The 55,888-nt window shown below is 71.6% G+C and carries 54 protein-coding genes and 1 pseudogene (2 of these 55 only partly in view); 30 read left to right on the plus strand and 25 right to left on the minus strand.

The features are described 5' to 3' along the window. The 4 genes in view from ACGFZK_RS30025 to ACGFZK_RS30040 are tightly spaced (each overlapping or abutting the next) and all read right to left on the minus strand, a layout consistent with a single transcriptional unit that may run on beyond the window. Positions 1-163: the start of a Rossmann-like domain-containing protein gene (locus tag ACGFZK_RS30025; protein WP_393851994.1), read on the minus strand. Its footprint begins 671 nt before the window's first position; 163 of the gene's 834 nt are visible here — the first part of the coding sequence; the start codon lies at positions 161-163; its stop codon lies off the left edge, out of view. Further along, positions 160-1,020: an ABC transporter ATP-binding protein gene (locus tag ACGFZK_RS30030; protein WP_393851995.1), complete on the minus strand. Its 861-nt coding sequence runs from the start codon at positions 1,018-1,020 to the stop codon at positions 160-162. The genes ACGFZK_RS30025 and ACGFZK_RS30030 overlap by 4 nt, the downstream gene beginning before the upstream one ends. Beyond that, entirely contained in the window at positions 1,017-2,120 is a 1,104-nt protein-coding gene (locus tag ACGFZK_RS30035) for a FecCD family ABC transporter permease (protein WP_393851996.1), read from the minus strand. Before ACGFZK_RS30035 ends, ACGFZK_RS30030 begins: the two co-directional genes overlap by 4 nt. Continuing rightward, entirely contained in the window at positions 2,110-3,144 is a 1,035-nt protein-coding gene (locus ACGFZK_RS30040; protein WP_393851997.1) for an ABC transporter substrate-binding protein, read from the minus strand. Before ACGFZK_RS30040 ends, ACGFZK_RS30035 begins: the two co-directional genes overlap by 11 nt. 168 nt (positions 3,145-3,312) lie before the next feature. Between ACGFZK_RS30040 and ACGFZK_RS30045 the strand changes: the two genes are divergently transcribed. Then, the gene (locus ACGFZK_RS30045) at positions 3,313-4,572 is read left to right on the plus strand and encodes an MFS transporter (RefSeq protein ID WP_393851998.1); all 1,260 of its coding nucleotides are present in this window, start codon (positions 3,313-3,315) and stop codon (positions 4,570-4,572) included. Between the two features lie 75 nt (positions 4,573-4,647). On the opposite strand, the gene ACGFZK_RS30050 is transcribed toward ACGFZK_RS30045, so the two are convergent. Continuing rightward, positions 4,648-5,433 carry a VOC family protein gene (locus ACGFZK_RS30050; RefSeq protein ID WP_393851999.1) on the minus strand — a complete coding sequence of 262 codons (786 nt, stop codon included), beginning with the start codon at positions 5,431-5,433 and terminating at the stop codon, positions 4,648-4,650. 176 nt (positions 5,434-5,609) lie between these two features. Between ACGFZK_RS30050 and ACGFZK_RS30055 the strand changes: the two genes are divergently transcribed. Then, positions 5,610-6,455 carry a sulfurtransferase gene (locus ACGFZK_RS30055; protein WP_393852000.1) on the plus strand — a complete coding sequence of 282 codons (846 nt, stop codon included), beginning with the start codon at positions 5,610-5,612 and terminating at the stop codon, positions 6,453-6,455. Positions 6,456-6,504: 49 nt separating this feature from the next. On the opposite strand, the gene sepH is transcribed toward ACGFZK_RS30055, so the two are convergent. Beyond that, a complete protein-coding gene (gene sepH, locus ACGFZK_RS30060; RefSeq protein ID WP_393852001.1) occupies positions 6,505-7,530 on the minus strand; it encodes a septation protein SepH in 1,026 nt (341 codons plus the stop codon). A 521-nt stretch (positions 7,531-8,051) separates the two neighbouring features. Between sepH and ACGFZK_RS30065 the strand changes: the two genes are divergently transcribed. Continuing rightward, complete coding sequence (locus tag ACGFZK_RS30065) at positions 8,052-8,651, plus strand: hypothetical protein (protein ID WP_393852002.1); 600 nt, start codon at positions 8,052-8,054, stop codon at positions 8,649-8,651. Between the two features lie 267 nt (positions 8,652-8,918). Here ACGFZK_RS30065 and ACGFZK_RS30070 read toward each other — a convergent pair whose 3' ends face one another. Further along, on the minus strand, positions 8,919-10,250 hold the full coding sequence (locus ACGFZK_RS30070) for a D-arabinono-1,4-lactone oxidase (RefSeq protein ID WP_393852003.1): 1,332 nt from the start codon (positions 10,248-10,250) through the stop codon (positions 8,919-8,921). Beyond that, positions 10,198-11,454, minus strand: coding sequence for an MFS transporter (locus ACGFZK_RS30075; protein ID WP_393852004.1), 1,257 nt, complete (start codon positions 11,452-11,454; stop codon positions 10,198-10,200). Before ACGFZK_RS30075 ends, ACGFZK_RS30070 begins: the two co-directional genes overlap by 53 nt. A gap of 171 nt (positions 11,455-11,625) precedes the next feature. On the opposite strand from ACGFZK_RS30075, the gene ACGFZK_RS30080 reads away from it, so the two are divergent. Then, entirely contained in the window at positions 11,626-12,780 is a 1,155-nt protein-coding gene (locus ACGFZK_RS30080; protein ID WP_393852005.1) for a ferrochelatase, read from the plus strand. Between the two features lie 11 nt (positions 12,781-12,791). Further along, complete coding sequence (locus ACGFZK_RS30085) at positions 12,792-13,595, plus strand: inositol monophosphatase family protein (protein ID WP_393852006.1); 804 nt, start codon at positions 12,792-12,794, stop codon at positions 13,593-13,595. A gap of 156 nt (positions 13,596-13,751) precedes the next feature. Here the strand turns inward: ACGFZK_RS30085 and ACGFZK_RS30090 are convergent, their stop codons facing one another. Next, a complete protein-coding gene (locus tag ACGFZK_RS30090; RefSeq protein ID WP_393852007.1) occupies positions 13,752-13,934 on the minus strand; it encodes a hypothetical protein in 183 nt (60 codons plus the stop codon). Positions 13,935-14,179: 245 nt separating this feature from the next. On the opposite strand from ACGFZK_RS30090, the gene ACGFZK_RS30095 reads away from it, so the two are divergent. From ACGFZK_RS30095 to ACGFZK_RS30110, 4 genes are all read left to right on the plus strand, one after another. After that, positions 14,180-14,833, plus strand: coding sequence for a response regulator transcription factor (locus ACGFZK_RS30095; protein WP_030008767.1), 654 nt, complete (start codon positions 14,180-14,182; stop codon positions 14,831-14,833). A 5-nt stretch (positions 14,834-14,838) separates the two neighbouring features. Further along, complete coding sequence (locus tag ACGFZK_RS30100; RefSeq protein ID WP_393852008.1) at positions 14,839-16,083, plus strand: sensor histidine kinase; 1,245 nt, start codon at positions 14,839-14,841, stop codon at positions 16,081-16,083. A 381-nt stretch (positions 16,084-16,464) separates the two neighbouring features. Then, a complete protein-coding gene (locus ACGFZK_RS30105) occupies positions 16,465-16,761 on the plus strand; it encodes a DUF4193 domain-containing protein (RefSeq protein WP_030008769.1) in 297 nt (98 codons plus the stop codon). A gap of 12 nt (positions 16,762-16,773) precedes the next feature. Next, a complete protein-coding gene (locus ACGFZK_RS30110; protein ID WP_393852009.1) occupies positions 16,774-17,706 on the plus strand; it encodes a hypothetical protein in 933 nt (310 codons plus the stop codon). A 78-nt stretch (positions 17,707-17,784) separates the two neighbouring features. Here the strand turns inward: ACGFZK_RS30110 and ACGFZK_RS30115 are convergent, their stop codons facing one another. Then, complete coding sequence (locus tag ACGFZK_RS30115; protein WP_393852010.1) at positions 17,785-18,249, minus strand: DUF3093 domain-containing protein; 465 nt, start codon at positions 18,247-18,249, stop codon at positions 17,785-17,787. 58 nt (positions 18,250-18,307) lie between these two features. On the opposite strand from ACGFZK_RS30115, the gene ACGFZK_RS30120 reads away from it, so the two are divergent. From ACGFZK_RS30120 to ACGFZK_RS30150, 7 genes are all read left to right on the plus strand, one after another. Next, entirely contained in the window at positions 18,308-18,892 is a 585-nt protein-coding gene (locus tag ACGFZK_RS30120; RefSeq protein ID WP_393852011.1) for a PaaI family thioesterase, read from the plus strand. Continuing rightward, on the plus strand, positions 18,892-19,437 hold the full coding sequence (dut, locus tag ACGFZK_RS30125) for a dUTP diphosphatase (protein ID WP_393852012.1): 546 nt from the start codon (positions 18,892-18,894) through the stop codon (positions 19,435-19,437). The genes ACGFZK_RS30120 and dut overlap by 1 nt, the downstream gene beginning before the upstream one ends. A 1-nt stretch (position 19,438) precedes the next feature. After that, positions 19,439-20,221, plus strand: a complete 783-nt coding sequence (locus ACGFZK_RS30130; protein WP_393852013.1) for a DUF3710 domain-containing protein — start codon at positions 19,439-19,441, stop codon at positions 20,219-20,221. 220 nt (positions 20,222-20,441) lie between these two features. Next, a complete protein-coding gene (locus ACGFZK_RS30135) occupies positions 20,442-23,126 on the plus strand; it encodes a DUF4118 domain-containing protein (protein WP_393852014.1) in 2,685 nt (894 codons plus the stop codon). Then, positions 23,123-23,809 carry a response regulator gene (locus ACGFZK_RS30140; RefSeq protein ID WP_393852015.1) on the plus strand — a complete coding sequence of 229 codons (687 nt, stop codon included), beginning with the start codon at positions 23,123-23,125 and terminating at the stop codon, positions 23,807-23,809. Before ACGFZK_RS30135 ends, ACGFZK_RS30140 begins: the two co-directional genes overlap by 4 nt. A gap of 24 nt (positions 23,810-23,833) precedes the next feature. Then, positions 23,834-24,253 (plus strand): OB-fold nucleic acid binding domain-containing protein, encoded by a 420-nt coding sequence (locus ACGFZK_RS30145; protein WP_078626234.1) that lies wholly within the window; start codon positions 23,834-23,836, stop codon positions 24,251-24,253. Between the two features lie 3 nt (positions 24,254-24,256). After that, complete coding sequence (locus ACGFZK_RS30150; protein ID WP_393852016.1) at positions 24,257-24,982, plus strand: DUF3159 domain-containing protein; 726 nt, start codon at positions 24,257-24,259, stop codon at positions 24,980-24,982. A 429-nt stretch (positions 24,983-25,411) separates the two neighbouring features. On the opposite strand, the gene ACGFZK_RS30155 is transcribed toward ACGFZK_RS30150, so the two are convergent. After that, the gene (locus ACGFZK_RS30155; RefSeq protein ID WP_189739014.1) at positions 25,412-26,074 is read right to left on the minus strand and encodes a TrkA family potassium uptake protein; all 663 of its coding nucleotides are present in this window, start codon (positions 26,072-26,074) and stop codon (positions 25,412-25,414) included. Beyond that, entirely contained in the window at positions 26,071-26,739 is a 669-nt protein-coding gene (locus ACGFZK_RS30160; RefSeq protein ID WP_393852017.1) for a potassium channel family protein, read from the minus strand. Before ACGFZK_RS30160 ends, ACGFZK_RS30155 begins: the two co-directional genes overlap by 4 nt. Positions 26,740-26,958: 219 nt before the next feature. Here ACGFZK_RS30160 and ACGFZK_RS30165 point away from each other — a divergent pair, with 219 nt between their 5' ends. Both ACGFZK_RS30165 and ACGFZK_RS30170 read left to right on the plus strand, forming a co-directional pair. Continuing rightward, positions 26,959-29,013, plus strand: a complete 2,055-nt coding sequence (locus tag ACGFZK_RS30165; protein ID WP_393852018.1) for an APC family permease — start codon at positions 26,959-26,961, stop codon at positions 29,011-29,013. Between the two features lie 94 nt (positions 29,014-29,107). Further along, on the plus strand, positions 29,108-30,445 hold the full coding sequence (locus tag ACGFZK_RS30170; protein WP_393852019.1) for a class I SAM-dependent RNA methyltransferase: 1,338 nt from the start codon (positions 29,108-29,110) through the stop codon (positions 30,443-30,445). 115 nt (positions 30,446-30,560) lie between these two features. On the opposite strand, the gene ACGFZK_RS30175 is transcribed toward ACGFZK_RS30170, so the two are convergent. The 4 genes from ACGFZK_RS30175 to ACGFZK_RS30190 all read right to left on the minus strand — a co-directional run bounded on the left by ACGFZK_RS30175 (position 30,561) and on the right by ACGFZK_RS30190 (position 33,988). Continuing rightward, positions 30,561-31,760: an amidohydrolase family protein gene (locus ACGFZK_RS30175; protein ID WP_393852020.1), complete on the minus strand. Its 1,200-nt coding sequence runs from the start codon at positions 31,758-31,760 to the stop codon at positions 30,561-30,563. 57 nt (positions 31,761-31,817) lie between these two features. After that, entirely contained in the window at positions 31,818-32,948 is a 1,131-nt protein-coding gene (locus ACGFZK_RS30180) for an MAB_1171c family putative transporter (protein ID WP_393852021.1), read from the minus strand. 1 nt (position 32,949) lies between these two features. Beyond that, positions 32,950-33,465 (minus strand): hypothetical protein, encoded by a 516-nt coding sequence (locus ACGFZK_RS30185; RefSeq protein WP_393852022.1) that lies wholly within the window; start codon positions 33,463-33,465, stop codon positions 32,950-32,952. An 85-nt stretch (positions 33,466-33,550) separates the two neighbouring features. Then, positions 33,551-33,988 carry a helix-turn-helix domain-containing protein gene (locus ACGFZK_RS30190; RefSeq protein ID WP_393852051.1) on the minus strand — a complete coding sequence of 146 codons (438 nt, stop codon included), beginning with the start codon at positions 33,986-33,988 and terminating at the stop codon, positions 33,551-33,553. A 223-nt stretch (positions 33,989-34,211) separates the two neighbouring features. On the opposite strand from ACGFZK_RS30190, the gene ACGFZK_RS30195 reads away from it, so the two are divergent. The 6 genes from ACGFZK_RS30195 to ACGFZK_RS30220 all read left to right on the plus strand — a co-directional run bounded on the left by ACGFZK_RS30195 (position 34,212) and on the right by ACGFZK_RS30220 (position 41,304). After that, complete coding sequence (locus ACGFZK_RS30195; RefSeq protein ID WP_393852023.1) at positions 34,212-36,113, plus strand: BTAD domain-containing putative transcriptional regulator; 1,902 nt, start codon at positions 34,212-34,214, stop codon at positions 36,111-36,113. Between the two features lie 94 nt (positions 36,114-36,207). Further along, the gene (locus ACGFZK_RS30200) at positions 36,208-36,696 is read left to right on the plus strand and encodes a PhzA/PhzB family protein (RefSeq protein ID WP_393852024.1); all 489 of its coding nucleotides are present in this window, start codon (positions 36,208-36,210) and stop codon (positions 36,694-36,696) included. Positions 36,697-36,701: 5 nt separating this feature from the next. Then, positions 36,702-37,034, plus strand: coding sequence for a hypothetical protein (locus tag ACGFZK_RS30205; protein WP_393852052.1), 333 nt, complete (start codon positions 36,702-36,704; stop codon positions 37,032-37,034). Further along, the gene (gene phzG / locus ACGFZK_RS30210) at positions 37,031-37,663 is read left to right on the plus strand and encodes a phenazine biosynthesis FMN-dependent oxidase PhzG (RefSeq protein ID WP_393852025.1); all 633 of its coding nucleotides are present in this window, start codon (positions 37,031-37,033) and stop codon (positions 37,661-37,663) included. The genes ACGFZK_RS30205 and phzG overlap by 4 nt, the downstream gene beginning before the upstream one ends. 109 nt (positions 37,664-37,772) lie before the next feature. Next, entirely contained in the window at positions 37,773-38,609 is an 837-nt protein-coding gene (locus ACGFZK_RS30215) for a PhzF family phenazine biosynthesis protein (RefSeq protein WP_393852026.1), read from the plus strand. Positions 38,610-38,793: 184 nt separating this feature from the next. Beyond that, complete coding sequence (locus ACGFZK_RS30220; protein WP_393852027.1) at positions 38,794-41,304, plus strand: LuxR C-terminal-related transcriptional regulator; 2,511 nt, start codon at positions 38,794-38,796, stop codon at positions 41,302-41,304. A 42-nt stretch (positions 41,305-41,346) separates the two neighbouring features. Here ACGFZK_RS30220 and ACGFZK_RS30225 read toward each other — a convergent pair whose 3' ends face one another. The 8 genes from ACGFZK_RS30225 to ACGFZK_RS30260 form a co-directional block, all read right to left on the minus strand. Further along, on the minus strand, positions 41,347-42,624 hold the full coding sequence (locus tag ACGFZK_RS30225) for a 3-deoxy-7-phosphoheptulonate synthase (RefSeq protein ID WP_393852028.1): 1,278 nt from the start codon (positions 42,622-42,624) through the stop codon (positions 41,347-41,349). Further along, positions 42,621-44,576 (minus strand): anthranilate synthase family protein, encoded by a 1,956-nt coding sequence (locus ACGFZK_RS30230; protein ID WP_393852029.1) that lies wholly within the window; start codon positions 44,574-44,576, stop codon positions 42,621-42,623. The genes ACGFZK_RS30225 and ACGFZK_RS30230 overlap by 4 nt, the downstream gene beginning before the upstream one ends. Then, a complete protein-coding gene (locus ACGFZK_RS30235) occupies positions 44,573-45,202 on the minus strand; it encodes an isochorismatase family protein (protein ID WP_393852053.1) in 630 nt (209 codons plus the stop codon). The genes ACGFZK_RS30230 and ACGFZK_RS30235 overlap by 4 nt, the downstream gene beginning before the upstream one ends. 95 nt (positions 45,203-45,297) lie before the next feature. After that, positions 45,298-45,546 (minus strand): phosphopantetheine-binding protein, encoded by a 249-nt coding sequence (locus tag ACGFZK_RS30240; RefSeq protein ID WP_393852030.1) that lies wholly within the window; start codon positions 45,544-45,546, stop codon positions 45,298-45,300. A gap of 30 nt (positions 45,547-45,576) precedes the next feature. Beyond that, positions 45,577-47,256 carry a (2,3-dihydroxybenzoyl)adenylate synthase gene (locus ACGFZK_RS30245; RefSeq protein WP_393852031.1) on the minus strand — a complete coding sequence of 560 codons (1,680 nt, stop codon included), beginning with the start codon at positions 47,254-47,256 and terminating at the stop codon, positions 45,577-45,579. A 47-nt stretch (positions 47,257-47,303) separates the two neighbouring features. Continuing rightward, positions 47,304-48,344 carry a ketoacyl-ACP synthase III family protein gene (locus tag ACGFZK_RS30250; RefSeq protein ID WP_393852032.1) on the minus strand — a complete coding sequence of 347 codons (1,041 nt, stop codon included), beginning with the start codon at positions 48,342-48,344 and terminating at the stop codon, positions 47,304-47,306. Next, positions 48,341-48,526, minus strand: coding sequence for a 4-oxalocrotonate tautomerase family protein (locus tag ACGFZK_RS30255; RefSeq protein WP_393852033.1), 186 nt, complete (start codon positions 48,524-48,526; stop codon positions 48,341-48,343). The genes ACGFZK_RS30250 and ACGFZK_RS30255 overlap by 4 nt, the downstream gene beginning before the upstream one ends. Continuing rightward, positions 48,508-49,755, minus strand: a complete 1,248-nt coding sequence (locus tag ACGFZK_RS30260; RefSeq protein WP_393852034.1) for a DegT/DnrJ/EryC1/StrS family aminotransferase — start codon at positions 49,753-49,755, stop codon at positions 48,508-48,510. The genes ACGFZK_RS30255 and ACGFZK_RS30260 overlap by 19 nt, the downstream gene beginning before the upstream one ends. 216 nt (positions 49,756-49,971) lie before the next feature. Between ACGFZK_RS30260 and ACGFZK_RS30265 the strand changes: the two genes are divergently transcribed. Continuing rightward, positions 49,972-51,051: an LLM class flavin-dependent oxidoreductase gene (locus ACGFZK_RS30265; protein WP_393852035.1), complete on the plus strand. Its 1,080-nt coding sequence runs from the start codon at positions 49,972-49,974 to the stop codon at positions 51,049-51,051. A gap of 63 nt (positions 51,052-51,114) precedes the next feature. After that, a pseudogene (locus tag ACGFZK_RS30270) lies at positions 51,115-51,330 on the plus strand (tRNA-dependent cyclodipeptide synthase); the annotation flags it as partial. Here ACGFZK_RS30270 and ACGFZK_RS30275 read toward each other — a convergent pair. Next, positions 51,314-52,195, minus strand: a complete 882-nt coding sequence (locus ACGFZK_RS30275) for a BTAD domain-containing putative transcriptional regulator (protein WP_393852036.1) — start codon at positions 52,193-52,195, stop codon at positions 51,314-51,316. The pseudogene ACGFZK_RS30270 and the gene ACGFZK_RS30275 sit on opposite strands and share 17 nt — an antisense overlap. Positions 52,196-52,335: 140 nt before the next feature. On the opposite strand from ACGFZK_RS30275, the gene solA reads away from it, so the two are divergent. The 4 genes in view from solA to ACGFZK_RS30295 are tightly spaced (at most 50 nt apart) and all read left to right on the plus strand, a layout consistent with a single transcriptional unit that may run on beyond the window. Then, complete coding sequence (solA, locus tag ACGFZK_RS30280) at positions 52,336-53,523, plus strand: N-methyl-L-tryptophan oxidase (RefSeq protein WP_393852037.1); 1,188 nt, start codon at positions 52,336-52,338, stop codon at positions 53,521-53,523. Then, positions 53,520-54,023, plus strand: coding sequence for a flavin reductase family protein (locus ACGFZK_RS30285; RefSeq protein WP_393852038.1), 504 nt, complete (start codon positions 53,520-53,522; stop codon positions 54,021-54,023). The genes solA and ACGFZK_RS30285 overlap by 4 nt, the downstream gene beginning before the upstream one ends. A gap of 50 nt (positions 54,024-54,073) precedes the next feature. Beyond that, positions 54,074-55,171, plus strand: coding sequence for a phenazine antibiotic biosynthesis protein (locus ACGFZK_RS30290; RefSeq protein WP_393852039.1), 1,098 nt, complete (start codon positions 54,074-54,076; stop codon positions 55,169-55,171). Beyond that, positions 55,171-55,888, plus strand: the 5' portion of a protein-coding gene (locus ACGFZK_RS30295; RefSeq protein WP_393852040.1) for an aldehyde dehydrogenase family protein. Its footprint extends 671 nt past the window's final position; the window shows 718 of its 1,389 coding nt (coding positions 1-718); its start codon is at positions 55,171-55,173; its stop codon lies off the right edge, out of view. The genes ACGFZK_RS30290 and ACGFZK_RS30295 overlap by 1 nt, the downstream gene beginning before the upstream one ends.

Consider the following 55,888-nt stretch of genomic DNA (forward strand, 5'->3'; position numbering starts at 1 on the left):
TGAGGTAGGTGGAGTCGCCGCCGGCCAGCCGGGTGCCGTGGTGGATCCAGAACACGCTGGTCGCCACGAGCCCGGAGGGCAGCGGGCCGTGCTCACCGGCCAGCACGGCCGCGACGAGGGCGTCGACGGTCGGTGCGGGGGCGGTGTCCGTGCGGTGCGTCATGAGGTTCCTTGCCGAAGTGTGGGTGTGGGTGCGGGTGCGGGTGCGGGTGCGGGTGCGGATTCGGGTACGGATACGGCTGCGGGTGCGGCCCGCCGCAGCGGGCCGCGGTAGGAGACCGCGGGCCGGCCCACGCCGTCGGTGGCCAGCTCGGCGTCCACCTCGAAGATCTGGCCGAGGCGCTCGGCCGTGAGGACGGCGGCCGGGGTGCCGGAGGCGATCAGCCGGCCCCGGTGCATCAGCAGCAGCCGGTCGCAGTAGCGGGCGGCCAGGGTGAGGTCGTGCAGCGCGACCAGCACCGTCTGCCCGGTGCCGGCGAGCAGCTCCATGAGCTCCAACCGGTGCTTGACGTCCAGGTGGTTGGTGGGCTCGTCGAGGAGCAGGCCGTACGGTTGCTGGGCCAGCGCGCGGGCGATGTGCGCGCGCTGCCGCTCGCCGCCGGACAGGCCCTTCCAGGAGCGCCCGGCGAGCGCGGTGAGGCCGAGGCGGTCCAGCGCGGCGGCGACGACCGCCCGGTCGGTGGCGTCCGGCCCGCGCCGGCGGCCACGGAAGGGGGTCCGCCCCAGGCCCACGACATCGGCGACGCGCAGGTCGGTGTCGAATCCGGGGTCCTGCTCCACGAACGCGACCCGGCGGGCGATCCGGCGGGTGCTCCAGTCCCGCACCGGCTCGCCGTCGTAGCGCACGGTGCCCGCGTCGGGCACGCGCAGCCCGGCCAGGCAGCGCAACAGCGAGGACTTGCCCGAGCCGTTGGGGCCGAGCAGTCCGACCGTCTCGCCCGGCGCGATGTCCAGGCCGACCCCGCGGACGACGGGCGTGCCCGAGGCCGACCAGCTCAGCCCTTCGGCGGTGATCCTCACAGCTCACCCCTCCTGCGCAGGACGAGGAGGAACAGCGGTACGCCGAGCAGTGCCGTGATCACGCCGACCGGAATCTCACGCGGCGCGAAGGCGACCCGCGCCAGGGAGTCGGTCCACACGAGGAACACCGCGCCCGCGAGCGCCGCGTGCGGGAGCAGGACCCGGTGCAGCGGACCGGAGAGGAAGCGCACCCCGTGCGGGACGATCAGCCCGACGAAGCCGATCGCGCCGACGGTGGCCACCGCCACCGAGGTCAGTACGGCCGTCACCACGAGCAGGAGCATCCGGGTGCGCCGTACGCCGATTCCCAGCGAGGCGGCGGTGTCCGCGCCGAACGCGAGGCCGTCCAGGGCGTTCGCGCACAGCCAGGCGGCCGCGAGACCCAGCGGGGTGACGATCGCGCAGACCGCGACGGCGTCCCAGCGGGCCGGGGCCATCGAGCCCAGTAGCCAGTGGGTGAGGGCGCGTGTGGTGTCGGCGTCCGCCGAGGCCATCAGGACGAGCGAGGTCAGGGCGGTGAAGAGCTGCCCGACGACCACGCCGGTGAGGACGATGCGGACCGAGTCCAGGCCCGTCCGGCGCAGCAGCGCCAGCAGCAGGCCGAAGGAGAGCAGGGCGCCGGCGAGGGCGCCACCGGTGATCCCGAGGGTGCCGGCGCCCAGCCCGGACAGGGGCAGGACGGCCACGGTGACGGCGCCGGCCGAGGCACCCGAGGAAACGCCGATCAGGTACGGGTCGGCCAGCGCGTTGCGGGTGACGGCCTGGAGCACGGTGCCGCAGACCGCGAGCGAGGCGCCGACCAGGGCCGCCATCAGGACCCGCGGCAGCCGCAGGTCCCAGACGAGCGAATCCAGCAGCGGCGGCAGCGGTTCGGTGCCGAGGCCCAGCCGGGCGCCGAACACCCGGCCGAGGTCCGCCCATCCCACGTCGGCCGTACCGATACGGGTGCCTGCCGCCACCGAGGCGGCCAGTACGAGCACCCCCGCGAGGAACAGCCCCACCCGGGCCCGGGCCGGGGCGGGCGCGCCCACCGGCGTCCGCACCCGGACGCCGCGGGCGGCCGGAAGCAGCAGGTCCACGGCCCCCGGCTCAGCGGACATACCCGAGGTCCCTCATTGCGGCCGCGAGCAGCCCCAGGGCGTGCACGGAACGTACGGAGGGGTCCAGTTCGATGCCCGGCACCTCGACGATCCTGTTGTCGCGCACCGCCGCCAGCTTGGACACCAGCGGGTGCTCGGCCAGGGTGGCGCGCTTCTCGGCGGCGCTGTCGCCGGGCCGGCCGCGTTCGCTCAGATCGCCGACCACGACGAAGTCCGGGTTGCGCCGGGCGACTTCCTCCCAGGAGACCTCGGGCCAGTCCTCGTCCACGTCGTCGAAGGCGTTCTGCGCGCCGACGATCCGGCTCATCTCACTGGGCAGACCGGTCCGGCCCGCGACGTACGGCATGCCGTTGAAGACCGAGTAGAGGTAGACGACGGTGGGCCGGCCGCCGCCCGGGACGGCCGCCCGGGCGGCGTTCCCACCGGCCTCGGTGACGGCGGCCCGCTGCTCCCGGGCGAGCCTGCCGGCCCGCTCCTGACTGCCGAAGACCTTGCCGAGCTGCTCGTAGTCGGAGAAGAGCAGTTCGAAGGGGCTCTTTCCGGCCTCGTTCTGCTGCGGGCAGTCCACGGCGCTGACGAAGGCGGGGACCTCGAGGGCCTGGAGCTCCTCGCGGGTGCCGGCCCGGTCCTTCGTGTAGAGGTCGCTGGAGCCGGCCACCACGAAGTCGGGTGCGGCGGAGCGCAGTTGCTCGCTGGTCGCGATCTTGGGGGCGATGACCGGGACCTTGGCGTACGCGTCCCGGTACTGCGCGGGGATCTTCGTCTTCAGGTTGGCCGTCCCGGCCAGCCGGTCCTGGAGCCCCAGTTCCAGCAGGGTCTCGGTCGAGGTCTGGTCCAGGGTGACGGCACGTTCCGGGGGCCGGTCGAAGGAGAGCTGCCGCCCACAACTGCCGATGACGGCTCCGGCGGCGGCGGGTTCGCCGGTCGCTGCGCGGTCTTCGGTGGCGGCTGAGCAGCCCGCCGTCGTGAGGGTCAGGGTCAGGGCGAAGGCAAGGGGGATGCCGGGTCGGGCGCGGTGGCGCATGGGTTCTCCGGTCTGGGAAGAGCGTGGGTGTTGTCGTGCACCGGGCAGGAGTGCCTCGTTCGAAGGGTACTGTAATGGTTATCGTTTTCATTAACACCCCCGGGTCCGGCCCACCGAGCCCCGATCCGGCCCCTGCCGACGCAACCGACGAACGAGGAGCACCACACCGTGGCGACTGCACCCGTGCCCACGACGCCCAAGACCGGCCCGCCGCCCCCGCGTTCCGTCCTGCGCGACACCGCCTTCCTGCGCCTGTGGGCGGGCACCACCGCCTCCGGACTCGCCACCTGGGCCCTGCCCTTCGTCCTGGGCCTCGCGGTCCTGCACCGGGAACTCGGCGCGGCCGGCCTGGGCCTGGTCCTGGCGGCCCGCACCGCCGGCTTCCTCGTCGCCGTCGCCGTCGGCGGGGTGCTCGCCGACCGCCACTCGCGCCGGGCCGTCGTGCTCTGGTCCGCCCTCACGGCCGCGCTCGCCGCCCCGCTCCTCGCCCTCGGGCTCGGCCGGTCACTGGTGTTGATGACCCTGGCCGCCGCCCTCGCGGGCGCGGGCCAGGGGGCCTGCCGCCCCGCCTTCCAGGCGCTCACCGCCGAGGTCGTCGCCGCAGGCAGCAGGCAGCAGGCCAACGCCGCCATGACCGTGGCGGTACGGACCTCCACGCTCGCGGGCCCCACCCTGACGGCGCTGCTCGCGGCCTTCGCCGACGTGGGGACGCTGCTGCTGGGGATCGGCCTGCTCTGGCTGGTCGCCGCCCTCCTGCCGGGCCGTGGCGCCGAGGCGACCGCGTCGGGGGCACCCGCACCGCGGGCATCGCTGCGTGCCGAGTTCGTCGACGGGATACGCGAGGCCCGCCGGCACCCCTGGTTCCCCGCCGGACTCGGCGCCCTGACCGCCGTGATAGCCCTCGGCTACTCCGCCACCAGCGTCGCCCTGCCCCTCATCAGCCGTGACCGCTACGGCACCGAGTGGGTCCTGGCCGCGGCCGTGACCGCCTACACCGTGGGCGCGCTCGGCGGCGCCCTGGTCACCGCCCGACGGCGGCCCCGCTCACAGGGCTGGAGCGCCCTCGCCGGACTGGCCGTCTACGGCTTCGCGCCGCTGAGCCTGGTGCTGCCCGTCCACCCGGCCGTCGTGGTCGCGGCCTACGCCGTGGCCGGAATCGGCATCGAGCTGTTCAACGTGCCCTGGTTCACGGCCACCCAGCGCGAGGTCGCCCCCGACAAGCTCGCCCGCGTCTCCTCCCTGGACTTCCTGCTGTCCTACGGCCTCGCCCCGGTGGGCCTCGCCCTCATCGCCCCGGCCATCGGCGTCTTCGGGGTCACCCCGGTCCTCGCCGTGTGCGCCGCGGCCTGCTTCCTCGTACCCGCCGCGGCCGCCCTCGTGCCCACCGCCCGACACTTCGGGCGGGCGCCGGGGCCGAGGGCGCACTGAGCTCGGTGCCGCGAGCGCCGAGGAGCCCGGCGCCGCGAGCGCACGACGGGCCCAGTGCGCGAGCGCACGACGGGCTCAGTGCCGCGAGTGCACGATGGCGAAGACCGCGCCCTCCGGGTCCGCGACCGTGGCCTGCCGGCCACGCAGGCCCTCGCGGGGCGGGTCGACGACACGTCCGCCGAGCTCGACGACGCGGGCCGCCGCCGCGTCGGTGTCGGCCACCTCGAAGTACGCCATCCAGTGCGGCCCCCGGTCGTGCGGCAGCGAGCGGCCGACCCCGTGCACGGCCGCCACCGGGTGGCCTCCCAGCTGCAGGGTCAGGTAGTCGAAGTCGTCGGTGGCCGTGGCGTGCGTCTGCGCCTCGTGGCCGAAGACGTGCTCGTAGAACTTCCCGACCGTCGAGGTGTCCTGGGTGACCAGCTCGTTCCACACGGGCGTGCCGGGCCCGCCGTGCAGCCGGGTGCCCATGCGGCTCTGCGCCTGCCACAGCCCGAAGATCGCGCCCAACGGGTCGGAGCAGATCGCCACCCGCCCCGCGATACCGGCGTCCAGCGGTCCCACCGCGACCGTGCCCCCGCAGGCCCGGACCGACTCGGCGGTCGCGTCCGCGTCGTCCGTGGCGAGGTACGTCGTCCAGGCCACCGGAAGATGCCGGTCCGGCGGCATCTCGCCGATCCCCGCCACCTCGTGGCCGTCCAGCACCGCGCGGACGTACGGTCCGAGCTGCTCGGGGCCGGGTTCGTACTCCCAGCCGAACAGGTCGGCGTAGAAGTCCTCGGTGGTCCCGAGGCCGTGCACCATGAGGCTCACCCAGCACGGGGTACCGGGCGTGCGCCGGGTTGCTTCCGCTGCCTCGGTCATGTCAGCCGTCTCCTCCGTCGTACCGCTTACCGATGCTGATGCTTCCACTCCCGGGGACTCGGCGCGCCCCGACCGGGCCGCATCGAGGGGGCCCGGTGCGGAGTTGACCGGATCGGTACGGCCCGGCGATAACGGGCTTGTGACGGCGGTGCGGGGTGGGGAGGAAGATGGCCGGCATGACTGCGAAATCTGCGATCCTCGACGCCGCCGAACTGAGGAGCGAGCTGGCGGGCCCCCGCCCGCCGGTCCTCCTGGACGTCCGCTGGCAGCTCGGCGGCCCCGACCAGCGGCCCGCCTACGAGGCAGGACACCTGCCCGGAGCGGTGTACGTCGACCTCGACCGCGAACTGGCAGGTCCGCCCGGGTCGGGCGGGCGGCACCCGCTGCCGGACCCGGAGGCCTTCGGGGAGGCGATGCGCCGGGCGGGCGTCCCGGCGGACGGACCCGTCGTCGTATACGACGGCGGTCTGGGCTGGGCGGCGGCCCGCGCGTGGTGGTTGCTGCGCTGGACAGGTCACCCGAACGTGCGGGTCCTTGACGGCGGCCTGACCGCGTGGACGGCGGCCGGGGGTGAGGTGACGGCCGACCGGGTGACTCCCGCGGAGGGTGATTTCAAGCCAACTCCGGGGTCGGTCGGACTGCTGGACGCGGACGCGGCGGCCCTGCGCGCGCGTGAAGGGATCCTCCTGGACGCCCGTGCGGGGGAGCGCTACCGCGGCGAGGTCGAACCGATCGACCCGGTCGGCGGCCACATCCCGGGCGCGCTGTCGGCCCCGACCTCGGAGAACGTGGGTGCGGACGGGCGGTTCCTGCCGGGGGCCGCCCTGCGGGCCCGGTTCGAGGGGCTCGGCGCGTCCGAGGACATCCCGGTCGGCGTGTACTGCGGCTCGGGAGTCTCCGGAGCGCACGAGGTACTGGCCCTGGAGGTGGCGGGCATCGAGTCCGACCTCTACGCGGGCAGCTGGTCGCAGTGGTCGGGCGACCCGACCCGCCCGGTGGCCACGGGTCCGGACCCCCAGTAGGGGCACGTACGGCCGCCGCCGGGAGGACCCGGCGGCGGCGCTCCTGCTCCTACTCCTGCTTCTTGCGGCGGGTGCCGAAGACGATCTCGTCCCAGCTCGGTACCGCCGCACGGCGCCCGGGGCGGACCCCGTCGGCCTCGGCCTGGCGGTCCGTGGTGCCCGTCAGGCGGTCGCGGTGGCCCGCCACCGTCCGCGGCATCAGTACGTCGGCGTACGCGGCGCCCGCGCCCGCCGAGGCGGCGGGGGCCGGCGGCTCCTCCGCCTCGGGTTCCGTGTCCGGGGTCTCGGTGCGGTCCGGGACCACCATGTCGCCGCGGAAGCTCGGGACCGCCTCCAGCAGGCTGGTCAGGGTGTCCCGCTCCTCCTCCGGTTCCGGCGCGGGCGCCGGCCGGCCGTCGGGCCGCTCCAGCTGCCGGTCCAGGGCGCGGTCCAGCGGCCGGTCGCGCGGCAGCCGCGCGATCCTCGGCACGAAGGGGAAGCTCGGTTCCGGCGCCGCCGGCAGGTCCTCCGACTCGCCGATCAGGGAGCGCGCCTCGTCGTCCACGGCCACGACCAGCCGGCGCGGCGGGTCGTAGGTCCAGCTCGCCGAGTGCGGCTCGCCCGCGACCCGGTAGACGAGGAGGACCTCCCACGTGCCGTCGTCACGGCGCCAGGAGTCCCACTGGACGGACTCCTTCTCGGCCCCGCGCAGGGACAGCCGCTCCTGCACGGCCTCACCGAGCTGCGGACCGGTGTTCTCGCCGGGCCGGCGCACGGGGGTCTTGCGGGCGCGCTCGGCCATGAACGCGCGCTCGGCGAGCACCGGGCCCTCGAAGCGGCGTACGCGGTCGACGGGGATGCCCGCGAGCTGAGCGACCTCCTCCGCGGAGGCACCGGCTCGTATGCGGGCCTGGATGTCGCGGGGGCGGAGGTGGCTCTCCACCTCGATCTCGATCTGGTTCAGGCGTGCGCGATCGTTGCGGACGGCGGCCCGGAGCCGCTCGTCGATCGGAAGCGTGTACTCCGTGCTGTCCGCAGCCTTGAGCACCAGTCGTGTGCCGTCATTTGAGACGGCCACGACACGCAGTTCGGGCATGGGGACCTCCCGGGTGGTGCCTGCCGACGTCACGTGCGTCGCTGCTTCCGCTAGTCGAGTGTGGCCTGCCCGGGTGCAGCCTGCCACAACCTTGCCGAGTTAAACCGGCGTGTCGGGCATGCGCCCTTGATCGCCGTTATGGCACGGTTACCTGTTGGGCACGCACAGTGACCGAACGGTTACTGTGCGCAGCAGGAGCCCGTGCAATACCGCGGCATCACCGGTCTTTGAGTGCCGTTTTCCATCAGTCGGCCCCCTCTCCCGAGTCCGGACATCCGAAAGGAAGGACGGCCCCAGGGCTCGCCACAGTACTCCATTCGGGCCACCTGGGTGGACCGCCGCGCCGCCGAACTTCTCCCGGACGGCGGGAGTTGGCCTGCCCTCGATCGGGTCCGACCTGCACCCGTGGTCCCTTTAGGGTGTCTTGCTTCACATAATCACCAGAAACGGAACTATCTGCTTCGCCCAGGGGTCGGTAACTCCTGAGAGACGAGAAGCGCGAGAGGCAGGACGCACCGGGGATGGCGATGGGTCAGAAGGCGGCGCGGGACGTCGAGGACGAACCGGAGAACGAGGGGAAGAAGCTCGACCTGAGCGCGGCCCAGGTCGCCGGTTCCTCTCTCGCCACCGTCGCGGCGGCCCTGCTCGCCTCGAAGATGGGCGTCTACGGGACCATCCTCGGGGCCGGTGTGGTCAGCGTCGTCGCCACCGCGGGCGGGCCCGTCATCCAGCACCTCTTCCGGCGCACCGGAGACCAGCTGCGGGAGAGCGCCCGGCCCAGGGCCCGTCAGGTGCCGCTGCCCCGCGAGGAGTCGAGGACGGCGCCGACGACGGACGCACCGCGGACGCCGCAGGCGGCGGAGGCGGCCGGTACGCCCGTCACGGGGGGCGCCGCGGAGGAGTTCGGCGCGGCCACCGTGCACGGCACCCGGGTACGGGGACTGGAAGCGCACCGCGGTGGCCTCCGGCGCGGCTTTCGCCCTCGCCATCGGCGGCCTCGGCACCTACGAGGCGATGGCCGGCACCTCCGTCAGCAGCGGCGGCGGCACCCTCTTCTCCGGCGGGACCCGCACGGCGAACGAGGAGCGGCCCGCCCCGCCGCGGGACGAGCCGGACGGTGACGGGAAGGGCGGCCGGCGTCCCGGGACCGGGACCTCCCCGAGCCCCTCCACCTCGCACGGGGGCCGGAGCCCGAGCACCGAACCGAGCCCCTCGGGCTCCGGGCACTCCGGTGACGCCGGGGCCTCCGGCGAACCGGCGCCCGGCGCCTCCCCGTCGAAGGAGGCCCCGGGCTCGTCCCCGAGCCCCACACCGCCGGCCCCGACGCCCAGCCCGGACGCGTCGGCACCGGCAGCGCGGCAGAGCACACCCTGACCGACCGGGACGGCTCAGTCCCCCAGCACGCGCCGCAGGTAGTCGTTGCCGAACACCCGGTCCGGGTCGAGCCGGTCGCGCAGCGCGGTGAACTCGCCGAACCGCGGGTAGACCTCGGCGAAGTACCCCGCGTCCCGCGTGTGCACCTTGCCCCAGTGCGGACGCCCGCCGTGCGCGGTGAAGATGCGCTCGGCCGCCGTGAAGTAGGACTGGTACGGGGTGCCCTTGTACATGTGCACCGCGATGTACGCCGTTTCGCGCCCGGAGGCCGTCGACAGCGTGATGTCGTCCGCCGGGGCCGTGCGCACCTCCACGGGGAAGCTGATCCGCAGCCCGGAACGGTCGACCATCGCCCGCAGCTCCCGCAGTGCCTCGACCACCTGCTCGCGCGGGAGGGCGTACTCCATCTCCACGAAGCGCACCCGGCGCGGGCTGGTGAACACCTTGTACGGGATGTCCGTGTACGTGCGCGCCGACAGGGCGCGGCTGGCCACGCGGGCGATGGAGGGAATGGTGCCCGGGACCGCGCGGCCCAGCGAGTTGACGGCCTGGAAGAGGCCGTTGGAGAGCAACTCGTCCTCGATCCAGGCGCTCACCGGTCCGGGCGGGGCGGCGGGGCCCTGGCTGCGGTTGTTCCGCTTGGTGTTGCAGTTGCCGGTGTGCGGGAACCAGTAGAACTCGAAGTGCTCGTTCTCCGCGAAGTGCTCCTCGAACTCGGCCGTCACCCGGTCGAAGCCCATCGGCTCCTCCCGTGCGGTCAGGAAGAAGATCGGCTCCACGGCGAAGGTGATAGCGGTGACGATGCCGAGCGCGCCGATGCCGAGCCGGGCCGCCGCGAAGACCTCGGGATTCTCCTTCTCGGAGCAGGTCAGCAGCCGGCCGTCGGCGGTGACCAGTTCCAGACCGCGGATCTGGGCGGCGATGGACGCCGAGTCGCGGCCGGTGCCGTGGGTTCCCGTGCTGGTGGCGCCGGAGACCGTCTGCTCCATGATGTCGCCCATGTTGGTGAGCGAGAGGCCCTCCGCGGCCAGGGCCCGGTTGAGGTCCTTCAGGACCGTGCCCGCCGCCACCGTGACCGTGCCGGCGGCCCGGTCGATCGACCGGATCCCGGCCAGCGCCTGCGGGCGTACGAGCACCCCGTCGGTCGCGGCGGCCGCGGTGAAGGAGTGGCCGGTGCCCACCGCCTTCACCCGCAGCCCGTCCCCGGCGGCCCGGCGGACCGTCTCCTGGAGTTCCCCGACCGAGGCCGGGGTCACCACGCGGGCCGGTGTGGCGCTGACGTTGCCCGCCCAGTTATGCCACGCGGTCCGTTCCGCGCTGCTCTTCCCTGCTGTCGCCGTCCCCATCGGTTGCTGGCTCCTCCCCTTGCGCCGGCCTCGTCAGCCGGCGGTATCCCGCGAACGCAACCGCCGCCGCGGCCACTCCCGCCGAGACGGAGACGACGTACCCGGTCTGCGCCCCGGCTGCGTCGACGACCCAGCCGGTCACGGAGGACCCGACCGCGATTCCGACCGCGAGGCCGGTGCTGATCCAGGTCATGCCCTCGGTCAGCTTCGCGTGTGGCACGTGCGCCTCGATCAGGGCCATCGTCGTGATCATCGTGGGAGCGATGGCGAGGCCCGAGACGAAGAGCGCCACGGCCAGAAACGGCATGTTCCCGGCCAGTAGGAGGGGGATCATACTCACGGCCATCGCACTGATGCCCAGTATCCAGCGAGGTTCGGCCCTGCCCTTGAAGTGCATGAGGCCGAAGACGATGCCCGCCAGGCAGGATCCGAACGCCCAGATCGCCAGGAACACCCCGCCGAGGGACTTGCTGCCGTGTTCCTCGGCGAAGGCCAGGGTGGCCACGTCCACGGAGCCGAAGATCGCGCCGGTCGCGACGAAGGTCGCCACCAGCACCTGGAGGCCGGGGGAGCGCAGCGCCGAGGACCGGTCCGTGTGCTCCTGGTGCGGATGCGGCGCGGGCTCGGTGGCGGTCAGTGCGGTCAGCCACCACACGCCGGTCAGCAGACAGACGAGGGCGACCACCGGGCCGGCCTCGGGGAACCAGCCGGCCGACAGCGTGGCCGCCAGCGGAGGACCGACGATGAAGCAGAGCTCGTCGACGATGGACTCGAAGGAGTACGCCGTGTGCAGCTGGGGGGTGTCGCGGAACAGGGCCGTCCAGCGGGCGCGGACCATCGACCCGACGCTGGGCACGCACCCGGCGATGACGGCGAAGGCGAAGTAGGTCCAGCTCGGCCAGTCGTTCGCCGCCGCGACCAGCAGTCCGGTCACGGCGGCGGCCGCGATCAGTGTGGCCGGGCGCAGCACCCGCCGCTGTCCGTACTGGTCCACGAGCCGCGAGACCTGCGGGCCCACGGCGGCGGCGGACAGGGCGATGGTGGCGGTGATTCCGCCCGCGAGGGCGTAGCTGCCCCCCAGCTCCGTGATCATCGTGAGGACACCGATGCCCACCATGGACAGCGGCATCCGGCCGATGAGGCCGGCGGCTGTGAACCCCTTGGTGCCGGGGGTCGCGAAGATCGCGCGGTAGGGACTGGGCAAGGTGGTGCCCTCCGTAAGGGACGTGGCTGGCTCAGACAGGTTACGTCTGCCGACAAGGCGCCCGCATGGGGAAAACAGCGAGAAGTTAGGGTGACCTTACCTCTTGTCCGAGGTGTGGGACGGGCCGGGTCCGTTGCCCGCGCGCGGATGCCGGGTGGCAGGATTCGAGGCATGCCAGACCAGTTCCGCGCCCCCGACGCCGGCTCCGCCGCCCCCTACGACGCCCTCCTGCTGCTGTCCTTCGGCGGCCCCGAGGGACCCGACGACGTCGTGCCCTTCCTGGAGAACGTCACCCGCGGGCGCGGGATCCCGCGCGAGCGGCTCAAGGAGGTCGGGCAGCACTACTTCGGCTTCGGCGGGGTCAGCCCGATCAACGGGCAGAACCGCGAGCTGCTGGACGCGCTGCGCAAGGACTTCGCCGGGCACGGGCTGGACCTGCCGGTGTACTGGGGCAACCGGAACTGGACCCCGTACCTGACCGACGTGGTGCGGGAGATGGCCGCCGACGGGCGCCGCCGGATCGCGGTGCTGGCGACCAGCGCGTACGCCTCGTACTCGGGCTGCCGCCAGTACCGCGAGAACCTCGCCGACGCGCTGGCCACCCTGGCCGAGGAGGGCGTGGAGCTGCCGCGGGTCGACAAGCTGCGCCACTACTTCAACCACCCCGGCTTCGTGGAGCCCATGATCGACGGAGTGGTGGCCTCGCTCGGCTCGCTCCCCGAGGAGGTGCGCTCCGGCGCACACCTCGCCTTCACCACCCACTCCATCCCGACCGCCGCGGCGGACGCCTCCGGCCCGGTCGAGGACCACACCGAGGACGGCGGGGGCGGGGCGTACGTCAGGCAGCACCTCGACGTCGCCCGGGTGATCGCGGACGAGGTGGCGGCGCGGACCGGGGTCGCGCACACCTGGGAGCTCGTCTACCAGTCCCGCAGCGGCGCCCCGCACGTCCCGTGGCTGGAGCCGGACGTCTGCGACCACCTGGAGGCCCTGCACGCCGCCGGTGCGCCCGCGGTCGTCATGGTGCCCATCGGCTTCGTCTCCGACCACATGGAAGTCCTCTACGACCTGGACACCGAGGCCACCGCGAAGGCGGCCGAGCTCGGCCTGCCCGTCCGAAGGTCCGCGACCGTCGGCGCCGATCCGCGCTTCGCCGGGGCCGTACGGGAGCTGGTGCTGGAGCGCGCCGCCAAGGAGCGCGGCGAGCGGGCGGCGGAGTGCTGGGTGGGCACCCTGGGCCAGAGTCATGACCTGTGCGCGGTGGGCTGCTGCCCGGCGCGGGGCCCCCGGCCGGCGGCCGCGGGCGTGGACAGTCCGTACGCGTAGGAAGTGGGACCGTGATCTCTGACGAGCTGAAGGCCGAACTGCTGGACGTGGGCCTGGAGGCCGCCCGGCAGGCCGGAGCTCTGCTGCGCGACGGCCGCCCGGCCGATCTGGCGGTGGCGGCGACGAAGAGCAGCCCGATCGACGTGGTGACCGAGATGGACATCGCGGCGGAGAAGCTGATCACCGGCGTCCTCGCCGAGCGGCGGCCCGAGGACGGGCTGCTGGGCGAGGAGGGTGCGGACACCCCGGGGACGAGCGGGGTGCGCTGGGTCGTCGACCCGCTGGACGGCACCGTGAACTACCTCTACGGGCTCCCGAGCTGGGGCGTGTCCATCGCGGCCGAGTACGGGGGCGAGACCGTGGTCGGCGTCGTGGCGGCGCCGATGCGCGGGGAGACCTACCACGCGGTGCTCGGCGGCGGGGCCTGGCTGGGTACGGCCCGCCTCGCATGCCGGACGGCGGCGCCGCTGGACCAGGCGCTGCTCGGGACCGGCTTCGCGTACGTGCAGACCCGGCGGGCCCACCAGGCGGAGGTCGTGGCGCGGGTCATCCCGCTGGTGCGGGACATCCGGCGGGGCGGCTCGGCGGCACTGGACCTGTGCGACGTGGCCGCGGGGCGGCTGGACGGGTACTACGAGCGGGGACTGAACCCGTGGGACCTGGCCGCCGGTGACCTGATCGCCCGCGAGGCCGGGGCCGTGACGGGAGGCCGTCCGGGCGAGCCGGCCTCGGGCGGGCTGACCCTGGCCGCCACGCCGGCCGTGTTCGCCTCGCTCCAGCCGTTGCTGGAGGAGTACGGGGCCTGGCACGACTGAGGGCACGTGCACCGAAAGCCGCGCTGAAGGCACGTGAACCCCGGACGCCCGCGCTCGGGCATCCGGGGTTCATGTGGTGCAGCGGCCGTGCAGAGGTCGTGCAGGGGTGTTTTGTGCAGGATCGTGCGGGAGGAGCAGGCCCGGCCGATCGGGGGATCAGCAGGCGGGCACGGTGGCGGCCGAGACCGGAACACCGTGTTCGGCGGCCAGGCGCTGGAGATCCTCCAGCTCCGCCAGTTCCACTTCCGCGAGGAAGTCGTCGCCCGTCTCGCGGGCGTGCCTGAGGTCCGACTGCGTAGTCCTGATGCGCTGCAGGAGACCCGCGGTGAATGCGTCCATGGTGGGTTCGCCCCCTCTTCGTGGGTCGGCGGCGGCACGTGGCTGTCCGCCGTCAGGGAGTGGATGGGGTGTGCTCTCGTCCTCCCCTGCACCCTGGGCCCAGAAACCTCGTAAGGCCAGGGAATCCTCACTTCCGTCCCGTGAGCCCCTCCCCGAGCCGCCTTACAGCCGGTTTATGGCCGAAACGGGCAGGATGGGCGACGCAATACACGTGTGCCCTTCTGGGCTCGGAGGAAGGAAACGACGTGCGCGTACTCGTCGTCGAGGACGAGCAGCTGCTCGCCGATGCGGTGGCCACCGGACTGCGCCGGGAGGCCATGGCCGTGGACGTCGTGTACGACGGCGCCGCCGCCCTGGAGCGGGTCGGCGTGAACGACTACGACGTGGTCGTGCTCGACCGGGACCTCCCGCTCGTGCACGGTGACGACGTGTGCCGGAAGATCGTCGAGCTCGGCATGCCCACCCGCGTGCTGATGCTCACCGCCTCCGGCGACGTGAGCGACCGGGTGGAGGGGCTGGAGCTCGGCGCGGACGACTACCTGCCCAAACCCTTCGCCTTCACCGAGCTGACCGCCCGCGTACGGGCGCTCGGCCGGCGCACCACGGTGGCGCTGCCGCCCGTACTGGAGCGGGCCGGCATCAAGCTGGACCCGAACCGGCGCGAGGTGTTCCGTGAGGGCAAGGAGGTCCAGCTGGCGCCGAAGGAGTTCGCGGTGCTGGAGGTCCTCATGCGCAGCGAGGGGACCGTCGTCTCCGCCGAGCAGCTGCTGGAGAAGGCCTGGGACGAGAACACCGACCCCTTCACCAACGTCGTACGGGTGACCGTCATGACCTTGCGCCGCAAGTTGGGCGAGCCGCCGGTCATCGTGACCGTGCCCGGTTCCGGATACCGGATTTGAAGCGCGTGCCCGTCACCCCGGCGCCACCGGTCGCACCACCGAAGCCGACGTGGGACCCGGGCCAGCCCGAGGGACCCTTCCCGTGGCTGCGGCCGACCATCCGCATACGCCTCACCCTGCTCTACGGCGGGATGTTCCTGATCGCGGGCATCCTGCTGCTGTCGATCATCTACCTGCTGGCGGCCCAGGCCCTGCGGCAGGGCAACGCGCTGCCGTTCCAGATCGTCGGAGGCCAGGTCAAGGTCTCCAGTACCAACTGCTCGGGGGTGATGGGCGGCCCCCTGGAGCCGGAGCAGTTCAACGCGGCGGTCAACCAGTGCGTCCTCGAACAGCGCCGGCACGCCCTGGACGACCTGCTGAGCCGGTCGCTCATGGCCCTGCTGGGCCTGAGCATCATCGCCTTCGCCTTCGGCTACGCGATGGCCGGCCGGGTGCTCTCGCCGCTCGGCAAGATCACCCGGACCGCCCGCCGGGTGGTCGGCTCCGACCTGACCCGGCGGATCGAGCTGGACGGGCCGGACGACGAGCTCAAGGAGCTCGCCGACACCTTCGACGAGATGCTCGACCGCCTGGAGCGGGCCTTCACGGCCCAGCAGAGGTTCGTGGCGAACGCCTCGCACGAGCTACGGACACCGCTCGCGATCAACCGGACGCTGCTGGAGGTGCATCTCTCCGATCCAGGGGCCCCCGTCGAGCTCCAGCAGCTCGGGAAGACCCTGCTGGCCACCAACGAGCGCAGCGAGCAGCTGGTCGAGGGCCTGCTGCTGCTGGCCCGCAGCGAGAACCAGATCGTCGAGCGCAAACCGGTGGACCTGGCGGAGGTCGCCTCGCGCGCCGTCGACCAGGTGCGCAGCGAGGCCGAGGCGAAGGGCGTGGAGCTCCGCGGCGAGCGGGGACCGGCCGTCGTCCAGGGCAACGGGGTGCTGCTGGAGCGGATCGCCCTCAACCTGGTGCAGAACGCCGTCCGGTACAACGTGCCGGAGGGCGGCTGGGTGGAGGTCCTGACCGAGGCCCAGCACGATCAGGCGGTCCTCCTGGTATCGAACACGGGTCCCGTTGTTCCCGCGTACGAGGTGGACAACCTCTTCGAGCCCTTCAGACGGCTGCGTACGGAGCGCACGGGCAGTGACAAGGGTGTCGGGCTGGGTCTGTCGATCGCGCGCTCCGTGGCGCGCGCACACGGCGGCAGGATCCAGGCGATGCCCCGGGAAGGCGGTGGCCTCGTGATGCGTGTCACTCTTCCCTTGTGAGAACACCGCCCCGTGTTCGCTTTTGGCTGAATGCTTGCCCTGTGAAAGCAAGTGGTCCTGTGTGATCGATCACAGTGGCCGGTGTCGGCCCATGTGCGTTCAGTGACCCCGGCGCGGCCGGAACGCCCGGGAAGTCCGGGTTTCCGGCACCTCGTATGGCGGGAAATACACGGGGTGGCGTTTGTGCATGACGGCCCTCGGACCGTGTACGGTCCCGCTCGTCATCCCAGCCAATCGCCCTTCAGGCAGGCGGCTGGGTGTCGATTGAGTAACAGACCTTGATGTGAGGCAAAATCTCCGCCTCAGGTCGGGCACAAGTCCGGCCTCTCGTGCGTTACGTGCGCTGAGACACCGCTAACACCCAGAGGGGGAGAGCGAACAATGGCAACGGACTACGACACCCCGCGCAAGACCGACGATGACGTCGACAACGACAGCATTGAAGAGCTGAAGGCCCGGCGCAACGAGAAGTCGACCTCGTCCGCGGACATGGACGAATTCGACTCTGTCGAGAGCATGGAGCTTCCCGGTGCGGACCTCTCCAACGAGGAGCTGGCCGTCCGGGTCCTGCCCAAGCAGGCCGATGAGTTCACCTGCATGAGCTGCTTCCTGGTGCACCACCGCAGCCAGCTGGCACGTGAGAAGAACGGTCAGCCGATCTGTCGCGACTGCGACTGAGAGGCGTCGGCCGTGGCTGGCTCCACACCCTTCCGGAAGCGCCGCTTCCGGAAATCTGGTGATCCGGCGGAGACGCAGGTGGCACCCAGGGATCCGGAAACGGCTCCTGGAGCTCCCGGCGGCTCCGCCAGTGCGGCGAACGCCGTGCCGTCCGACACCGCCCCGGCGGTGCCGTCGGCCACCGAGCCCGACGAGGAGTCCCGGAACGGTTTCGGGGCTCGTCGGATGCAAGCCGTCAAGAACGGTGTGCGCAAGGGCGGCCACGGTGTCAGGGCCGTCACCCTGTACATCACCGACAGGATCATCGAGAACGCCCCGCGCGTTCCGGTTCGGGACCTCGCGACGCTGCGCGCGCAGTTCCCGGGCCTCGGCCCCGAGCAGCTTGCCGACAAGCTGATCTCGGGAGCCGCCAACGCCGCCTCGACCGTGGGGGCGGGGGTCGGCGCAGCGGCCATGCTGCCGGTGCCGCCCGCGATGCCGGCGGAACTGGCGGCCGAGATCACCGCCGTCGCGGCCATCGAGCTGAAGCTCATCGCCGAACTCCACGAGGTCTACGGCCAGCGGCCGCACGGCAGCCTCAGGGAACGCAGCCTCGCCTACCTGACCGCCTGGACGGAGGAGCGCGGGGTCGACCTGACCAAGCCGACCACGCTGAACGCGGCGCTCGGCGGGCAGATGAAGCGCGAACTGCGCCAGCAGATCATGAAGCGGATGTTCCGCAGCCTGCCGAACCTCATGCCGTTCATGGTGGGCGCCGCCGTCGGCGCGGTCATGAACCGGCGCGACACCCGCAAACTCGCCGAGAAGGTCCGTGGTGACCTGCAGAGGCGGGCCGTGGACTGGGAGGCCCTGCGCTCCCTGCCGCCCCTGGAACAGCCCCTGCAGCCCCTTCCCGAGGCAACCAGGGCCGCACTCGAGGTCTCGGATCCCTCCGTGAACGACTGAGCCCCTCCGCCGGGGCGGTTCCCCGGCAGGACCACCCGGTCGCACGCCCCGGTCGGACGACCTGCTCGGACAGCCCGGTCACGCCGCCTGGGCGCGGGCGGCGAGCAGGGCCGCGACCAGGGCCTGCGGCTCGCGGGTGGAGACGTAGACGTACGGGGTCGGGTCGGCCGGGTCGGTGACCTCGATGCGGACCGCGGTCGGTACGTAGCTGCGCATCAGCATGAAGGCGCGGGTGTCCGCCTTGTACGTGCGCCAGGCGCGCGACTCCTCGGCGTCCAGGATCTCGGGCTCGCCCAGGGCCGTCACCGGGATCCGGGCGTCCCCGGCCGCCAGCGCGCCGTTCACCACGCGCACGCGCGCGGAGCCGTACGAGCTCACCAGCAGCCCCGCCAGCGCGGTGCCCCCGACCAGGCCCGCCAGCAGCGGCATCGTGCCCAGCGGCAGCAGCATCAGCGCGCACGCGAGGCCGACCAGTACGGCGATGCCCCACCAGGAGCGAGGGGCTGTCAGGCGTTCGTCGTGGTGCGCGGTGGAGAGCTGCATACGGCCTAGCCTGCCACGAGGCGACCGGTGGGTAGCCGCGCGGGTAAGGTCTGCGGCTGTGAGTGGACGAAACACAGCGTTGACGCCCCCGGACGATGCCGCCGCACCGGTCCGGCACCCCGACGCGCCGGTACCCGGCGAGCTGCTCGGTGCGCACTACGAGCACTGCTTCGGCTGCGGCGGGGGCCAGCCCCACGGACTCCATCTGGAGGCCCGAGCGGGCGAAGGCGTACGCGTCACCGCCGAGTTCACCGTCAAGGCCGCGCACCAGGGCGCACCCGGTCTCGCGCACGGCGGGGTGCTCGCCACCGCGCTCGACGAGACGCTGGGTTCCCTGAACTGGCTGCTGCGCGTCATCGCGGTGACGGGGCGGCTGGAGACCGACTTCGTGCGGCCCGTGCCGGTGGACACGGTGCTGTACCTGGAGGCCGAGGTCACCGCCGTCGCCGGGCGGAAGATCTACTGCACGGCCGTCGGCCGGATAGGCGGACCGCAGGGCCCGGTCGCCGTGCGTGCCGACGCCCTCTTCATCGAGGTGAAGGTCGACCACTTCATCGACAACGGACGGCCCGAGGAGATCCAGGCGGCGATGGCCGACCCGGACCAGGTCAGGCGCGCACGCGCCTTTGAGGTGAACCCCTGATGTCCCAGAGCAACCACGACTCCCACCGGCCGGTCGACGTACTGATCCGCCGCGTCGACCCGGAGGTGCCGATTCCGGCGTACGGCCACCCCGGCGACGCCGGCTGCGACCTCGTCACCACCGAGGCCGCGGAGCTCGCCCCCGGCGAGCGCGCCGTGCTGCCCACCGGCGTCTCCATCGCCCTGCCGGACGGCTACGCCGCCTTCGTGCACCCACGTTCGGGGCTGGCCGCACGCTGCGGGCTCGCGCTCGTGAATGCCCCGGGGACGGTGGATGCCGGGTACCGTGGAGAGATCAAGGTGATCGTGGTCAATCTCGACCCTCGCGAGAGCGTCCGGTTCGAGCGTTTCGACCGCATTGCCCAGCTGGTTGTCCAGAGAGTCGAGAAGGTGCGCTTCCACGAGGTGGCGGAACTTCCCGGCTCGGCCCGGGCCGAGGGGGGTTTCGGCTCCACCGGCGGTCATGCGGCCGTGGCCGGATCGGGGGCTGGTCAGCAGGGTGGGAATGGCTACGCTTCGGTCGTAACCGACCGGGAAGGACAGTGACGTGTTCGGACGTCGCAAGAAGAACGACTCCGCCCAAGACGGCGGCGCGGCCGAGCAGGTCGTAGACGGCGTCGGCGCTGAGCAGGACGACGCGGGCGAGCAGGAGAGCGCTGCCCAGCCGCGCCGGGTGAACCTGCCGCCGGCCCCGCGACCCGACGGCCCCTGGGACGTCTCCGAGGTACTCGGGAACCCGGCCGACGGCCGGGTCGACCTGGGCGGCATCCTCGTACCCGGTGTCGAGGGCATGGAGCTGCGCGTCGAGGTCGCCGGTGACGCGATCGTTGCCGCGACCGTGGTCCTCGGCGACAGTGCCGTGCAGCTGCAGGCCTTCGCCGCGCCCAAGAAGGAGGGCATCTGGGGCGAGGTCCGCGAGGAGATCGCCACGGGTATCACCCAGCAGGGCGGCATCATCGACGAGGCCCAGGGTTCGCTGGGCTGGGAGCTGCGCGCCCAGGTGCCCGTACCGCTCCCGGACGGGCAGACCGGCGCCCAGCTGGTCCGCTTCGTCGGCGTCGACGGCCCGCGCTGGTTCCTGCGCGGCGTCATCTCGGGCCAGGGCGCGGTGCGCCCCGAATCGGCGGGTGTGCTGGAGCAGATCTTCCGGGACACCGTCGTCGTCCGCGGTGACGGCCCGATGGCTCCCCGCGACCCGATCGTCCTGAAGCTTCCCAACGACGCCCAGATGGTGCCGGACGGCGTGCAGACGGACGACCAGGAGGGCTCCCGCTTCGGCGGCGGCATGGGGCAGCTGGAACGCGGCCCGGAGATCACCGAGGTCCGCTGACCTCGGACGGCCCCCGCGCACAGGGGGGCTCGTCATGTGTTTCGGCCGGTGGGCCCCACTCCTTCGGGGTGGGGCCCACCGGCTTGTCCGGGCACTGCCCGCGCCCCTGCCGTGCCTTTGGCGTCGGCCCGGACCGCGCCGCGTCAGGGATCCGTCAGGGATCGCCGGCGGGGCGCCGATCGGTGCGTGCACCCGCTGGACGTCCCGGAGAATGGGGCGCATGGGACGCGGCAAGCTCAGGATCTACCTCGGCGCGGCACCCGGTGTGGGCAAGACCTACGCGATGCTCTCCGAGGGCCATCGCCGGGGGGAGCGGGGCGCGGACTGCGTCGTCGGCTTCGTCGAGCACCACGGCCGGCCGCGCACGGAGGTCATGCTGCACGGCCTGGAACAGATCGAGCGCAAGGCCCTCGTGTACCGCGGCGCCGACTTCACCGAGATGGACGTGGACGCGCTCCTCGCCCGCAGGCCCGCCATAGCCCTGGTGGACGAGCTCGCGCACACCAACGTGCCCGGCTCGCGCAACGCCAAGCGCTGGCAGGACGTGGAAGAGCTGCTGCGGGCCGGCATCGACGTCGTGTCCACCGTGAACATCCAGCACCTGGAGTCCCTCGGGGACGTGGTCGAGTCGATCACCGGGGTGCGGCAGCGGGAGACCGTCCCGGACGAGGTGGTCCGCCGGGCCGACCAGGTCGAGCTGGTCGACATGTCCCCGCAGGCGCTGCGCCGGCGGATGGCGCACGGGAACATATACAAGCCCGAGAAGGTCGACGCCGCCCTGTCGAACTACTTCCGGCCGGGCAACCTCAGCGCCCTGCGCGAGCTGGCGCTGCTGTGGGTGGCCGACCGGGCGGACGAGTACCTCCAGCAGTACCGGGGCGAGCACGACATCCGCTCGACCTGGCAGGCGCGGGAGCGGATCGTCGTCGGGCTCACCGGCGGACCCGAGGGGCGCACGCTCATCCGGCGCGCCTCGCGGATGGCCGCCAAGGGCTCGGGCGGCGAGATCCTGGCCGTCTACATCGCCCGCAGCGACGGCCTGACCGCCGCCTCGCCCAAGGAGCTCGCCGTCCAGCGGACCCTGGTCGAGGACCTGGGCGGAACGTTCCACCACGTGATCGGCGACAACATCCCCGAGGCGCTGCTCGCCTTCGCGCGCGGGGTCAACGCCACCCAGATCGTGCTCGGCTCCAGCCGCCGCCGCTCGTGGCAGTACGTCTTCGGCCCCGGCGTCGGCGCGAGCGTCGCCCGCGACTCGGGGCCCGACCTCGACGTGCACATCGTCACGCACGAGGAGGTCGCCAAGGGGCGCGGCCTGCCCGTGGTGCGTTCGGCGGCCCGGCTCGGGCGCAACCGGATCCTGGCCGGCTGGGTGGTGGGGACGCTCTTCCCCGTGCTGCTGTGCCTCCTGCTCACGCACATCGAGGCGGACCTCGGGATCGCCAACGACATGCTGCTCTTTCTGGCGCTGACGGTGGCGGCCGCGCTCCTCGGCGGGCTCTGGCCGGCCCTGGCCTCCGCCGCCCTCGGCTCGCTCCTGCTGAACTACTTCTTCGCACCGCCCCTGCACCGGTTCACGGTCTCCGACCCCAAGAACATCGTCGCCATCGTCGTCTTCTTCGGGGTCGCGGTCTCCGTGGCCTCGGTGGTGGACCTCGCCGCCCGGCGCACCCACCAGGCCGCCCGGCTGCGGGCCGAGTCCGAGATCCTCTCCTTCCTGGCCGGCAGCGTCCTGCGCGGGGAGACCACCCTGGACGCGCTGCTGGAGCGGGTGCGCGAGACCTTCGCCATGGAGTCGGTGGCCCTGCTGGAGCGGGTGAACGACGTGGAGCCCTGGAAGCCGGCCGGCAGCATCGGTCCGCGCCCCGCCGCCCGGCCCGAGGACGCCGATGTGGACATGCCCATCGGGGACCACATGGCGCTGGCCCTGACCGGGCGGGTCCTGCCCGCCGAGGACCGCCGGGTGCTCGGCGCCTTCGCGGCGCAGGCCGCCGTGGTCCTGGACCGCCAGCGGCTGGTCGGCGAGGCCGAGGAGGCCCGCCGGATGGCCGAGGGCAACCGGATCCGCACCGCGCTGCTGGCCGCCGTCAGCCATGACCTCCGTACGCCGCTGGCCTCCATCAAGGCGTCCGTCAGCTCCCTGCGCTCGGCCGACGTGGAGTGGTCCGAGGAGGACCGGGCCGAGCTCCTCGAGGGCATCGAGGCCGGCGCCGACCGCCTCGACCACCTGGTGGGCAACCTGCTGGACATGTCCCGGCTGCAGACCGGCACCGTCACCCCGCTGATCAGGGAGATCGACCTCGACGAGGTGGTCCCGATGGCGCTGGGCGGCGTACCGGAGGACAGCGTGGTGCTGGACGTGCCCGAGGCGCTGCCGATGGTGGCGGTCGACCCGGGGCTGCTGGAGCGGACCGTGGCCAACGTGGTGGAGAACGCCGTCAAGTACAGCCCGGCGGGGGCGCCCGTCCTGGTGGCGGCCAGCTGCCTCGGCGACCGGGTGGAGGTGCGGGTCGTCGACCGCGGGCGGGGCGTGCCCGACGAGGCCAAGGACCGGATCTTCGCGCCCTTCCAGCGGTACGGGGACGCCCCGCGCGGGGCGGGCGTGGGCCTCGGGCTCGCCGTCGCCCGCGGGTTCGCCGAGGCCATGGAGGGGACGCTGACGGCCGAGGACACCCCCGGGGGCGGGCTGACCATGGTGCTCACCCTGCGCGCGGTGCACGGCGGCCGGGCACCGGACCGTGCCACCGTGGACGGCGGCGCCGGCGCCGGCGCCGGGGCGCACCCGGGCACGACCGCGGAACCGACGGCCCCGGCAGAACAGCTGGAACCGACAGAACAGCTGGAACCGATGGAAATTGATCACGGCCGTGAGCGGATGACGCGACAGAAGGCAGGACCCCAATGACCCGGGTGCTCGTGGTGGAAGACGAGCCGCAGATCGTCCGAGCGCTGGTGATCAACCTGAAGGCGCGCAGGTACGAGGTCGACGCCGCGGCCGACGGCGCCGGCGCTCTGGAGCTCGCGGCGGCCCGCCACCCCGACGTGGTCGTCCTCGACCTCGGGCTGCCCGACATGGACGGCGTCGAGGTGATCAAGGGCCTGCGCGGCTGGACCCGGGTGCCGATCCTGGTCCTCTCCGCCCGGCACAGCTCCGACGAGAAGGTCGAGGCCCTGGACGCGGGCGCCGACGACTACGTCACCAAGCCCTTCGGCATGGACGAGCTGCTGGCGCGGCTGCGCGCCGCCGTCCGCCGGGCCGAGCCGGCCGCGGGCGCCGGCGAGGACGAGGTGATCGTGGAGACCGCGGGCTTCACGGTGGACCTGGCCGCGAAGAAGGCCGTGCGCGAGGGGCGCGACGTACGGCTGACGCCCACCGAGTGGCACCTGCTGGAGGTCCTGGTCCGCAACCGCGGCAAGCTGGTCAGCCAGAAGCAGTTGCTCCAGGAGGTCTGGGGGCCTTCGTACGGCACCGAGACGAACTATCTGCGGGTCTACATGGCCCAACTGCGGCGCAAGCTGGAGGCGGACCCCTCGCATCCGCGGCACTTCATCACCGAACCGGGCATGGGATACCGCTTCGAGCGGTAGTGGGCGCGCCGGTACGCTTCCTGTATGAGTGCTGAACCGCGTCCCGAGAAGCCCGCGAAGCCGGCCAGGCCTGCGGGCCGGTTCCGCCGGATGATAGAGCGGCTGTCCACCTCCCAGGAGGAGCTGCATTCGGCGGAGCTGCAGGAGGACGCAGAAGCCGCGGGGTGCACGCGGATCTGCGACTGCCACGACCGCCAGATAGTCAAGGTGACCGGGACCCTGCGTACGGTCACCCTGCGGCCGCGTGCGGGCGTTCCCGCCCTGGAGGCGGAGCTCTTCGACGGCTCCGCCGCGCTGGACGTGGTCTGGCTCGGACGTCGCTCGATCGTGGGAATCGAGCCCGGTCGGCGCATGATTGCCTCAGGGCGCATCTCCATGACCCACGGCCGTCGGGTGCTCTTCAACCCGAAGTACGAACTCCGCCCGCTCGGACAGGAGCACTAACCGGTGACGTCACTCGACAAACCGACCACCCCGGAACAGGCCGCCGCGCCGTCCGAGGACCAGAAGGCCGTGACGCAGGCGGCGCTCTTCGATGCCTTCGGCGGCATCCGGGGCACCGTGGAGACGATGCTGCCCGGGCTGCTCTTCGTCATGATCTACACGATCAACAAGGACGTGAAGTGGTCCGCCATCGCGGCGGGCGCGGTCGCCGTCCTGCTGGTGATCGTGCGGCTGCTGTGCAAGGACACGGTCAAGCACGCCTTCAGCGGCGTGTTCGGCGTGGGTGTGGGTGTGGCCTTCGCCCTGTTCACGGGCAGCGCCAAGGGCTTCTACCTGCCCGGCATGATCTACGGCGTCGGCCTGGGCGTGGCCTTCACGGTCTCGGCGCTGGTGGGCTTCCCGCTGCTGGGCGTGATCCTGGGCCCGGTGTTCAAGGAGAACCTGTCCTGGCGCACCCGCAACCCGGGACGCAAGAAGGCGTACGTCAAGGCCAGCCTGGCCTGGGGCCTGATCTTCCTCGCCAAGTACGCCATCCTCTTCCCGCTGTACTGGTGGGGCGACGCGACGCAGCTGGGCTGGGTGCTGATCGCGCTGAAGCTGCCGCCGATGGTGCTCGCGGTGTACTTCACCTGGGTCTTCCTGGCGAAGGCGCCGCCGCCGATCGACGTGATCGCGGAGTGGGAGGCCAAGGAGGCCGCCGAGGCCGCCGCCAAGGGGCCGAAGGCCTGACGGCCCACAGCCGACGAAAGGGGGCGGGACCGGCCCGGGAGGCCGGTCCCGCCCCTTTGCGCTGCCGCGATCGCGGCAGCCCGCGGCGTACTGCTTCCCGGCCCGCAACGGCCCCGGACGGGGCCGGGAGCGCGTGTCCGTGGCCGCGGGGCGGGGTGCAGGCCGGGCCCGTGCAGGGTCCGGGACCTGCGGCGGCGCCGGACGCACCCGAGGCGCCCCCGGCGGGGGGGGGGGGGGGGGGGGGGGGGGGGGGGGGGGGGGCCCCCCCGGGGGGGGGGGGGGGGGGGGGGGGTTGGGGGGGGGGGGGCCCGGGCCGGGGGGGGGCCCGGGGGACGGGCGGGGCCCCCCCCCCCCCCCCCCCCCCGCCCCCGGCGCGGCCCGCCCCCCCCCCCCCCCCCCCCCCCCCCCCCCCCCCCCCGGCCCGCAGGGCTATCGGCGGGCCTGGAGGAGGTCCTCCAGCTGTTCCTCGCGGGCCTGGGCGGCCACGAAGAGCAGTTCGTCGCCCGGCTCCAGGGTCTCCTCCCCGTGCGGGGTGAGGACCCGGTTGCCCCGGATGATCGTGACCAGCGAGGTGTCCTCGGGCCAGGTGATGTCGCCGATCTGGGTGCCCGCGACCGAGGAGTCGGCCGGCAGGGTCAGCTCGACGAGGTTGGCGTCGCCGTGGCTGAAGCGCAGCAGGCGTACCAGGTCGCCGACGCTGACGGCCTCCTCGACCAGGGCCGACATCAGGCGCGGGGTGGAGACGGCGACGTCGACGCCCCAGGACTCGTTGAAGAGCCACTCGTTCTTCGGGTTGTTGACGCGGGCCACCACGCGCGGGACTCCGTACTCGGTCTTCGCGAGCAGCGAGACGACGAGGTTGACCTTGTCGTCACCGGTGGCCGCGATGACCACGTTGCAGCGCTGGAGCGCGGCCTCGTCGAGCGAGGTGATCTCGCAGGCGTCGGCCAGCAGCCACTCGGCCTGCGGCACCCGCTCCACCGAGATGGCGGTCGGAGCCTTGTCGACCAGCAGCACCTCGTGGCCGTTCTCGAGCAGTTCGCCCGCGATGGAGCGGCCCACCGCGCCTGCCCCGGCGATCGCGACCCTCATGCGTGTGCCTCCTCAGGCCCCTCGGCGAACGCGGCCTCGACCTTGTCGATCTCGTCCGTGCGCATCATCACGTGGACGAGGTCGCCCTCCTGCAGGACCGTGGCCGACGTGGGCAGCGTCGCCTCGCCCAGGCGGGTGAGGAAGGCCACGCGGACGCCCGTCTCCTCCTGGAGCTTGCTGACCTTGTGCCCGATCCAGGCGGCGGAGGTGTGCACCTCGGCGAGTTGCACCCCACCGCTCGGGTCGCGCCACAGCGGCTCGGCACCCGACGGCAGGAGCCGGCGCAGCATCTGGTCGGCGGTCCACCGCACGGTGGCGACGGTGGGGATGCCGAGGCGCTGGTAGACCTCGGCGCGCTTGGGGTCGTAGATGCGGGCGGCGACGTTCTCGACGCCGAACATCTCACGGGCCACGCGGGCGGCGATGATGTTGGAATTGTCACCACTGCTGACGGCGGCGAACGCGCCCGCGTCCTCGATTCCCGCCTCCCGCAGGGTGTCCTGGTCGAAGCCGACACCGGTGACGCGGCGGCCGCCGAATCCGGCGCCGAGCCGGCGGAATGCGGTGGGGTCCTGGTCGACGACGGCGACCGTATGCCCCTGCTGTTCCAGGGTTTGCGCGAGGGCGGAGCCCACCCTTCCGCAACCCATGATGACGATGTGCACGGCCGTCCTTCCGGCTGTCAGCGACTCGCTGGTTCCCAGCCTCATTGCATGCTCTGGTTTAACAGGGTCTCAGACCATGGCCCAAGCTACACACGGGCGGTCACCGGTGGGGACTCTTGCGTCGCAGTCATGGTGCGGTCGGGGAGGAATTGCGGCGGGATTGCGGTACGAGGGGGTGGGTGTTCGTCAGTCTCATTTCGAACGCTTACGATCCTCTGCGTGTCCAAACTGACCGACGTGCCCAAACGGATCCTGATCGGCCGGGCGCTACGCAGCGACCGCCTCGGAGAAACACTCCTTCCCAAGCGGATCGCCCTTCCCGTCTTCGCCTCCGACCCGCTCTCGTCCGTGGCATATGCCCCTGGCGAAGTCCTGCTGGTCCTGTCGATCGCGGGCGTGTCGGCGTACCAGTACAGCCCCTGGATCGCGCTCGCGGTCGTCGTGCTGATGTTCACCGTCGTGGCGTCCTACCGCCAGAACGTCCATGCCTACCCCAGCGGTGGCGGGGACTACGAGGTGGCCAATACGAACCTCGGCCCCGCGGCCGGCCTGACCGTGGCGAGCGCCCTGCTCGTCGATTACGTCCTGACCGTCGCCGTGTCGATCTCTTCCGGAGTCGAGAATCTCGGCTCGGCCGTGGATTTCGTCATCGAGCACAAGGTGCTCTCGGCGATGGTCATGATCCTTCTCCTCACACTCATGAACCTGCGCGGTGTGAAGGAATCCGGGAAGCTCTTCGCGATCCCGACCTATGTCTTCGTCGCCGCCGTCTTCGTCATGATCGCCTGGGGTGCCTGGAAGGGCATCGTCCTCGACGACACCATGACCGCCCCCACCGCGGATCTCGAGATCAAACCCGAACAGCAGGGCCTGGCCGGCTTCGCGATGGTGTTCCTGCTGCTGAGGGCCTTCTCCTCCGGCTGTGCCGCCCTGACCGGCGTCGAGGCCATCAGCAACGGCGTACCCGCCTTCCGCAAGCCGAAGAGCAAGAACGCGGCCAGCACCCTCGCCCTCATGGGCGGCCTGGCCGTCACCATGTTCTGCGGGATCATCGGCCTGGCCATGGCCACCGACGTGCGGATGGCCGAGAACCCGGCCGCCGACCTGCTCGACAACGGCGTCCCCGTCGGCCCCGAGTACGTCCAGCACCCGGTCATCTCCCAGGTCGCCGAGGCCGTCTTCGGCAACGGCAGCTTCCTGTTCATCCTGCTGGCCGCGGCCACCGCGCTGGTGCTGTTCCTGGCCGCGAACACTGCGTACAACGGCTTCCCGCTGCTCGGCTCGATCCTCGCCCAGGACCGCTACCTGCCGCGCCAGCTGCACACCCGCGGCGACCGGCTCGCCTTCTCCAACGGCATCGTGCTCCTCGCGGGCGCGGCCATGCTGCTCGTGTGGATCTACGACGCCGACTCGACCAAGCTGATCCAGCTCTACATCGTGGGTGTGTTCGTCTCCTTCACCCTGAGCCAGATCGGCATGGTGCGGCACTGGAACCGGCACCTGAAGACGGAGCGCGACGTCGCCGCCCGCCGCCGGATGCACCGCTCGCGGGCCATCAACACCTTCGGCGCCTTCTTCACGGGCATGGTGCTGGTCGTCGTCCTCGCCACCAAGTTCACCCACGGCGCCTGGGTGGCCCTGCTCGGCATGGTGATCTTCTACGGCACCATGAGCGCGATCCGCAAGCACTACGACCGCGTCTCCGCGGAGATCGCCGCCGCCGAGGGCCCCAGCGACGACAGCGTGCGGCCCTCCCGGGTCCACTCGATCGTCCTGGTCTCCAAGGTCCACAAGCCCACGCTGCGCGCTCTGGCGTTCGCCAAGCTGACCCGCTCGGACACCCTGGAGGCGCTCAGCATCAGCGTCGACCCGGCCGAGACCAAGGCACTGCGCGAGGAATGGGACCGGCGCGGGATCAACGTCCCGCTCAAGATCCTCGACTCCCCGTACCGGGAGATCACCCGCCCGGTGGTGGAGTACGTCAAGGGCCTGCGCAGCGAGAACCCGCGCGACGCCGTCAGCGTCTACATCCCGGAGTACGTCGTCGGGCGCTGGTACGAACACCTGCTGCACAACCAGAGCGCGCTGCGCCTCAAGGGCCGGCTGCTCTTCACCCCCGGTGTGATGGTCACTTCGGTGCCCTACCAGCTGGAGTCCTCGGAGCTCGCCAAGAAGCGGGCGAAGAAGCGCCAGGAATGGAACGCCCCGGGTGCGGTGCGCCGGGGTCCGGTGGACACCCCGCGGCCGCCGAAGGAGCCCTCCAAGAAGGGCTGAGGAGGTTGGTGAACGGCCGGACGAGATCCACGTAAACTGGTGGGTCGGTCGTCCGGCCGTTCCCCGTTGTTTCAGTTTTTGGAGTCTCCCCACCATGACGAGCGTCGAGCAGAACGAGAAGCAGTCACTGGTCGGGGAGGAGTACGAGGTCGAGGTCGGCCCCGTCGCACACGGTGGGCACTGCATCGCCCGGACCGAGGACGGCCGTGTGCTGTTCGTCCGTCACACCCTGCCCGGTGAGAAGGTCGTCGCCAAGGTCACCGAGGGCGACGTCGACTCCCGCTACCTGCGCGCCGACGCGATCACCGTGCTCGACGCCTCCAAGGACCGCGTCGAGGCCCCCTGCCCGTACGCCGGCCCCGGCAAGTGCGGCGGCTGCGACTGGCAGCACGCCAAGCCGGGCGCCCAGCGCCGGCTCAAGGGCGAGGTCGTCGCCGAGCAGCTGAAGCGGCTCGCCGGCCTCACCCCGGAGGAGGCCGGCTGGGACGGCACCGTCATGCCGGCCGAGGGCGACAAGCTGCCGGCCGGGCAGGTGCCGCAGTGGCGCACGCGCGTGCAGTTCGCCATCGACGAAGACGGCCGCGTGGGCCTGCGCAAGCACCGCTCGCACTCCGTGGAGCTGATCGACCACTGCATGATCGCGGCGCCGGGCGTCAGCGAACTGGGCATCGAGCAGCAGGACTGGCCCCAGATGGCCACGGTCGAGGCGATCGCCGCGACCGGCTCCCAGGACCGCCAGGTCGTCCTGACCCCGCGCCCCGGCGGCCGCCTTCCGCTGGTGGAGCTGGACAAGCCGGTCTCCGTCCTGCGCGTGGAGGAGAAGGACGGCGGGGTCCACCGCGTCCACGGCCGCCCCTTCGTACGGGAGCGCGCGGACGGCCGTACGTACCGCGTGGGCATGGGCGGCTTCTGGCAGGTCCACCCGCAGGCCGCGGACACCCTGATCAAGGCCGTCATGCAGGGCCTGATGCCGCGCAAGGGCGAGATGGCCCTGGACCTCTACTGCGGCGTCGGCATCTTCGCGGGCGCGCTCGCGGAACGGCTCGGCGAGACGGGCGCGGTGCTCGGCATCGAGTCGACGAAGCGCGCGGTCGAGGACGCCCGCCACAACCTGGCGGACTTCCCCCGGGTCCGCATCGAGCAGGGCAAGGTCGAGCAGATCCTCCCGAAGACCGGGATCACGGAGTGCGACCTGGTCGTCCTGGACCCCCCGCGCGCGGGCGCGGGCAAGCAGACGGTCCGCCACATCACGGGCCTCTCGGCGCGCCGCATCGCGTACGTCGCATGCGACCCGGCGGCCCTGGCCCGCGACCTGGGCTACTTCAAGGACAACGGCTACAAGGTCCGCACGCTGCGCGTCTTCGACCTCTTCCCGATGACGCACCACGTGGAGTGCGTCGCGATCCTTGAACCCATCGCAAAGGGCGTCTGACGTGGGGGCTCGTCGGTGCGCATGATCCGGGCTGATTGAGACGGCGACGTTCGTCGCCCGCCGGACCGGGCTGCCGAAGGCAGCTCGTCGCGGGGGAACGGCGAAGGCCTGCCGGTCATCGGCGCTTCGTGGGCGGGGTGTGGGGGCGGCCGGCGGACATGACCAGGCGGACGTCGCGGAGGGCGGCGAGCTCAGAGAGAGGGTCGCCGCTGACCGCGAGGAGGTCGGCGCGGTAGCCGGGGGAGAGGCGGCCGGTATCGGAGGCGATGCCCAAAGCCAGGGCGGCTTCGACGGTGGCCGAGTCGATGGCCTCGGCAGGGGACAGGCCGATGTGGATGAAGAACTCCAGGCTGGAGACGAAGCCGTCGAACACGGCGTGGGTGACGCCCGCGTCGGTGCCCGCGATGAGACGGACTCCCTGGTCCGCCATCCAGCGCAGGCGGCCGAACATCTCCTCGGCCCGCTCGGAGCCGAACCGTTGGGCGAAACCACGCCAGTCGGGGCTCGCCGCCGGGCACACCCGGATCTCCTTCGCTACGATCCCCGCGACGAGATCGTGCCGTACGTCGAAACCGTCCTGCGCCATCCACGTGCAATGCTCAAGGGTAGTGACCCCCGCTGCGACAGCGGCCTCGATGCCCGCGGTGCCGTGCGCGTGGGCCGCCACGGGCAACCCCGCCCTGCGTGCCTCGGCCACGACCAAGCGCAGCTCTGCGATGGTGAACTGGGCCTGCCAGATCGGCGGACCGCCCTTGGTGATGCCGCCGCCAGTGGCCATCACCTTGATCACATCGACGCCGTCCTCGGCGTTGCGCCGGACGAGCTCGCACAGGGCCGCCTCACTGTCCACCTCGCCGCCGAAGAACCAGCAATGACCATCCGGGCGGGTCAAGGGGGTGCCGGCGCTGAGGATGCGCGGGCCGGGGACTCCGTCGTGTGCGATCGAGTCGCGCAGGCGCAGAGCCAGGCCGTTGCGGTCGCCGAGGTCCCGTACGGTCGTCACACCCGATTGGAGCAACTGCCGGGCCCGCTCGGCCATTCCGGTCAGCAGATCGGCGTCGTCCGTGTCCAGCAGCGTCGTCACGGGATCCGGTCCCGCGTCGAGTGCGAGGTGGACATGGCAGTCGATCAGGCCGGGAAGCAGCGTGCCATGGGGGAACGCCATGGTCGTGGCTTCGAGCGAGGCCAGGGCTTCGATGTCGGGCCGCGGGCCCACGCCGACGATTCTTTCGCCCCGGACGAGTACGGCGCCGTCCCGTAGCCGCTGACCGCCGGGGCCGGTCACGACCTGCCCGGCGGAGATCAGGTATTCCAAGGAATGTCACCCTCGTGTATGTCGCTTCGGATGTTTCGGATGCGTCGGATGCTTCGGTCAGGCGGGGTGGGAGGCCCGGAGCGCGTCGGAGAGGAGGACGAGCTGGTGCACGTCGTCGTCGAGATCGTCCCCTTGGGGCAGAGCGATGGCGACCGCCCCTGAGGGGGCCGGCGTCCCGGCCGCGTACGCCTCCAGCGCGCGATTCAAGTGCTCGGCGACCACCCGGGGTGGCAGGTGCTCGACTGGCCCAGCCTCCTTGAGCTGTGCGAGGTACGGACTGAGTCTTACGATGCCGTCGCGGCATTCGATCACTCGGCGGTAATAGCGGTGGTGCATGCCCTGGGGGGTGAGCCGACTGCGCCACCCGCCGGACGCCGCCCGGTGCAGGGCGTTCTCGGGGAACGCCTCGTGCAGGGCCACCCACAGCGGGGTGAGCCGGTGGTGTATCCGCCGGTGCCGCCACCGGAGGCGGAGCGAGGCCAGCCGGCTCGCGGCTCCGGGATAGAGGATGCCGACGACGAACAGCGGGATCGCCAGGTCCAGCAGCAGCTTGATGCCGGTGATCACAGCCGTTGGCACGGGGCCGTCGAGCGCGCGGACCACGACGAGAGCTCCGCGGAGGGCGTCGGCGCCGACCATGCAGGTCAGCGAAACGGCGACCAGGCGCAGTCCTACGGTCAGGGAGCCACGGGAGCCCCGGATGTAGCGCAGGGTCCACCGCAGCGCCATCGCGAGCGCGTACGTCAGGTAGATCCCGGCGGCCAGGTAGAAGACGGCGATACTCGCCACCTGCATGTTTGCCGTCGCGAAGACATGGCCGCGCTGGGTGCGCGGGGTCGCGAGCGTCGCCGCCGTGATCACGACCGCGGTGAGGGCAAGCGGGATGAGTTCGATCCGGGCGCGCCGACGGCCTGAGCGTGGGTCCGAAGTCGATTGCAGGTAGAAGCACATCAGCCAGTACACGGTGCCGAGCAGCAGGATGTTCTGCATCAGCTTCGCCGTACCTGCGCCCGCCATGCCGTCGACGTCGTCGGCGACGCTCCGCAGCCCCATGGGGAAGGACAGTGAGGCGCAGACGATGCAGTAGGTCACGGCCCGGAGCGGCCGGTCGTGCGGGGCCTTGGCGATCTGGTGGATCATACGGGCCAGGGCGAGGAGAAGCACAGCGCCGAGCAGAAAGGCCAGCATGTCACAGCCACCCGCGCCGCTCGGTCAGCGCCGTTTGGATGCGCCGGGCTGTGGAGTCTCGAGGGGCCGGCTGGTCAACGGTGTTCAAGATGCAGGCCCATTCGAGAATGATGGTGGCCATCATCTCGGCCTCGTGCTCGTGTTCCTCGTCGTATGAAGTGCGCCCCAGCAGCCGCTTGACCACGTCGAGCGAGATGCTCGGCATCATTGCGCCAAGCAGCGCATCGTCAAGCCCGCCGCTCTGGTGGTCGGCCAGGATGTGCCCGATCTCGTGCACGATGATGTGGTTCTGGTGGGCCCTGCTGGTTTCCTGCTGATAGAAGATGTAGTCGGTGGTGTCGGTGGCGATCCACAGTCCATACGCGCCGTGCGCGGGCAGCCTGTAGGGGACCAGCCGTATGGGGCGGTTGCGGCGATCACCCAGAAGTCTGCACAGCACATCGACGTTCAGTGGTGGCTGGACCCCCAGCGACCGGAGTTCGCGCTTGCAGCGCCGCCGTAACTCTCGATCTCTCAACAACGTTCGGTTCCTCCCCCGTGCCTCACCTAGCACATGCCTTCATGCAACATGAGTCGGCTCCGGGCAGACAGGGGGAATCAGGTCATGATCGCGGCTCGTCCTTGGGCGGGCCCTGCGGCAGGCCCTCCAGAGCCCGTACGTGCTCGATCAGTTCGCCGATCGAGCTCAGGCTCGCGGGGGAGAGGCCGGCGGCCCGCAGGGCGACGTGCTGGACGTTGGAGTCGCGCAGCGCCGCGAGGAGGGCAAGTTGCGTGTGGACGTCTGATGCGACCTGGTCGTCGAAGAAGTAGGCCGGGGGGACGCCGAAGAACTTCGCTATCCCCTCGAGGTGTTTGAGCGTCGGATTGTCCCGCTGCCCCTTGCGGAGCAGCCAGATGTAGCTTCCGGAGATGGGTATTCCGGCTTCTGAAATGGCCCGGGCGACCTCTTCGGTGTTGTAAGGCTGACGGCCGCCCTGAACCACCGTTTCGAACAGATGGTTGATCTTGTCGGCGAGGGTGAGTCTTGCTCTGCCGTCCATCTCGGCCAAGGCCGCACCTCCCTGTGTCGGGGGCAATCTAGTGCTATTGACCGTGATGGTCGATGGCAGGGGCCTGTTGACACCCGCCGGGGCTGAGGCTAGCGTCCCCGCCAGGTTGAGCTTCGACTCACGTTGGATTCAATTCGACTTGAGGTCACCTGAGTTGGCGCGGTCTGCTCGGTGTGAGCCCCGAGACGGCACCCGCGCTCGGACGAGGGAAGACATGGAACTTCGCATTCTCGGACCGATTGAAGCGCTGAACGACGGCCGGGCCCGGTCGCTCGGCGGGATGCGGCCCAGAACCCTGTTGGCGGCACTGGTGATCGCCGGCGAGCGCGGACTGGCCGAACACGAGATCCACCAGGTGTTATGGGGAACCGCTCCGCCCGCGACCGTGCGGGCCCAGGTGCACACGTATGTTTCGCGGCTGCGCAAGGCGCTGGGAGACGCGGTGGAACTCGTCCGGTTGCCGAACGGGTACGGGCTGATGTCGAGCGGGGCGACAGTGGACTACCTGGAGTTCGGGAGCCTCGCGGCCCGCGGCCGCGCCGTCTTCGCCGTCGGGGGTATGGCCCAGGCCGCCGATCTGTTCACGGCCGCGCTGGGGCAGTGGCGCGGGCCGGCCCTCATCGGGGCCACGGAGTTCCTTGAGGCATCGGAGGCGCCTCAGCTTGAGGAACTCCGAATGTCCGTTGTGGAGGAGAAAGCGGCCGCCGACCTCGCTCTCGGCCGTGCCCGGCGGGTTGTGGAAGAACTCGGCCCGTGCATGGCGCAGTTCCCCTTCCGGGAGGGGCTGAGATCCCTGCTGATGACCGCACTCTCCCACTGTGGCCGACAAGCCGAGGCCATCGCCGTCTACCACGAGGGCCGGGCGGTCCTGGCCGAACACCTCGGCGTGGATCCGGGAGAGGAGCTGAACAGCACCTTCCAGTCCTTGCTCGCCGGTACCCTCATCGCGCACCCGCCGCTTCCCGGGCGCGCGGACCATCCGGCCCGGCCCGGGCCTGTGTCCTCGCGCGAAGAGGCGTGCACGGCGCTGCCCCCTGACCTCGTGGACTTCACCGGCCGGCACGCCGAACTGCGTCGGCTCAGGGAATGGCTGAAGCCCGCACCGGACGCCACCGGTTGCGCCGGGCCGGTCGTGGTCACCGGCCTGGCCGGGAGCGGCAAGACCGCACTGGCCGTGCGGGCCGCGTACGGGATCGCTCCCGCCTACTCCGAGGGCAGGTTGTTCGTCCGCTGCCGCGACGCTTCTGGATGCCGGCGTCCGCCGGCCGACATCGCCGGAGACCTGCTGAGAGGGCTGGGTGAACAGGTGGACCCGACGGCGGGTCCGGCAGAGTGCGTTCGGCGATTACAGACCCGGCTCACCCAGAGCCGCTGCCTGGTCGTTCTGGACGACGCCGCCGACGAGGCACAGGTGCATGCCCTGGTCCCGGGCAGCGGACGGGCCCAGTTCCTGATCACCGGACGACCGAGGTTCGCCACACTGCCCAGGGTGCGCGTCATGGCCTTGGGCGGCCTCCAGCCGCGCGAAGCGATGGACCTGCTCGACGGGATCGCGCCCGGCGTGGCCGGCTCCCAGGGCGACGCCGAGCGGTTGGTCCGCCTGTGCGATGGCCACCCCGCCGCCATTCGTGCCGTGGCGGCCCAGCTGATCGCCAAGCCCCACTGGACGCCCGCCCACCTCGCTGACCGATTGGCCGACCCCTGCCGCGACACCCTCGGCCTGCTGCGGGTCGGTGAGCTTGACGTCGGCGCGACGCTGCTGCGCAGTGCCGCCGGACTCCCGGACGGCCCGCGCCGTGCCCTGCGGCGGCTGGCGCTCCTCCAGGCCCGGCGCATCACCGTACGGGCCGCGGCCGCCGCACTGGAACTGCCGGTGTCGCAGACCGAAGACCTTCTCGAACTTCTGGTGGACGCCCACATGCTGGGTGTGGCCGGATCGGCGGGGGAGGACGGCTTCGTCTTCGAGCTGCCCGGCCTGCTGATGTGCCTGCTGACGGCCGATGGAGTGGGCGGGGGCGCCAGGCATCTGCGAACCGAGGTCATCCGTCGGCAACCAGAGTCGAACAGAGCGCCCCGACCGGCGCTCCCCGCGGTGGCCGGCAGCCGTTGCGTATAGCTGCTATATCGCGACCGACAGTCGGTATATAGCGTCCTTTCAGATCATTTATCGGCCAGTTGAGCTGTGTGTCCCCTTCACAGGAGGTTCTGTCGTGTCCGACACCCCCCCTCGTCCGGGCTTCACCGACCATGCGGAACTCCGGCGCACCAACCGGGCCACGGTCGAGACGTACATGCAGACCACGGGTCAGGACCGCCTCAAGCGCCACCTGCTCTTCGTCGAGGCGGGGGAGGGCGGCCTCTGGACGGCCGACACCCCCGAACCCATAGTCATCCGGGGCCGCGACCGGCTGGCGGAACATGCCGTTTGGTCCCTCGAATGCTTCCCCGACTGGGTGTGGTTCAACATCCAGATCTTTGAGACACAGGACCCCAACCGCTTCTGGGTGGAGTGTGACGGTGAGGGGGCGATCCACTTCCCCGGCTACGAGCCCGGCCACTACAAGAACCATTTCCTCCATTCCTTCCTGCTGGACCGGGGGAAGATCGTGCAGAACCGCGAGTTCATGAACCCCTTCCACCAACTGCGGGCGCTCGGCATCGAGGTGCCCGTGGTCCGGCGTGAAGGGATCCCCACGTGAAGGCCATGATCGCGTGGTGGGATCTCACGCCATCCGATCAGACCATCGAGTCGTTGCGCGGCTTCCTGAGTGACGAGGCCGCCGCAGCCTGGTCCGACCAGCCCGGACTGGTGCTGAAGCTGTGGATCGCCGACGACGAGAACAATCGCTGGGGAGCGGTCCTGGTCTGGGAGTCCACCGAGGCAGCCGCACCGCCGCACCCCCGCAGCGCCGCCGAGCTGATCGGCTACGCGCCCACTCACCGTGCCTGGTTCGACATCGAGGCGACCGCCGTGGGATGGCGCGATCTGTCCTCCCTCGCCGGCCTGGGCCGGGCCCTGGAGGTACCCGCACGATGACGACGACATCGAACGAGCCCACCGGTCCGGCCCCCGTCCGCGAACCGGAGGAGTTCCGTACGCCCCCGGCCGACCCGCTCGCCCTGCTGCGCAGCTGGCTCGACCGGGCCCGCGATGAGGTCCGCGAACCGGGCGCGCTCGCTCTGGCGACCACCAGCGCGGACGGCCGCGCCTCCAGCCGGATCGTTCAGCTCAACTCCCTGTCCGATGCGGGCCTCGTCTTCACCAGCCATCGAGGAAGTCCCAAGGCCCGTGAACTCGCAGCTCAGCCCTGGGCGTCCGGCGTGCTCTACTGGCGCGAATGCGGTCGGCAGATCGTCGTGTCCGGCCCCGTCGAGCAGCTGCCCGCCGTGACCTCGGACGCCCTGTGGGCGGCCCGTCCCGTCAGTACGCACGCCATGTCGATCGCGTCGCGGCAGAGCGAGGTGCTGGAGGACGTCGAAGCCCTGCGAGCCGATGCCCTGCGGCTGGCCGCACTCGGCCCGCTGCCCAGGCCCGAGCCGTTCGTGGGCTACCAGCTCGTCCCGCACGGCCTGGAGTTCTGGGAGTCCAGTCCGGACCGGCTGCACCGCCGCCTGCGCTACGACCGTCAGGGAGACACCTGGTCGGTGGTCAGGCTCCAGCCATGACCTCGTGCGCGCCGAGTGGCAGTCGGTATCCCTCGGGCAGCCACCGGCCGCGCCACGGCCTGAGCGCCTTGCTCCCCGCCCTGCTCGAAGCGAAGGGAACCCACTGACCATGCGCCAGTACGTCGTCGCGGACGCCTTCACCCACACGCCGCTCGAAGGGAACCCGGTTGCGGTCTACTTGGACGCTGCCGACCTCACCGCACATCAGATGCAGTGCATCGCTCGCGAGATGAACCTCTCGGAGACCACCTTCGTCCTGCCGCCCGAGCACGGAGGACACGCCCGCATCCGGATCTTCACTCCCGTCAACGAGCTGCCGTTCGCCGGTCACCCCATGCTCGGCACCGCCCAGGTCCTCGGCGAGGAACGGCAGGCCGCCAGTCTGCTGCTGGAGACCGCCATGGGTGACATCCCGGTGGAGTTGGAGCGTACGGGCGACCGGATCACCCGCGTCCGGATGTGTCAGCCGATACCCACGTGGGAGCCGTACGCGCAGACGCCCGAGCTTCTCGCCTCCCTCGGCCTGCGCGACTCGACCCTTCCGGTCGACATCTACTGCAACGGCCCCCGTCACGTCCTGGTCGGTCTGCCGAGCGTCGCGGCTCTCGCGGCCCTGCGCCCCGACCACCGTGCCCTGACCGCGTTCCCGGATATGGCCGTCAACTGTTACGCCGGCAGCGGCAACACCTGGCGCACCCGCATGTTCTCACCGGCGTACGGCGTGGTCGAGGACGCCGCCACCGGATCCGCGTCCGGACCGCTGGCCATCCATCTGGCCCGGCACGGGTTGATCGAGGACGGTACGGAGATCGAGATCGTCCAGGGTGCCTGGATGGGCCGCCCCTCCACCATGTACGCGCGGGCGACCCGTGAGGATGGCCGCGTCACGTCGGTCGAGATGAGCGGAAGCGCGATTACCGTCGCGCGCGGAACCCTCCTCCTCTGAGGACCCGGACACACCGAGGGAAACGGAAGGCACAACCATGCCCTGGGGGACCGCCACCTCCGCAGACTGGCCGACAGCGGGCCGGGAAACCGAACTCGGCCATGTGGAAAGGGTGCTCGCCGGACCACGAGGGGTCCTTCTCAGCGGCGAATGGGGGGTAGGCAAGAGCCGGCTCCTGCAAGCCGTGCTGGAGCGGGCGGCGGCGGGCGGCGCCCCGACGCGGTGGGTGAGCGGTGCCGTCCCCACCGGCGCCAGCGGCTCCCTGGCAGACGTCCTCAAGGAATTCCCGCGCGTGCCCCAGGGGGCACCCGCTGCCCCGCTGGTGCTCGGCCTCGACGACGCGCACGTCATCGATGCGGCCGTCGCGGCCTGCCTGTACGCGCTGGTCCGGGACGGTCGGCTCAGGCTGGTCGCGGCAGTCCTCTCGGGCGTGGCCATGCCCGGTGACATCAGTGCCCTGTGGGTCGAGCGTCTCGTCGAACGCGTTGAAGTGCTCCACTTCGACCGGACCGCGACTGCGAAGGTGCTCCAGTCCCGGCTCGGCGGCCAGCCGTCGGCCGTCTCCATGGAGCGGCTGTGGTCTGCCACGCGCGGTAACGCCCTGCTTCTCCGCGAACTGACTGACGCTGCCCTCGCCACCGGAACCCTCCGCAACGAGGGCTCCATCTGGCAGTGGCGCGGAGAGCTGCCTGCCGACCCCATGGACCGGCCGGCGGCCCTGGTCCAGCTGCGGCTGGGTGCCCTGCGGCCGGACGAACGCGAACTCGTTCAACTCGTCGCACTGGGCGAACCGTTGGAGGCGGACCTTCCTGTCGCTGCAGGGCTGGCCCAGGCCGCCGAGTCACTCAACCGCCGCGGCCTCGTCGTGACCGAACGCGTCGGCCGCAGGCTGCGTCTGCGGCTCGCCTACCCTCTGTACTCCGCGGTGGTCCTGCGTGCCATGCCGGAACTCGAAGGCCGCCGACTGCGCCGTCAGCTCGCCGACGCCATCGAAAGCGTGGGCATGCGGCGTCACGAGGATGCCCCACGGGTGGTCGACCTTCGGCTCGCCGCCGGCCAGACACCCCCCACCGAACAGTTGCGGGCCGCCGCTGAACACGCGCTGCGCCGCTTCGACTTCGGCCGGACCGAGGCGCTGGCCCGAGCCGCTCTGTCACACGCGGACAGCCCGGACGGCGTGGCGACCGTACCTGTGCGGCTCGTACTCGGGCAGGCCCTCCAGGGCCAGGGGAGGCATCGCGAAGCCGAGCGGGTGTTCGCAAGCGTCCCCGCCCGGTCATCGGCCAGGAGCGAGGAGGCCCTTGCCATCCGGGCGGTGAACATGGCCTTCGGGCTGGGCCGTACGGCCGAGGCCGTGGGCATCGTCGAAGGCGGCCTGCTCAGCGCGCGGGGCCGGGGCAGACTTCGGTTGCTGGGCGCGCGCAGCCTGCTCGGGTTGCTCGAGGACCGGTTCGAGGACGTCTCTGACGCGGCGGGGACCGCGCGGTTCCCTGCCGAGGCCGCCCGCGAGAGCCTGGTCACCGTCCCTGCGGCCTTCGCCCTGGTCGAGCGGGGCGACCCCGCGACGGCCGCCCGGCTGCTCTCCGGGTTGCCCCTGGATCACGACAAGCGTCACGGCTCCGTGGATACGGCCGCCCAGTGGATGCGGACGTACGCCGCTCTCCACACGGCTGGGGTCGCCGCGGCCGCCGCCCGCCTCGGCGGTATGCATTGGTGGGACGAAGGCGATCCGCAGGGCCGGGTGCGCGCCGCACTGCTGCGGGTCCGGCTGCACCGCGCCCGCGGCCACTGGGACGCGGCCGTGGAGGAACTGCGCCGGGCCGCCGCCGTGGATGCGGTCCCCGACTGGCTCGCGGCCCCCTCGTGGACACTGGCCCAGCTCGCCGCCGCCCTTGCCGAGGCGGGCGAGCACGCAGAGGCCGTACGCACCCTCGTCGAAGTCCGTTCACTGGAGGGTCAGGGCGTCGGCTATCCCTTGGCGCAGGACGGGACGGCCATCGAATCCGCCCTGGTGCACGCGCATGTCGGCGATCGTGCCCGGGCCGTGCACCTTGCCTTGTCGGTCGCCGCGACGGCCGGTACGGCCGGGCGGCGTGCCCAGGAGGTCGCGGCGCTCCATCTCGCCGCCCGGCTGGGCGCCGCCGAAGAGGCCGTGGCAGCGCTGCCGGACGGCTCCGTGTTTTCCGGTACGACGGCTCTTCAGGCCCGGCACGTACGGGCGCTGGCATTGCGGGACGGTGATGCCCTGGAGGAGCTCGCCGAACGCTGCGCGGCCCTGGGCTTTCATCCACTCGCCGCTGAGGCCGCCGCGCAGGCCGCCCAGGTCCACCAGACCGGCGGCCGGCAGAGCCGTAGTCGCGCCGCCCGGCTGCTGTGTCAGGAGATCACGGTTTCCACGGGGGTGACCCTGCCGCCGTGGGTCGCCGCACCCGGTGGCGGCCGCACGGATCTCACCACCGCCCTGACCGTCCGGGAGCGCGAGGTCGCCGCCTTGGTGGCGGCGGGCCTGAGCAACCAGGAGGTCGCTGACCGGCTGTACGTGTCGGTCCGCACCGTCGAGAACCATCTGCACCGGACCTATGGAAAGCTGGGGATCACCGCTCGTTCGGAGCTGGCCCACCGGCTCGACCCCCCGGGGCCGCAGCGGAGAGTGGGCGGCGCCCGCTCCAGGCTCGCGGGCCGCCGCCGTTCCTGACCGTCGGCACGGTCGGTGGTGCGGGCCGCTCCCTGTCCGCCGTCACGGTCGGTTGGGGGTGCGGGTGTGGCTCCTGCCGCGCCCTGCGATGCGCGCCGCGAGCCTGCCGAGTTCGAGGGATTGTTCCCGGTTCAGCCGGGGGTCGCATGCGGACGCGTAGCGCAGGGGCAGGTCCCCCAGGCCCGTGCCCCCGCCGCCGCCCACGCACTCGGTGACGTCCTCTCCGGTCATCTCCACGTGGATGCCGCCAGGATGCGTCCCCAGCGACCGGTGTACCTCGAAGAAGCCGGCGATCTCGGCGAGGATGTCGGAGAAGGCGCGTGTCTTGTGGCCGGAGGGGGCGGTGAAGGTGTTGCCGTGCATCGGGTCGCACACCCAGCCCACCCGCGCGCCCGACGCGGTGACGCGGTCCACCAGATCCGGCAGTGCCTCGCGCACCCGGTCCGCGCCCATGCGGACGACGAAGGTGAGCCGTCCCGGCTCCGCGTCCGGGGCGAGTCGTCGCACGAGTTCCAGGGCCTCGTCCGGGGTGGCCCGCGGGCCGAGTTTCACCGCGACCGGGTTCGCGATGCCTGCGAGGTAGTCGATGTGGGCACCATCGGTCTGCCGGGTCCGCTCGCCCGCCCAAAGGAGGTGTGCGGAGCCCGCGTACCGGGCGCCGGTGCGCGGATCGAGCCTGGTCAGCGCACGCTCGTAGTCCAGCAGCAGGGCCTCGTGGGAGACGAAGAACTCTCGCGGTCGCAGGGGGAGGTCGGCTTCGATGGCCGTTCCGGGACCGACTGCCACGGCCGAGAGCGCCCTGATGCTGTTGAGGGTGGCGGCCGCCGCTCCATACATCCGGAGCATCCGGTACGGGTTCGGTGTGCGGAGCGCGGCGGAGAACTCCAGCCCGTTGACCGCGTCGCCCCGGTAGGCGGGCAGCGCGACGTCGTCGCGCACCTCGGTGGGCTGGGACCGCGGTTTGGCGTACTGGCCCGCGATCCGGCCCACCACCACGACCGGCAGCCGCGTACCGGCCGTCAGGGAGCCGGCCATGGCGAGGAGCGTGTCCAGCTTGGCCGCCACCGACTCGGCGCTCAGCGCGTCGAACGTCTCGGCGCAGTCGCCACCCTGGAGCAGGAACGCCTCGCCGCTCGCGACCGCGGCCATCCGGGCCGTGAGCCGGTCGCACTCGGCGGGTAGGACCAGCGGCAGGTAGCCGGCCAGCCGCCGGGTGACGTCGTGGACGGCCTCGTCGTCCTGCCAGCCCGGGTGCTGTGCGACGGCCGGGGCCGTCACTGTGTGCGGCAGCGAGCTGCCGGTGACCAGGGAGGAGCTCATGCGGTGGCCTCACGATCTCGTGGAAACTCGGTCGAGGGCGCCATCACGGTGCTGATGAGCCCTTCGAGGATGCCGATGCCGTCGCGGGTCATCACGGACGCGGGATGAAACTGGACCGAGGCGAAGCCGGGTCCGCGCAGCGCGTGGATCTCACCCGTCGTCCCGTCCCGGCACACCTTCACCGGGCCGGGCCGGGCCGGGTGGCCGCTGACGGCGTCGGCCGACGACACGGCTGCGAACGTGTTGTAGAAGAACACCTCCTCGCGCTGCCCGAAGAGGTCGATGGTGCGCTGTACCCCCTGGTGGGGGACGTCCTTGCGGACCAGAGGAAGGCCCAGGACGCCGCACAGTGCCTGGTGGCCGAGGCAGACCGACAGAAACGCGGTGCCCGCCTCGAGCAGATTCCGTGTCTGCGCCCGGAGGTGGGCGATCTTCGGGTTGCCCACCTCGCGTGGGTCACCCGGTCCCGGTCCCACGACCACGAGGTCCTGTCCGGTCAATGAGTAGTCCTCGTCGAACCGCCGTACGCTCACGTCGAGTCCGAGTGCGCGCAGAAGCGTCGCACCCATGGCCGAGAAGGTGTCCTCGGCGTCGATCAGCAGGGCTCGCCGGCCCGCCAGGTGCGGCGGCCGGGGCGAGCGGTCGCCTGGCGACGACTGCCAGAAGCCGGCCAGCGGGTCGTTGCGTGCCCGCAGGGCGCGGGAGACGCGCGGGTCGGCTCCCAGCGGTCCGGCCTCCGGACGGCTCGGTGGCCGTTCGTCCGGCGCCCCGCCGTCGAAGGCGGCGAGCAGCCCGGCGGCCTTGGCACGGGTCTCCTGGGCCTCGGACACCGGGTCCGAGTCGCGTACCAGGGTGGCTCCCACGCCCAGCCGCAGCCGGCCGCGCTGCGTGATGTCCGCGGTACGGATCAGGATCGCGGAGTCGAGCCGGCGTTGCCCGTCGGCGTCCCTCCCGAGCAGGGCGGCGACTCCGGCGTAGTAACCGCGGCCGTCCGGCTCGTACTTGCTGATCACGCGGCAGGCGCTCTCCAGGGGACTGCCGGTCACCGTCGGTGCGAAGAGGGTCTCGTGCAGCACCGCGCGCGGGTCCGCGTCGCAGCGCCCTTCGATGAAGTACTCGGTGTGGGCCAGATGGCTCATTTCCCGCAGCTGTGGCCCGGCGACCCGGCCGCCCTCGGGGCAGAGCCGGCTCATCATCTTGAGTTCCTCGTCGAGCACCATGTAGAGCTCGTTGCGCTCCTTGCCGTCCTCCAGGAACTCCAGTGCGGCCGCGGGGGTGGCACCGCCGTGCGGGTAGCGGTAGGTGCCGCTGATCGGGTTCATCACGGCGGTGCCCCGGTGCAGTGTGATGTGACGCTCCGGACTGGCGCCGATCAGGGTCCGCCCACCGAACCGGATCAAGAACGTCCAGTACGCGCCTTGGGAGTTGCGCAGCAGCCGCCCGTAAAGGGCCAGCGCCGAAACGGCCGACCAGTTGTTGATCCACGCGGTATAGGTGCGTCTGAGGACGAAGTTCGCGCCGGCGCCCGTTCCGATCTCGTCTTCGATGATCCGGCGCACCGTCTGCGCGTACGCGTCGTCGTCGACGTCGAACGTGCCGCCCCGTACGGTGAGCGGCAGGTCCGGCAGCCCTTCGAGGAACGCGTCCAGCGTCACGGTGCTCTGGTCGCGGATGTCCATGACGAGCAGCTCCTCGCCATCGTCCGGGCATTCGTAGCCGCGCTCCGCGATCTGCCGGTAGGGCAGCAGGACCAGCTGCTCGTGGGGCCCGCCCCCGCGCGCCTCCGGTACGGGGACGTCCGCGAGGGTGGCGGCCGGCGTCACGTCGCCGATGAGCACGTCGAGTGCGTCCCCGGCGCCGGCCTCGGGGCGGTGCAGCAGGGCGAACGCGTCCGGCGCGTCCTTGCCGGTCAGCCGGTTCACCAGGTCGGCCACCGTGCCACCCCCAGTCATCGAGGGGCTCCCGCGTCAGGGGCCGCAAAGGCGGATAATACGGTCTTCGCGGGTAGTACCACGGAGCAGCGGGCCGCCGCGTACTCCAGCGCCATGCGGTGGTCGGCCTCGCCGAAGTCCGCCACCGCGTCGGCGACGAGGAACGACTCGATGTCACGGGCCAGGGCATCGCAGGCGGTCTGGAGCACCCCGATGTGTGCGTACACGCCGCACAGGACGAGCTGGTCCCGGCCCTGTGCGCGCATCAGCTCCCGCAAACCCGTGCGGTAGAAGGCGCTGGGCCGCCACTTGGTGAGAACGTGATGCCCGGCGGCGGGCCCGAACCGCACGGGGAAGCCCCGGTGCTCGGGTGCAGCACTCATGCCGGGCCCCCAGAAGTCCGCCAGCAGGCCTCGTTGCAACGGGGTCATGTCGCCGGGCTGTGCGGTGTACGCGACCGGCACGCCTCCGGCGGTGGCGGCCTGCCGCAGCGCCGTCACTCGGTCCTCCAGGCCCGTACGCGGTTCCTGGCCGGGTGGCAGGAACCGCAGGAAGTAGTGCTGCATGTCGTGGATCAGCAACAAGGCGCGGCGCGGGTCGACCTTCCAGGTGGCCGTGTTCTCCGGCAGGTCGGTGGAGGCGGGCATGGGGTAGGCGCGGATGGCGGGTATCGCGGGTGCGGCGGAGAGCGTCAAGGTCCTGGCTCCTTTCGCGGGTCGGTGCGGGAGGGGGACGGCCGGGCTCAAGAGTCCGCGGTGACGGCGGCGACGTGCCGGACCCAGCCCTCGATGGTGGGGTCGGCCACGAGGGACTCGAACTTCACGGGAATGCCGCCGCGGCGCCAGCGCCCGCTCAGCCGCATCAGGTCGAGCGAAGTGAGGCCCAGCAGAACGAGGTTCGCGTGGTCGGGGATGTCATCCGGCTCGGGGCTGATCAGCGCGGCGACCGCCGCGCGTATCTCGTCCGCCGAGCGGGGGGCTTCGGTGTTCATGATGAGGTCGGCCTTTCCGTGGTGATCGGTTCAGCCCGCGTCCGGCACAGCCGCACGGACTGCCGCGGCGACGGGCAGGAACGCCGCCGAAGCGGGCACGCGCTCGCCACGGGCGAGGGCGGCAAGCATCTTCTTGTCGGTCTTTCCGAGGCCGGTGAGGGGGAGTTCGGCGACGATTTCGACACGATCCGGCAGCTTGTACGCGGCCAGGCCCCGCTGCTCCAGAGCCGCCTTGATCTCCGCCAGTACCGGGGCCCGGTCCACGGGGACGACGAAGGCGCAGGTGCGCTCGCCCAGGTACTCGTCGGGGTACGCCACGACGGCCGCGCGCGCCACGGAGTTCAGGGCGAGCAGATGCCCTTCGACCTCGGCCGCGGACACCTTGTCGCCGCCCCGGATGATGACGTCCTTGATGCGTCCCTCGATCACGAGGTTGCCTTCGGGCGTCAGCCGCGCCAGGTCCCCGCTGCGGTAGAAACCGTCGTCGGTGAAGGACCGGCCGTTGTGCTCCGGGGCCCGGTAGTAGCCGCGCAACGTGTACGGGCCACGGGCGAGGAGTTCGCCGATACCGCCCGCCGGTAGCTCGCGGTCCTCCTCGTCGACGATGCGGATCTCGTCCGCCGGGGAGACGGGCCGCCCCTGGGTGGTGAGGACGGTGTCCGCGGCGTCGCCTTCGCGGGTGAAGGTGAGCAGCCCCTCGGCCATGCCGAAGACCTGCTGGAGCCGGCAGCCGAAGGCTGGTTCGACGCGTGCCGCCACCTCCGGGTACAGCTTGGCGCTGCCGACCTGGAGGAAGTGGAGACTGCCCAGGTCGGCGTCGTGCCACTCGGCTGCCTCCAACCACAGTTGGAGGACGCTCGGCACCACCGAGGTGAACGTCACGGCTTCCCGCTCGATGAGGGGGAAGCAGCGCTCGGGAGTCGGGTCCTGGGCCAGCACCACGGTGCCCCCCACGGCGAGCGTTCCGACCACGCCCGGGCATCCCCAGGTGAAGTTGAACTCGACCGGCAGAACAGCGAGATACACGTCGCCGCCGACGACCGGCCCGGCCGCACGGGCGGCCCGGGTCTGGTACACGTAGTCGTCGTGCGTACGGGGGATCAGCTTCGGCAGGGCCGTGGTCCCACCGGAGAGCAGGAAGAACGCGACGTCCGCAGGGTCCGGGGCGGGCAGTTCAACGGGATCCGCGTCCACCTCGGCCAGCGGCACCACGTCGCCGTCTGCCGGCCTCCCCTCGCCCGACACGAACAGATGCTTCAGGCCGGTGACCTCGTCACGGACCCGGCGGGCCAGCGCCGCGTGGTCGAAGCCGTGGTGGCTGCGCGGGAAGACGTAGCCGACCGCATCGGACTGCGCACACAGATGGGTGATCTCCTGGGAGCGGTGGGCAGGCAGGGCGAAGACGGGCAGGGCGCCGAGTCGGAACAGCGCAAAGCAGACGACGACGAAATCGGGTCCGTTGGGAAGCTGGACCACGATCCGGTCGCCGGCCCCGATGCCACGCGCGCGGAAGCCGGCGGCCGCCCGCCGGGTCCGCAGCCCCAGTTCCGTGTACGTGATCCGGACGTCGTCCTGGACCAGCGCCGTCCTGGCGCCGTAGGCCGTGACGGCGGTGTCGAGCAGGTCCACGAGGCTCTCTCCGCGCCAATGGCCGTCGTCGCGGTAGCGGGCGGCCACGTCCTGCGGCCAGGGGGTGCATCCTTCGAGCATCGGAGAACTCTCCTTTTCGCGTATGAGGGGAGACAGGGGGACAGCGGTCAGCGGACCGGTTCGGGACCGGAGGTGATCTCCAGCAGGGCACAGGCGGCTTCCATGCCCGTGGTGAACCCGAGCATCAGCACATGGTCCCCGGGCCGTACCCGGCCGGTGCTCCAGAGGTGTTCGAGACCGAGGGCGAAGTCCGAGACGCTCGCGTGGCCGATGCGCCGGTTGAGCTCCCACGTGCCGCGGTCGGCGGACAGGCCGAGCGGGTCCAGGAGAAAGACGCTCAGGGGGTCCCGGTTGAAACCGTTGTGCACGATCCGGGTCACTCGGTCGAGCGAGCTGTCGGCCGCCGCCAGTGTGCGCTGCACGCTGTCCGCGATGAGTTCGCCGAAGTCGCCGAGGGGGATCGCGCCGCCCTCGGCCCACTTCAGCCGCCAGTGCTCCAGCCTGGCGTCGAAGTCCATCACCCGGCTCACCGGCACCTGCGGCGGCAGCAGCGGCTCCGCCCCCCGGTGCATGGCCTCCATGCCGGGCTGCGAGACGAAGTCCATGGCCAGCAGCCGGGCGAAGCCGCCGCGCCGTGAAACCACCAGTGACGAACCGGCGTCCGCGAGGACGAACATCGACGAGGAGCGCCAGCGATCCACCAGGGGCGTCTCGAAGTTGTCGGCCGCCGTCAGCAGCATCGCCGCGTCCGGGTCGGAGGATGCGGCGAGCCGCAGGGCCGCCGTCTGGAGGCCGGCCAGGACCCCGAGACAGCCGTGCTGGACATGGTGGGCGGAGATCGGCCGGTCCAGGGTGTTGAGCAGGATGTAGTGGGCCGGCGACCATCCCTCCGGTCCCTGGTGGTACGTGCTGCTGTGCAGCAGACCGAGGAAGTCCTGCGCCCGGTGGCCGGAACGGGCGACGGCGGTCCGCGCGGCCCGTACGGCCATGTCGACTGCGGGCAGGGCCGTCTCGACGGCGACCGACTCCAGGCCTGATGCCTTACGGGCCTCCTCGGTGTACCAGCCCGTGCGGACCGCCTGCTCCGTCGTGACGGAGGGCGGGAGATGGGTGCCGACGCCCGCGAGGTAGATGCCGTCGAAGTTCATGCGCCCGGCTCCCCCGCGATGCCCCAGCTCTGTCGCGGCACTCCGGTCAGCACCACCCAGGTGTGCTCGCGCACCTCGTCACCCAGCACGGCGGCCGCGGCATCGGTCAGACGGCCGATCAGCTCGGCGCGGGTGCGCTCGTCGAGCCGGTCCTGGTAGAGCTTTACGTCGATGAGAGGCATGACAGTCCTTTCACTTCAGAACGGAGAACGTCGTCGAGGGCGGCAACCAAGTGGTCCACCTGCTGCTCGGACAGCCCCGGTTGGCACGGCAGGTTGACGTGCTGGCCGAACCACAGCTCCTCGGCGACCGGGCACTCCCCGGGCCCGTGACCGCGCTCGCGCCACTCGGGCAGCAGGTGCAGTGGCAGATAGCGCAGCTGCACCTCCACGCCCCGCACGTCGAGAGCGCGGATCACGGCCTCACGCAGACCCGGCGGCCCGTCCACGAAGAAGGTGTAGAGGTGCTGGGCGTGCCGCACCCCGGGCCGGGGCTGCTGAAGACGGGTGTACGGGTGGCGGGCGACGACCTCGTCCAGCCTGCGGGCGACCTCGCGCCTGCGCTCCACCAGCCCGTGCAGCCGGTTCATCTGGACGAGGCCCACGGCCGCCGCCGCCTCGGACAGGGTGGCGTTCGTTCCCGGGCGGCGGATGTGCGAGCACACCTGCTCGTACGCGGACGATGCGTACTTCATCCAGGGCAGCAGCTCCCGACCCGTTCGCAGGCCCTGGTGGCGGGCCGGCGAGAAGTCGCCGTCCACCTCGTTGGAACGCAATCGGTCGAGGCGCTCAGCCCAGTCGTCCCGGCCTACGGTGATCATGCCGCCTTCACCGAGGGTGGTGATGTTCTTGGACGAGTGGAAGCTGAAACAGCCGATGTCACCCAGCGCGCCCGGGCGGCGGCCGTCGTACATCGCGCCCAGTGCGTGCGCGCAGTCCTCGACGACCGTGATGTTCCGGTCCCGGGTCATCGCCATGATCTCGTCCATCTCGGCGGTCCAGCCTCCGTAGTGGACCAGGAGGACGGCCCGGGTGCGATCCGTGATCAGGGACTTCAGGGTCGCCGGGTCGATGTTCAGCGAGTCGGGGTCGACGTCGCAGAAACGCACGGACACCGGCAGCCCGAGCAGCGGCTGGGCGGTCGCCTGGAATGTCTGGGGAGTGACGATGACCTCGTCACCCTCCTTCAGGTCGAGCAGGTGAATGGCCAGTTCCAGCGCGACGGTGCCACTGGTGACGGACAGGGCGTGCCGCGTACCGATGTGTTCGCGAAACCGCTTCTCGAAGCGGTCCCGGACCGATCCCGTGGACAGTGAGCCGTCCGAGGCGATCAGTTGTTCGAGCGCCTTGGCCTCGGCTTCGCCGAGGATGCTGCCACGGCTCGCGTACGGCACGGCGTAACTTCCGCGCATGACGGGTCCTTTGGCGTTGAGGTCGGGGGGTCGCTGCCGCATCCCGCAGCAGGCATGTCGGAAATCAAGCAGGCCGCCGCGCTGCGGGCAATGGGGAATGGCATTCCTGACAGCGGACTGACAGCCTGACGGGCAAATGCCCCCGACGGTTGACGGGGCGCCGCGCACCCGCTTTCCCTGGGACTGGCACACCATTCAGTTACCAGGAGGAGCGGTATGACGGAATTCGGTGTCAATTTTTTCCCAGTGGTCGATCCGGCGGTCAAATCCGCCACCTCGTACTATGACGAGACCTTGCGGCTCATCGAATTGGCCGAATCGCTGGGATTCACGCAGGCGCAAACGGTCGAGCACTACTTCTCCGCCTACGGCGGCTACAGCCCCGACCCGGTCACGCTGCTCGCCGCGGCCGCGGCCCGCACCAGCCGCATCCGCATCGCCACCGGCGCCGTAGTTCCCGCCTTCACCCACCCGGTGAAGCTGGCCGGCAAGCTGGCGATGCTCGACCACCTTTCACACGGGCGCCTCGACGTCGGTTTCGGCCGGGCCTTCCTGCCCACCGAGTTCGCCGCGTTCGGCATCCCGATGGACGAGAGCCGGGACCGGTTCGCCGAGGGCGTCGAGGCCGTGCGGCAGCTGTGGACCACCGAGGACCTGGTCTGGGAGGGGCGCTTCCACCAGTTCGGCCCCGTCACCCTGCTGCCCCGCCCTTACCAGAGGCCGCATCCCCCCGTCTTCATCGCCTCCGCCACCAGCGCGCAGTCGTGCGCGGCAGCCGGCGCCGCGGGCCACCACCTGCAGGTGGTGCCCTCCGTGACCTCGGCCGAACAGCTGGCCGGGATGCTCGACGCCTACCGTTCGGCGTGGGACGGCGCCGGTCACCCTCCCGGCGAGCGGCGCATCCAGATCAAGTTCACCTGCTACCTCGGCACGGACCGCGAGGAGGCGCACCGCCAGGCCGAGTTCTACGAGCGGCAGTACGTCGAGCACATGGCCCGTGCGGTGGCCCCCCTCGCCGCAGGCGGCTCGGCCGACTACCCCGGCTACGAGAAGTTCCTGGACAAGGCGAAGAACTACGAGTTCCAGGCGTCGCTGGCGGCCAACAAGGTGCTCGCGGGAAACCCGGACGACGTGCGCGAACAGATCGCCGCCGTCCGCGGGCAGTTCGGTGCGGACCTCTCCTTCAGCCTCCAGTTCAACCCGGGCGGACTGGCCTTCGCCCGCTCCGCCACGGCGATGGAGCTCTTCGCCGCGCACGTCATGCCCGCCTTCGCCGGACAGGAAGGGGCCGCATGAGCGAACTGCTCGACGTGTTGCGCACCCGGGTGCTCGAGCACCGTATGGGCGGGGGGAGCGGTCGTCACCCAGGCTCACCTGGAGGTGGGAATGGGCTACGTCCGGGCCGAGGCGCCGCTGTTCGTGGATTCGCCCACCGTTTTCAACGTGCCGTCATCCATGGTCTGTCACCACACAAGCACCCCACTGTCGAGCCATCTCTCGCATGAGGACTCCACCTTCCGTGTCGCACCGGGCCACGGTCACGTGATCGTCCGGCCGCCTACTCAGGAGCGCTGACCAGCGCCGTCAGTCCGTCTAACCGAGTGCGCAGGGACCGCTGCTCCGAGGCCAGCAACTGGACGAGGCCACGCAGCCGTTCAAGCTCGCCCGGCCTGCCGGCCGCTGGCCCCGGCCGGCAGGCCCCCGGCGCCGCCGCGGCCGGTCTGCTCCGCAGGGCGAGCGCCAGCTGCTCCCGGAAACGGGTCCGCCCCGGGTGTGCCGACACAGCCGCCCGCAGCTCACCGAGCACCTGCTCATGCCGCCCTGTGCGCAGAGCGGTTTCGAAGAACGTCTCCAGCGCATCCTGCCGGGCCCGCTCGTGCTCGGCGGCCAGCCCGGCGCAGATCGGCCCCATGACGCTGCCTTCCAGTACGTCGCCCCGCCACAGCGAGAGAGCCTGCCGGAAGGCCTCGTACGCGGCCTGCGGATCGTGCTCTGCGAGTTCCCGGGCTTCGGCCACGGACAGCCGGAACCGTCCGGCGTCGGTGTCGTGTTCGCCGGCCGCCAGCTCGTATCCCGTGCCGTGTCGGATCAGGCGCGGCGCATTGGCACGCTCGGGCTCCACCAGCGCCAGCCGCCCCCGCAGCCGCGACACATGGGCCTGCAGGGCATTCGCCTCCTTGGCCGGCGGGCGGTCTCCCCACACCTCACGGATCAGCTGCTCCGCGGGCACCGTGACACCTGGCTGTTCCAGGAGGGCGCCCAGCAAGGCGCCCTGCATCGGGCCGGCCAGGCGTACCCGGCGCCGGCGCCGCTCGTCGTACAGCTCGGGCACTCCAAGAATCCGGAAGAGCATCCGTTCCCCCTTGCGCTTCTCGTGGCCCGCGGTGCCGCACGGCAGCGGGCGGGACTTCCCGTCCGAGAGGACCACGGCGGGGGCCACCGGGGCCTGAGTGAGCGGTACTCAACCCGGGACGGCCCCGGCAATTGAGTACCGACCACTCACGTGCTGGACCGCGACCGCGTGGTCCGGTGGTTCGGGCCGTTCCGGCCGGTTCGGCCGCAGACGGGAAAGAGGAGCAGATGAGTCGGTGGGACGCGGACGTCGCCGTGATCGGACTGGGGGCATGGGGAGCCGCCGCGCTGTGGCAGCTCGCCTCCCGTGGCGTCGACGTGATCGGATTTGAGAGCCGCAAGCCCGGGCACGCGCTCAGTTCGTCGTACGGCGGCTCGCGGATGTTCCGCACCACCTGTCTGGAACACCCGGGGCTGGTGCCGCTGGCGAGGCGCTCGCTGGAACTGTGGCACAGGCTGCAGGAAGAGGCCGGACAGCGCCTCTTCTTCCCCGGCGGCGGCCTGCTCATCGGGCCCGAAGCGGGCGCCATCGTCGGCGGGACGCTGCGGGCGGCCCGTACGCACGGTATTGAGGTGCACAGCATGGGGGCGGCCGAGCTGCGTGAGCGGTTCCCCCGGCACACCGGCGTGCCCGGGCACCACCTCGCCGTGTGGGAGCCGTCCGCCGGCATCCTGCGTGCCGAGGACTCCGTACGGGCCGCCACCCGACTCGCCGGCATCGCCGGCGCCCGCGTGTACACCGACACCCGCGTACGCGCAGTGAAAGCGGGGGACGGCGGCGTCGTGCTGCGAACCGCCGAAGGGGAGAGCCGGGTGCGCCGGGTGGTGATCACGGCCGGGTCGTGGCTGTCGGCCCTCGTGGGAGGACTGCCGCTGGAGACCTTGCGGATGCCCCTGACGTGGTTCCGGCCGGTGGTGACCGACGGGAGCTTCGAGCTGGACCGCTTCCCGGTCTTCATGCGCGAGACCGAAGAGGGCCCCGTGCTGTGGGGCAACGGTACTGAGGGCGGGCACGAGGTGAAGTTGGGGCTGGAGGGGTACGGCCCCGGGGCCACCGCCCTCGACCCCGAGGACGACGGCGAGCGGGCCCTGCGCCCGCAGGACTGGACGGACGTGGCCCGGATGCTGCCCGGCCGGCTGCCGGGGCTGGAAGATCTGCCGGCCAAGGCGGCCGTATCGCTGTTCACCCGGACACCCGACGGTCAGTTCCTCCTCGGCGCCTTGGACGGCGACCCGAGGATCGTCGTCGCCGGCGGGTGCAACGCACACGGCTTCAAGCACGCCACCGGCATCGGCGAGGCCCTGGCCGATCTGGCCACCGGACGCACTCCCGAGGTCCCCCTCGACTTCCTTTCACCCGGCCGATTCGGTGGCCGGGTCGCGGCGAACGCATCATCGATGGAGAGCGCACTGTGAAAGCTCACGTCCCACCCACCGCGCTGACCGAGGCGCGGCATTTCCGCGAGGCCATGGCACTGCTGCCGGCCGCCCTCACCGTGGTGACCACCGTCGACGGCCTCGGCCGCCGCTGGGGGTTCACCGCCAGCTCCGTCACGTCCGTCTCGCTCGATCCCCCGCTGCTGCTGGTCGGCGTCAACCGGACGTCGAGCTGCCATGACGCGCTCGTCAGCGCTCCCGAGTTCGTCGTCAACGTGCTGGGCGAGAAGCACCGGGCCGTGGCCGCCAAGTTCGCCGCCCACGGCGTCGACCGCTTCGCCGGGGAGGACTTCGCGGACTGGCCGGGTACGAACCTGCCCCATCTGCCCGACGCGCACGCCGCGTACCGCTGCACGCGGCACGATGTCATGGCCGCCGGTGACCACCAGCTGCTGCTCGGGGCGCTCACGGGGGTCCGCGCCGAGCACCCCGGCCGCCCGCTGCTCTGGTACCGGCGGACGTTCCACACCCCGCGGTGAGCCCGTCGCGCGGCCACCGATCCATCGCTTCATGCGTCCCAGGAGGCACAGTGTCACCCGTAGACCGATCCGTGCTGGACCTGCCCTTCGATGTCGTCCCGGACCCCGACGAGTTCATCCGCGCGGCCATGGAATGGCACTTCAACCCGGAGACCGGCTCCCCCTACTGGCTGAGGCGGGCCCGGTCGCTCGACTTCGACCCCCGCAAGGACGTCAAGAGCCACGACGACCTGCGGCTCTTTCCCAACGTGGTGAACGAGCTTCGCGACGTACCCGTGACCGATCTCGTACCGAAGGGCTACGGCGCGGCGCCGCACATCGTGGGCACGTATGAGAGCGGAGGCACCACCGGTGCGCCCAAGCGCGTGATCTGCCTGCGCGACTGGATGGACCGGCTGATCGCCTGGAGCAGTGCCAACCTCGACGATCACGGTTTCCCGCGGGGTGCCCAGTGGCTCGGCGTCACGCCCTCGGGCCCCCACATCGTGGGCCGCATCTTCGAGGAGTCCGCCACCACACACGGCAGTCTCGGCTTCCGGATCGACCTCGACCCGCGCTGGGTGAAGAAGCTGATCGCCTCCGGCAGGCGGGACCTGGCCGACGACTACGCCGAACACGTCGTCGACCAAGCGGCATTCATCCTGCGCACCCAGGACATCGGCGTCATGACGATCACCCCGCCGCTGCTGGAGCGGCTCGCGCGCCGCGACGAACTCGTCGACCTCGTCAACGAGAAGGTGAAGGCGATCCGCTGGGGAGGCACCCAGATGGACGCCGACACCCGGCACCTGTACCGCACCGAGGTCTTTCCGGGGCTGAAGCTGTACGGGCACTACGGCAGCACCATGATCCTGGGGATAGCCGGACAGCGGTTCGACGCGGACGAGGACGCCTGCGTCTTCGACACGCTGTCGCCGTACGTGACCTTCTCCGTCGTCGATCCGGCCACAGGCGCGCCGGTGGCCCACGGCACCCGCGGGCAGGTCGTGATGAACCACGTCAGCAAGGGCCTGCTGCTGCCCAACAACCTCGAACGCGACCTCGCCACCCGGGTCGAGGCGCCCGCTGGGCACGTCGGCGACTCGGTCCAGGACATCGCCCCGGTGGCGCGGTTCGACGAGGAGGCCGTCATCGAGGGGGTCTACTGATGGCACGTACCCCGGGATCCGGGCCCGGTCCCCTCGTCCTGGACGTACTCGGCCCGGGAGGCCCCTACCGGGCGCGCAACCGCCAGGTCATTTCCGATCTCACGGGCAGCCCGGCCATCGAACTGGGCCTGGCTCCCCGGGTGTTCGTGAGCAGAGCCATGAGTGCCCTGCGTGCGGCCACCCCGCTGCCGTTGGACGAACGGGTCGCGGCCATCGCCCGTGCGGGCGAGCTGTTCGCCACGGCGGAACTCGGCGGACTCACCCCGGCCGCCTACGAGTACGCCGTCAGCCGGGTCGCCGGCATACCGCTCCCCGTGGTCCGCACGGCCACCCGGACCCTGGCCCGCCGTGCCGCCGACATCTACCGAGGCATACGGTTCGCCCGTCCCTGGGGAGCCGCAGAGGACTGGCGGGACCCCCTGACCCGCACCGGACGACCGGTGTGGGCGCGGCGGGGCGAGGTTCTATCCGTGCATGCCGCGGGCAACCACCCCGGCACGCACAGTCTCTGGCCCGAAGCGCTCGCCCTGGGCTACCGGGTGGCGGTGCGGCCCTCCCGGCGGGAACCCCTGACCCCGCACCGGCTCGTCCTGGCCCTGCGCGCCGCGGGATTCCCCGACGACCACGTGATCCTGCTGCCCACCGAGCATGATGCCGCCGAGGTCATGCTGCGCGAGGCCGACCTGGGTTACGGCAGCGACGAGGTCATCCGGGAGT

This window comes from Streptomyces sp. NPDC048257 (assembly GCF_043201855.1).
Classification (GTDB): Bacteria; Actinomycetota; Actinomycetes; order Streptomycetales; family Streptomycetaceae; genus Streptomyces.

Excerpts from the sequence above, each read along its gene's own strand:
- ACGFZK_RS30035 (WP_393851996.1), bottom strand. The coding sequence starts at position 2,120 with ATGTCCGCTGAGCCGGGGGCCGTGGACCTGCTGCTTCCGGCCGCCCGC.
- ACGFZK_RS30040 (WP_393851997.1), bottom strand. The coding sequence starts at position 3,144 with ATGCGCCACCGCGCCCGACCCGGCATCCCCCTTGCCTTCGCCCTGACC.
- ACGFZK_RS30050 (WP_393851999.1), bottom strand. The coding sequence starts at position 5,433 with ATGACCGAGGCAGCGGAAGCAACCCGGCGCACGCCCGGTACCCCGTGC.
- ACGFZK_RS30055 (WP_393852000.1), top strand. The coding sequence starts at position 5,610 with ATGACTGCGAAATCTGCGATCCTCGACGCCGCCGAACTGAGGAGCGAG.
- sepH (WP_393852001.1), bottom strand. The coding sequence starts at position 7,530 with ATGCCCGAACTGCGTGTCGTGGCCGTCTCAAATGACGGCACACGACTG.
- ACGFZK_RS30065 (WP_393852002.1), top strand. The coding sequence starts at position 8,052 with ATGGCGATGGGTCAGAAGGCGGCGCGGGACGTCGAGGACGAACCGGAG.
- ACGFZK_RS30070 (WP_393852003.1), bottom strand. The coding sequence starts at position 10,250 with ATGGGGACGGCGACAGCAGGGAAGAGCAGCGCGGAACGGACCGCGTGG.
- ACGFZK_RS30080 (WP_393852005.1), top strand. The coding sequence starts at position 11,626 with ATGCCAGACCAGTTCCGCGCCCCCGACGCCGGCTCCGCCGCCCCCTAC.
- ACGFZK_RS30090 (WP_393852007.1), bottom strand. The coding sequence starts at position 13,934 with ATGGACGCATTCACCGCGGGTCTCCTGCAGCGCATCAGGACTACGCAG.
- ACGFZK_RS30105 (WP_030008769.1), top strand. The coding sequence starts at position 16,465 with ATGGCAACGGACTACGACACCCCGCGCAAGACCGACGATGACGTCGAC.
- ACGFZK_RS30115 (WP_393852010.1), bottom strand. The coding sequence starts at position 18,249 with ATGCAGCTCTCCACCGCGCACCACGACGAACGCCTGACAGCCCCTCGC.
- dut (WP_393852012.1), top strand. The coding sequence starts at position 18,892 with ATGTCCCAGAGCAACCACGACTCCCACCGGCCGGTCGACGTACTGATC.
- ACGFZK_RS30135 (WP_393852014.1), top strand. The coding sequence starts at position 20,442 with ATGGGACGCGGCAAGCTCAGGATCTACCTCGGCGCGGCACCCGGTGTG.
- ACGFZK_RS30140 (WP_393852015.1), top strand. The coding sequence starts at position 23,123 with ATGACCCGGGTGCTCGTGGTGGAAGACGAGCCGCAGATCGTCCGAGCG.
- ACGFZK_RS30145 (WP_078626234.1), top strand. The coding sequence starts at position 23,834 with ATGAGTGCTGAACCGCGTCCCGAGAAGCCCGCGAAGCCGGCCAGGCCT.
- ACGFZK_RS30155 (WP_189739014.1), bottom strand. The coding sequence starts at position 26,074 with ATGAGGGTCGCGATCGCCGGGGCAGGCGCGGTGGGCCGCTCCATCGCG.
- ACGFZK_RS30170 (WP_393852019.1), top strand. The coding sequence starts at position 29,108 with ATGACGAGCGTCGAGCAGAACGAGAAGCAGTCACTGGTCGGGGAGGAG.
- ACGFZK_RS30180 (WP_393852021.1), bottom strand. The coding sequence starts at position 32,948 with ATGCTGGCCTTTCTGCTCGGCGCTGTGCTTCTCCTCGCCCTGGCCCGT.
- ACGFZK_RS30190 (WP_393852051.1), bottom strand. The coding sequence starts at position 33,988 with ATGGACGGCAGAGCAAGACTCACCCTCGCCGACAAGATCAACCATCTG.
- ACGFZK_RS30195 (WP_393852023.1), top strand. The coding sequence starts at position 34,212 with ATGGAACTTCGCATTCTCGGACCGATTGAAGCGCTGAACGACGGCCGG.
- ACGFZK_RS30205 (WP_393852052.1), top strand. The coding sequence starts at position 36,702 with ATGATCGCGTGGTGGGATCTCACGCCATCCGATCAGACCATCGAGTCG.
- phzG (WP_393852025.1), top strand. The coding sequence starts at position 37,031 with ATGACGACGACATCGAACGAGCCCACCGGTCCGGCCCCCGTCCGCGAA.
- ACGFZK_RS30215 (WP_393852026.1), top strand. The coding sequence starts at position 37,773 with ATGCGCCAGTACGTCGTCGCGGACGCCTTCACCCACACGCCGCTCGAA.
- ACGFZK_RS30225 (WP_393852028.1), bottom strand. The coding sequence starts at position 42,624 with ATGAGCTCCTCCCTGGTCACCGGCAGCTCGCTGCCGCACACAGTGACG.
- ACGFZK_RS30230 (WP_393852029.1), bottom strand. The coding sequence starts at position 44,576 with ATGACTGGGGGTGGCACGGTGGCCGACCTGGTGAACCGGCTGACCGGC.
- ACGFZK_RS30235 (WP_393852053.1), bottom strand. The coding sequence starts at position 45,202 with ATGCCCGCCTCCACCGACCTGCCGGAGAACACGGCCACCTGGAAGGTC.
- ACGFZK_RS30240 (WP_393852030.1), bottom strand. The coding sequence starts at position 45,546 with ATGAACACCGAAGCCCCCCGCTCGGCGGACGAGATACGCGCGGCGGTC.
- ACGFZK_RS30245 (WP_393852031.1), bottom strand. The coding sequence starts at position 47,256 with ATGCTCGAAGGATGCACCCCCTGGCCGCAGGACGTGGCCGCCCGCTAC.
- ACGFZK_RS30250 (WP_393852032.1), bottom strand. The coding sequence starts at position 48,344 with ATGAACTTCGACGGCATCTACCTCGCGGGCGTCGGCACCCATCTCCCG.
- ACGFZK_RS30255 (WP_393852033.1), bottom strand. The coding sequence starts at position 48,526 with ATGCCTCTCATCGACGTAAAGCTCTACCAGGACCGGCTCGACGAGCGC.
- ACGFZK_RS30260 (WP_393852034.1), bottom strand. The coding sequence starts at position 49,755 with ATGCGCGGAAGTTACGCCGTGCCGTACGCGAGCCGTGGCAGCATCCTC.
- ACGFZK_RS30265 (WP_393852035.1), top strand. The coding sequence starts at position 49,972 with ATGACGGAATTCGGTGTCAATTTTTTCCCAGTGGTCGATCCGGCGGTC.
- solA (WP_393852037.1), top strand. The coding sequence starts at position 52,336 with ATGAGTCGGTGGGACGCGGACGTCGCCGTGATCGGACTGGGGGCATGG.